Annotated in this window: 51 protein-coding genes, 1 rRNA gene and 1 pseudogene (1 of these 53 running past the window's edge); 13 read left to right on the top strand and 40 right to left on the bottom strand. The window is 72.2% G+C overall.

What is annotated here, in order from left to right; all coding sequences use genetic code 11:
- A protein-coding gene (ctaD, locus tag ACZ60E_RS42645; protein ID WP_384811682.1) for an aa3-type cytochrome oxidase subunit I crosses the window boundary here: on the top strand, window positions 1-322 show its 3' portion. Its footprint begins 1,409 nt before the window's first position; the window shows 322 of its 1,731 coding nt (coding positions 1,410-1,731); its start codon lies off the left edge, out of view; it ends in the stop codon at window positions 320-322.
- A gap of 82 nt (window positions 323-404) precedes the next feature.
- Here ctaD and ACZ60E_RS42640 read toward each other — a convergent pair whose 3' ends face one another.
- From ACZ60E_RS42640 to ACZ60E_RS42625, 4 genes are all read right to left on the bottom strand, one after another.
- The gene (locus ACZ60E_RS42640) at window positions 405-1,271 is read right to left on the bottom strand and encodes a hypothetical protein (protein WP_469447656.1); all 867 of its coding nucleotides are present in this window, start codon (window positions 1,269-1,271) and stop codon (window positions 405-407) included.
- Window positions 1,268-2,536 (bottom strand): glycosyltransferase family 4 protein, encoded by a 1,269-nt coding sequence (locus ACZ60E_RS42635; RefSeq protein WP_469447654.1) that lies wholly within the window; start codon window positions 2,534-2,536, stop codon window positions 1,268-1,270. The genes ACZ60E_RS42640 and ACZ60E_RS42635 overlap by 4 nt, the downstream gene beginning before the upstream one ends.
- Window positions 2,537-2,679: 143 nt before the next feature.
- Window positions 2,680-3,978 carry an ABC transporter substrate-binding protein gene (locus tag ACZ60E_RS42630; protein WP_469447652.1) on the bottom strand — a complete coding sequence of 433 codons (1,299 nt, stop codon included), beginning with the start codon at window positions 3,976-3,978 and terminating at the stop codon, window positions 2,680-2,682.
- Entirely contained in the window at window positions 3,953-4,492 is a 540-nt protein-coding gene (locus tag ACZ60E_RS42625; protein WP_469447650.1) for an MTB12 C-terminal domain-containing protein, read from the bottom strand. Before ACZ60E_RS42625 ends, ACZ60E_RS42630 begins: the two co-directional genes overlap by 26 nt.
- A 127-nt stretch (window positions 4,493-4,619) precedes the next feature.
- Between ACZ60E_RS42625 and ACZ60E_RS42620 the strand changes: the two genes are divergently transcribed.
- The 3 genes from ACZ60E_RS42620 to ACZ60E_RS42610 are packed head-to-tail and all read left to right on the top strand — an operon-like array spanning window position 4,620 to window position 9,291.
- The gene (locus tag ACZ60E_RS42620) at window positions 4,620-5,168 is read left to right on the top strand and encodes a hypothetical protein (RefSeq protein WP_469447648.1); all 549 of its coding nucleotides are present in this window, start codon (window positions 4,620-4,622) and stop codon (window positions 5,166-5,168) included.
- Window positions 5,169-5,191: 23 nt separating this feature from the next.
- Window positions 5,192-8,614, top strand: coding sequence for a branched-chain amino acid ABC transporter permease/ATP-binding protein (locus ACZ60E_RS42615; RefSeq protein WP_469447647.1), 3,423 nt, complete (start codon window positions 5,192-5,194; stop codon window positions 8,612-8,614).
- Window positions 8,611-9,291 carry an ATP-binding cassette domain-containing protein gene (locus ACZ60E_RS42610; protein ID WP_453793711.1) on the top strand — a complete coding sequence of 227 codons (681 nt, stop codon included), beginning with the start codon at window positions 8,611-8,613 and terminating at the stop codon, window positions 9,289-9,291. Before ACZ60E_RS42615 ends, ACZ60E_RS42610 begins: the two co-directional genes overlap by 4 nt.
- Here the strand turns inward: ACZ60E_RS42610 and ACZ60E_RS42605 are convergent.
- The gene (locus ACZ60E_RS42605) at window positions 9,233-10,027 is read right to left on the bottom strand and encodes a LysM peptidoglycan-binding domain-containing protein (protein ID WP_469447645.1); all 795 of its coding nucleotides are present in this window, start codon (window positions 10,025-10,027) and stop codon (window positions 9,233-9,235) included. The genes ACZ60E_RS42610 and ACZ60E_RS42605 overlap by 59 nt on opposite strands.
- A 215-nt stretch (window positions 10,028-10,242) precedes the next feature.
- Window positions 10,243-10,896 (bottom strand): LysM peptidoglycan-binding domain-containing protein, encoded by a 654-nt coding sequence (locus ACZ60E_RS42600; RefSeq protein WP_469447643.1) that lies wholly within the window; start codon window positions 10,894-10,896, stop codon window positions 10,243-10,245.
- A gap of 534 nt (window positions 10,897-11,430) precedes the next feature.
- On the opposite strand from ACZ60E_RS42600, the gene ACZ60E_RS42595 reads away from it, so the two are divergent.
- On the top strand, window positions 11,431-12,207 hold the full coding sequence (locus ACZ60E_RS42595; protein ID WP_384811599.1) for a hypothetical protein: 777 nt from the start codon (window positions 11,431-11,433) through the stop codon (window positions 12,205-12,207).
- A gap of 180 nt (window positions 12,208-12,387) precedes the next feature.
- Entirely contained in the window at window positions 12,388-12,813 is a 426-nt protein-coding gene (locus ACZ60E_RS42590; RefSeq protein WP_469447641.1) for a hypothetical protein, read from the top strand.
- Between the two features lie 86 nt (window positions 12,814-12,899).
- On the opposite strand, the gene der is transcribed toward ACZ60E_RS42590, so the two are convergent.
- From der to aroH, 11 genes are all read right to left on the bottom strand, one after another.
- On the bottom strand, window positions 12,900-14,369 hold the full coding sequence (gene der, locus ACZ60E_RS42585) for a ribosome biogenesis GTPase Der (RefSeq protein WP_384811605.1): 1,470 nt from the start codon (window positions 14,367-14,369) through the stop codon (window positions 12,900-12,902).
- A gap of 243 nt (window positions 14,370-14,612) precedes the next feature.
- The gene (locus tag ACZ60E_RS42580; RefSeq protein ID WP_469447639.1) at window positions 14,613-15,320 is read right to left on the bottom strand and encodes a lysophospholipid acyltransferase family protein; all 708 of its coding nucleotides are present in this window, start codon (window positions 15,318-15,320) and stop codon (window positions 14,613-14,615) included.
- A complete protein-coding gene (gene cmk, locus ACZ60E_RS42575) occupies window positions 15,278-15,973 on the bottom strand; it encodes a (d)CMP kinase (RefSeq protein ID WP_469447637.1) in 696 nt (231 codons plus the stop codon). Before cmk ends, ACZ60E_RS42580 begins: the two co-directional genes overlap by 43 nt.
- Window positions 15,974-16,167: 194 nt before the next feature.
- Entirely contained in the window at window positions 16,168-17,499 is a 1,332-nt protein-coding gene (locus ACZ60E_RS42570) for a hypothetical protein (protein WP_469447635.1), read from the bottom strand.
- Window positions 17,500-17,590: 91 nt separating this feature from the next.
- Window positions 17,591-18,403, bottom strand: coding sequence for a PP2C family serine/threonine-protein phosphatase (locus ACZ60E_RS42565; RefSeq protein ID WP_469447634.1), 813 nt, complete (start codon window positions 18,401-18,403; stop codon window positions 17,591-17,593).
- A gap of 80 nt (window positions 18,404-18,483) precedes the next feature.
- Window positions 18,484-19,248, bottom strand: a complete 765-nt coding sequence (locus ACZ60E_RS42560; RefSeq protein WP_384811616.1) for a vWA domain-containing protein — start codon at window positions 19,246-19,248, stop codon at window positions 18,484-18,486.
- A gap of 61 nt (window positions 19,249-19,309) precedes the next feature.
- Window positions 19,310-19,813 carry a hypothetical protein gene (locus tag ACZ60E_RS42555; protein WP_469447633.1) on the bottom strand — a complete coding sequence of 168 codons (504 nt, stop codon included), beginning with the start codon at window positions 19,811-19,813 and terminating at the stop codon, window positions 19,310-19,312.
- Between the two features lie 166 nt (window positions 19,814-19,979).
- Complete coding sequence (locus ACZ60E_RS42550; protein WP_453793704.1) at window positions 19,980-20,438, bottom strand: hypothetical protein; 459 nt, start codon at window positions 20,436-20,438, stop codon at window positions 19,980-19,982.
- Window positions 20,425-21,423, bottom strand: coding sequence for a serine/threonine-protein kinase (locus tag ACZ60E_RS42545; protein WP_469447630.1), 999 nt, complete (start codon window positions 21,421-21,423; stop codon window positions 20,425-20,427). Before ACZ60E_RS42545 ends, ACZ60E_RS42550 begins: the two co-directional genes overlap by 14 nt.
- A 169-nt stretch (window positions 21,424-21,592) precedes the next feature.
- The gene (locus tag ACZ60E_RS42540) at window positions 21,593-22,678 is read right to left on the bottom strand and encodes a prephenate dehydrogenase (RefSeq protein WP_469447628.1); all 1,086 of its coding nucleotides are present in this window, start codon (window positions 22,676-22,678) and stop codon (window positions 21,593-21,595) included.
- Complete coding sequence (gene aroH / locus ACZ60E_RS42535; RefSeq protein WP_469447627.1) at window positions 22,675-23,037, bottom strand: chorismate mutase; 363 nt, start codon at window positions 23,035-23,037, stop codon at window positions 22,675-22,677. Before aroH ends, ACZ60E_RS42540 begins: the two co-directional genes overlap by 4 nt.
- 219 nt (window positions 23,038-23,256) lie before the next feature.
- On the opposite strand from aroH, the gene ACZ60E_RS42530 reads away from it, so the two are divergent.
- The 3 genes from ACZ60E_RS42530 to ACZ60E_RS42520 all read left to right on the top strand — a co-directional run bounded on the left by ACZ60E_RS42530 (window position 23,257) and on the right by ACZ60E_RS42520 (window position 25,119).
- Complete coding sequence (locus ACZ60E_RS42530) at window positions 23,257-23,943, top strand: hypothetical protein (RefSeq protein ID WP_469447624.1); 687 nt, start codon at window positions 23,257-23,259, stop codon at window positions 23,941-23,943.
- 127 nt (window positions 23,944-24,070) lie between these two features.
- Window positions 24,071-24,655: a DUF6529 family protein gene (locus ACZ60E_RS42525; protein ID WP_385835996.1), complete on the top strand. Its 585-nt coding sequence runs from the start codon at window positions 24,071-24,073 to the stop codon at window positions 24,653-24,655.
- Complete coding sequence (locus ACZ60E_RS42520) at window positions 24,652-25,119, top strand: Rieske (2Fe-2S) protein (protein WP_469447622.1); 468 nt, start codon at window positions 24,652-24,654, stop codon at window positions 25,117-25,119. Before ACZ60E_RS42525 ends, ACZ60E_RS42520 begins: the two co-directional genes overlap by 4 nt.
- A gap of 64 nt (window positions 25,120-25,183) precedes the next feature.
- On the opposite strand, the gene ACZ60E_RS42515 is transcribed toward ACZ60E_RS42520, so the two are convergent.
- The 11 genes from ACZ60E_RS42515 to ACZ60E_RS42465 form a co-directional block, all read right to left on the bottom strand.
- Window positions 25,184-26,203 (bottom strand): ADP-ribosylglycohydrolase family protein, encoded by a 1,020-nt coding sequence (locus ACZ60E_RS42515; RefSeq protein ID WP_469447620.1) that lies wholly within the window; start codon window positions 26,201-26,203, stop codon window positions 25,184-25,186.
- On the bottom strand, window positions 26,200-27,012 hold the full coding sequence (locus tag ACZ60E_RS42510) for an NUDIX hydrolase (protein WP_469447618.1): 813 nt from the start codon (window positions 27,010-27,012) through the stop codon (window positions 26,200-26,202). The genes ACZ60E_RS42515 and ACZ60E_RS42510 overlap by 4 nt, the downstream gene beginning before the upstream one ends.
- Before the next feature lie 274 nt (window positions 27,013-27,286).
- Entirely contained in the window at window positions 27,287-28,576 is a 1,290-nt protein-coding gene (locus tag ACZ60E_RS42505) for a pseudouridine synthase (RefSeq protein WP_384811640.1), read from the bottom strand.
- Complete coding sequence (gene scpB / locus ACZ60E_RS42500; RefSeq protein ID WP_453793698.1) at window positions 28,576-29,232, bottom strand: SMC-Scp complex subunit ScpB; 657 nt, start codon at window positions 29,230-29,232, stop codon at window positions 28,576-28,578. The genes ACZ60E_RS42505 and scpB overlap by 1 nt, the downstream gene beginning before the upstream one ends.
- Window positions 29,233-29,236: 4 nt before the next feature.
- Complete coding sequence (locus ACZ60E_RS42495) at window positions 29,237-30,220, bottom strand: segregation and condensation protein A (protein WP_469447615.1); 984 nt, start codon at window positions 30,218-30,220, stop codon at window positions 29,237-29,239.
- Window positions 30,221-30,238: 18 nt separating this feature from the next.
- Window positions 30,239-30,814, bottom strand: coding sequence for a hypothetical protein (locus tag ACZ60E_RS42490; protein WP_469447613.1), 576 nt, complete (start codon window positions 30,812-30,814; stop codon window positions 30,239-30,241).
- Entirely contained in the window at window positions 30,799-31,926 is a 1,128-nt protein-coding gene (locus ACZ60E_RS42485) for a ParA family protein (protein ID WP_079053143.1), read from the bottom strand. The genes ACZ60E_RS42490 and ACZ60E_RS42485 overlap by 16 nt, the downstream gene beginning before the upstream one ends.
- A 446-nt stretch (window positions 31,927-32,372) precedes the next feature.
- Window positions 32,373-33,497, bottom strand: a complete 1,125-nt coding sequence (gene ald / locus ACZ60E_RS42480) for an alanine dehydrogenase (RefSeq protein WP_384811651.1) — start codon at window positions 33,495-33,497, stop codon at window positions 32,373-32,375.
- A gap of 166 nt (window positions 33,498-33,663) precedes the next feature.
- Window positions 33,664-35,745 carry a tetratricopeptide repeat protein gene (locus ACZ60E_RS42475; protein ID WP_469447609.1) on the bottom strand — a complete coding sequence of 694 codons (2,082 nt, stop codon included), beginning with the start codon at window positions 35,743-35,745 and terminating at the stop codon, window positions 33,664-33,666.
- Between the two features lie 172 nt (window positions 35,746-35,917).
- Window positions 35,918-36,544 (bottom strand): NUDIX domain-containing protein, encoded by a 627-nt coding sequence (locus ACZ60E_RS42470; RefSeq protein ID WP_469447607.1) that lies wholly within the window; start codon window positions 36,542-36,544, stop codon window positions 35,918-35,920.
- Window positions 36,545-36,661: 117 nt separating this feature from the next.
- Window positions 36,662-38,329, bottom strand: coding sequence for a CTP synthase (locus tag ACZ60E_RS42465; RefSeq protein ID WP_384811659.1), 1,668 nt, complete (start codon window positions 38,327-38,329; stop codon window positions 36,662-36,664).
- 493 nt (window positions 38,330-38,822) lie between these two features.
- On the opposite strand from ACZ60E_RS42465, the gene ACZ60E_RS42460 reads away from it, so the two are divergent.
- Together ACZ60E_RS42460 and ACZ60E_RS42455 are read left to right on the top strand one after the other, a co-directional pair.
- Window positions 38,823-40,625 carry a glycoside hydrolase family 15 protein gene (locus ACZ60E_RS42460; protein ID WP_384811687.1) on the top strand — a complete coding sequence of 601 codons (1,803 nt, stop codon included), beginning with the start codon at window positions 38,823-38,825 and terminating at the stop codon, window positions 40,623-40,625.
- A gap of 62 nt (window positions 40,626-40,687) precedes the next feature.
- Entirely contained in the window at window positions 40,688-42,364 is a 1,677-nt protein-coding gene (locus tag ACZ60E_RS42455; RefSeq protein WP_469447605.1) for a PucR family transcriptional regulator, read from the top strand.
- 39 nt (window positions 42,365-42,403) lie between these two features.
- Here the strand turns inward: ACZ60E_RS42455 and ACZ60E_RS42450 are convergent, their stop codons facing one another.
- The 5 genes from ACZ60E_RS42450 to ACZ60E_RS42430 all read right to left on the bottom strand — a co-directional run bounded on the left by ACZ60E_RS42450 (window position 42,404) and on the right by ACZ60E_RS42430 (window position 47,860).
- Window positions 42,404-43,549 (bottom strand): glycosyltransferase family 4 protein, encoded by a 1,146-nt coding sequence (locus tag ACZ60E_RS42450; protein ID WP_384811664.1) that lies wholly within the window; start codon window positions 43,547-43,549, stop codon window positions 42,404-42,406.
- A gap of 273 nt (window positions 43,550-43,822) precedes the next feature.
- Window positions 43,823-45,565: a DNA repair protein RecN gene (gene recN / locus ACZ60E_RS42445; RefSeq protein ID WP_384811666.1), complete on the bottom strand. Its 1,743-nt coding sequence runs from the start codon at window positions 45,563-45,565 to the stop codon at window positions 43,823-43,825.
- A 168-nt stretch (window positions 45,566-45,733) separates the two neighbouring features.
- On the bottom strand, window positions 45,734-46,639 hold the full coding sequence (locus tag ACZ60E_RS42440) for an NAD kinase (RefSeq protein WP_107021203.1): 906 nt from the start codon (window positions 46,637-46,639) through the stop codon (window positions 45,734-45,736).
- Window positions 46,636-47,451, bottom strand: a complete 816-nt coding sequence (locus tag ACZ60E_RS42435; RefSeq protein WP_384811668.1) for a TlyA family RNA methyltransferase — start codon at window positions 47,449-47,451, stop codon at window positions 46,636-46,638. Before ACZ60E_RS42435 ends, ACZ60E_RS42440 begins: the two co-directional genes overlap by 4 nt.
- A 7-nt stretch (window positions 47,452-47,458) precedes the next feature.
- Window positions 47,459-47,860, bottom strand: a complete 402-nt coding sequence (locus ACZ60E_RS42430) for a hypothetical protein (RefSeq protein ID WP_469447601.1) — start codon at window positions 47,858-47,860, stop codon at window positions 47,459-47,461.
- A gap of 42 nt (window positions 47,861-47,902) precedes the next feature.
- Between ACZ60E_RS42430 and ACZ60E_RS42425 the strand changes: the two genes are divergently transcribed.
- On the top strand, window positions 47,903-48,250 hold the full coding sequence (locus tag ACZ60E_RS42425) for a sterol-binding protein (protein WP_384811671.1): 348 nt from the start codon (window positions 47,903-47,905) through the stop codon (window positions 48,248-48,250).
- A gap of 21 nt (window positions 48,251-48,271) precedes the next feature.
- On the opposite strand, the gene ACZ60E_RS42420 is transcribed toward ACZ60E_RS42425, so the two are convergent.
- The 4 genes from ACZ60E_RS42420 to ACZ60E_RS42405 form a co-directional block, all read right to left on the bottom strand.
- On the bottom strand, window positions 48,272-49,096 hold the full coding sequence (locus ACZ60E_RS42420) for an ABC transporter ATP-binding protein (RefSeq protein WP_453793693.1): 825 nt from the start codon (window positions 49,094-49,096) through the stop codon (window positions 48,272-48,274).
- 79 nt (window positions 49,097-49,175) lie between these two features.
- Complete coding sequence (locus tag ACZ60E_RS42415) at window positions 49,176-50,177, bottom strand: FecCD family ABC transporter permease (RefSeq protein WP_384811692.1); 1,002 nt, start codon at window positions 50,175-50,177, stop codon at window positions 49,176-49,178.
- 98 nt (window positions 50,178-50,275) lie between these two features.
- Window positions 50,276-51,319 (bottom strand): FecCD family ABC transporter permease, encoded by a 1,044-nt coding sequence (locus tag ACZ60E_RS42410; protein WP_384811675.1) that lies wholly within the window; start codon window positions 51,317-51,319, stop codon window positions 50,276-50,278.
- Window positions 51,320-51,400: 81 nt separating this feature from the next.
- Window positions 51,401-52,429: an HAD hydrolase-like protein gene (locus ACZ60E_RS42405; RefSeq protein ID WP_384811677.1), complete on the bottom strand. Its 1,029-nt coding sequence runs from the start codon at window positions 52,427-52,429 to the stop codon at window positions 51,401-51,403.
- A 72-nt stretch (window positions 52,430-52,501) separates the two neighbouring features.
- Here ACZ60E_RS42405 and ACZ60E_RS42400 point away from each other — a divergent pair, with 72 nt between their 5' ends.
- Window positions 52,502-53,785, top strand: coding sequence for a DUF1015 domain-containing protein (locus ACZ60E_RS42400; RefSeq protein ID WP_384811679.1), 1,284 nt, complete (start codon window positions 52,502-52,504; stop codon window positions 53,783-53,785).
- Between the two features lie 76 nt (window positions 53,786-53,861).
- Here ACZ60E_RS42400 and ACZ60E_RS42395 read toward each other — a convergent pair whose 3' ends face one another.
- The 3 genes and pseudogenes from ACZ60E_RS42395 to rrf all read right to left on the bottom strand — a co-directional run.
- Entirely contained in the window at window positions 53,862-54,707 is an 846-nt protein-coding gene (locus ACZ60E_RS42395; protein ID WP_469447666.1) for a tetratricopeptide repeat protein, read from the bottom strand.
- 531 nt (window positions 54,708-55,238) lie between these two features.
- Window positions 55,239-56,108, bottom strand: a pseudogene (locus ACZ60E_RS42390) (hypothetical protein); the annotation flags it as partial.
- Between the two features lie 271 nt (window positions 56,109-56,379).
- Window positions 56,380-56,474: ribosomal RNA gene (gene rrf / locus ACZ60E_RS42385) — 5S ribosomal RNA — on the bottom strand; the annotation flags it as partial.

The raw sequence follows: 56,474 nt of genomic DNA, 5'->3' as shown, positions 1-56,474 counted from the left end.
CTCGTCGATCGGGGCGTTCCTGCTGGGCCTGTCGACGCTGCCGTTCCTCTACAACGTCTGGAAGACGTCGAGGTACGGCGTGCCGGTCGACGCCGACGACCCGTGGGGCTTCGGCCGCTCACTGGAGTGGGCGACCTCGTGCCCGCCGCCGCGGCACAACTTCACCACGCTGCCCAGAATCCGTTCCGAGTCGCCCGCGTTCGACCTGCACCATCCCCGGTTCGCGGCGATCACACCGCCGCAGACCCGCTCCGGCCAGGAGGACAGCCCGCAGATCCGCTTCGGCCAGGAGCGCCCCGGGGCCGGCCCCGAGCAGTACTGACCGTGTCCGCGTCGTCCGCGGGCACGCCGTGGCCGGCCGCGCAGTTCCCCGCGCCCCTTCGGGGGCGCCGCCGGACGGCGGCCTAACCTGCCGCCGCCGTGACCGCCGTGACCGCCGTGACCGCCACCGAGAGGTCGTTGTCGCTCGTGTAGTACGGCCCGGCCGTCACCGGGCCGTACGCCGTCTCCACCACGACCTTCGGGTACGTGAAGATGGGCTTCTTGTCGGCGATGTCGTCGAGCAGCCGCGCGATCCGTACCCGCGGCCCGCTCTCCCCCGCCGGGCGCAGCCACAGGTCCCACACGCCCCGGGGCAGTTCGGCGTAGTCCACGGTGAAGCGGAACAGCGCCTGGTCCCGGTGGACCCCGATCCGCGGCGCGTCGGCCCTCGCCCCGGGTTCCGTCTCGTCGCGGCCGGCCAGTTCGGCGTACGCGTCCGGGGTGAGCGCGACCCCGTACACCTGGCCGTGCACGCCCAGGCCGCCCTCGCCGATGTGCAGTTCGCCGGCCTCCGCGTGCGGGGCGCGCAGCCAGCTGCGGACGGAGAGGTTGCCGTGCTTGGTCGCGTACGGGATACGGACGGCGACGTGGCCGCGCGCGCCGCTCGGCACCCGGTCGACGAGGGAGCGCAGGTCGTTGAGGCCGGGTGTCAGGCGCTGCGGCTCGCCGTCGCCGGTCTGCGCGAAGGCGTCCCAGCGGCCCTCGGGCAGTTCGACGAAGCTGGGCAGCGCGGCGCGCAGGCGGCCGTCGGCGGCCGGGGCGAGCGGCAGCCGGACCTCCTGGAGGCCGTCGCGGTGGAGCAGTACGAGGTGGGTGTCCCCGTTCTCGCCGGTCTCGGCCATGTCGAAGGTGAGGCCGCCCGCGGAGTCGGCGAGGCAGCCGGCGCGCGGTGGCATGGCGGCGTCCTCGTCGGTGGGCGTCTGCGCGGTCTGCGGAGCCAGCGTCATCATGCGGAACGCTCCTTCCCGAACACGGTCAGTCCGGCGTCCCGCACGGCATACGCGCTGCCGAGCAGGGCCCCTCGGGTGCGGTGCAGTGAGCCGCGCACCCGGCCGATCTTCGAGGTGCCGCCCCGTGAGACGAGACCGCTGAAGATCGAGTCGTAGCGCTCGGCGATCCGGGACGGGTCGAAGCGCTCGGAGTCCTTGAGCGCGGCGTTCGCCATCTGCCGGCGCAGCGCGTCGTCGTTGATGAGTTCGAGCAGGCCGCCCGCGATGGCCTGAACGTTCCCGACCTGCACGAGGCGTCCGTCCACGCCGTTGTCGATGATCTCCCCGGGGCCGTGCGGGCAGTCGGTGGAGACGACGGGCAGGCCGCAGCGCATGGCCTCGACGATGGTCATGCCGAACGATTCGAGGCTGGAGGTGACGGCGGCGATGGAGCCCTTGGCCCACTCCGGTTCGATGGGATGGGCCGCTCCCATCAGCAATACGTGGTTGTAGAGGCCCAGTTCGTCGATGAGGTGGCGCAGTTTGTCCTTCTGCTTCCCGCTGCCGTAGATCCGCAGGCGCCAGTCGGGCCGCTCGGCGCGCACCAGGTCGAAGGCCTTGATCAGCAGGTCGTACCGCTTGACCGGGGCGAGCCGGCCGGCCGCGACGACCCATTTGCCGGTGCCGTCCGCGGGCTCGATGCCGGGGGCGGGCACCGAGTTGGGCACGGCCTCGACATGCACCCCGGGCAGCCGCATCTTCGTGCGGTACGCGGCGGCGTCCGCCTCGGTGGTCGTGGTGACCGCGTCGAGGCGGGGGTAGGCGCCGCGCAGTTCGGTGCGCAGCCCGACGGAGTGGCTGTCGAGGGTGAGGTGCTCCTGGCCGACACGGGCCGGGCCGCGCCTGGTCTCGCGGGCCAGATGCACGTTGAGGCCGGGGCGGGTGCCGACCACGACGTCGGCGTCGGTCGTGGAGAGATGCTCGGCGATACGGCGGTCGGTCAGGGCGCTGTACTGCTCGTAGCGGATCTCTCCCTTCGGGAAGACCCGGGCCGGTTTCCGGTGGTCGGGGTCGTCGCCCTCGTATCCGGGGCCGCCTTTGCGCAGATCGACGAGGTGGCGCAGGCGCACGCGCGGGTTCCGTGCGAAGACCGGCTCCTCGCGGTGGCGGAGTACGGAGACGATCTCCACGTCGTGCTGTTCGGCCAGGGTGTTCGCAAGGTTGTACGTCGTCCGGATCGTCCCACCGATTCCGTAGGCGTTGTGTATGAGGAAGGAAATCTGCATGCGTCCCCGTATCTCCGGCTCGTCCAGCTACCAGAGGGTTAGACCGGGGTGCGGATGTGATGGTTGGGCTTGCTTATCACTCTGTTCCCGAACAGTTGCGCCATCGGTAACCAGATGAGGGAACCTTTTGGGGCCCGTACGCATCAGGGCTTGTAGGAGAGCTGCGGGACGTCGTAGCACTCGTGGTCCATGTCACCCTGGCTGACCCAGCCGCGGGCGTCCTCCCAGCGGGCCACCGACAGGCACGTCCTGCGTGTCCTGGGCGGTTCGGGCAGCTGCGCGAACCGGACCGGCAGCAGCAGTCCCTTCGCGGTGTACGGCTTCCCCTCGGCCATGAACCGGTCGACGCACGCGCGCGTGACGCCCGTCCTCGCGCAGGAGCGGGCCGCGTCCGTGAACCACATCGCGGCGGCCCAGCCCTCCACCTGCCACTGGGAGCGGGTCTTCAGCGCCCTGGTGCCGTCCCGGAACTCCCGTACGGCCTCGTGGCCGGTGTCCTCGTAGTTGCGGCTCGCGCCCGTCGCCCAGAGCGTGTTGCGGCAGCGCGGGGCGTTCTTGTAGTCCTCGCGGACCGTGGACGTCCAGTTCTGCACGTTGGTGACCTTGGCGAGGACCTCCGCCCCGACGTCGTCCATCGCCTCGCACAGCCGGGCGTTGCCGTAGGTGTCGATGGCGTCGAAGACCAGGTCGGCGCCCTGCTCCTTCAGATCGGCCGCGGCGGCACGGAAGTTGGGCAGCGCGAAGTCGACCTGCTCGGTGACGACCTCGTACCCCTCGGCCTTCAGTCCCCGGACCACGAGCCGGGCGTACGCCGCCGACGCGGACTGGTTGTACGAGACGACGGCCGCCGTGCGCGCGCCCTGCTTCTCCTTGAACCAGCGGTAGATCTCGGTGCCGCCGTACAACTCGCCGTCCCAGCCGGGCTTTCCGTTCCGGGGCGCGAGGCTGCCGTAGATCCCGTAGAGGTGCGGCCAGGTGTCGTAGGCCGCGCCGATGGGCTGTCCGCCGATGTCGGGCACGCGCGCGTGGGACACCCGGGAGGCGCCCGCGTAGTCGAGGGCGGTGGTGGCGACCAAAGCCACCACCTCGTCCTCGTCGACGAGCCGGTGCACGCACTCGTTGTTGCCGACGCCGCTGCCGCCGTCGTCGCACGTACGGACCTCGACCCGGCGTCCCGCGATACCGCCGCGCGCGTTCAGGGCGTCGAACCAGGCCTTCGCGCCGTCGCGGGGCCCGGTGAAGGCGTCGCCGCCGACCGGGCTGGTGGCGCTCGTGACGATGCCCACGCGGATCGGTTCCGCGGTGGTGCTGGCGGGCGTGCGGTCGGGCCGGTTCTCGAAGTCGCTCTCCGGGAGGCGGCTGCCGCAGGCCGTACCCACCAGGAGCAGCAGGAACAGCAGGCCCGCGACAGCGGATTCAGCAGCCCGGCCCCGGCGAGGCATTGCCGCTCAGCGTGACCAGACCGCACAGCGTCTTGACCGACACCTTCCAGGTGCCGTCCTGCTCGACGGAGGTCCCGGCGGCGTCCGGCATGACCGTGGCGCCCTTCAGGGTGAGCGTGTACGTGACGTCCGCGTCGGTCGGCGAGGTGAAGGCGACCTTGCTCACCGTCGCCTCGACCTGCCCGCCGCGCTTGTCGCCGCTGAAGCTCTTCAGGACCGCGCCCATCGCGTCGCCGTTCTCCAGGACGGCCTGTTTCTCCTTCGTGGGGACGGCGGGGTCGAAGAACTTCTTCCAGTTCTCCCCGATCTCCTTCTCGGCCGCCGCCGGGTCGTCCGGCGCGCTCGCGCTCGGACTCGGTTCGGCCTTCGAGGTCCGCTCGGCGGAGGGCGCGGGCGGATTCGTGTCGTCACCGCCGCTGTCGTCGCCGCACGCCGTGAGGGCCGGGGCGAGCAGGAGCACCGCCACCACCAGCCCCCGGCCCGTTCCCCGCCTGAGATCACTCCCGAGAACCATCTGGCTCACCACCGGGTGTCGGTCCGGGCCGTGCGCGCCCGGAGCTTTCAGGGACAGCTTCCAGAAGGCATAGTGCAAGTCCGTCGGCGGACTTGGAAGACAGCCGGACACATCATGTGGAGCCCCCATGCGGACTGCTCGACTGCGGAATGTGCGTCCCGTCCTCTGGGCCGGGTGGGCGGCGCTCGCCACGGGCGCGGTGCTGTGCGTCCTGGGCTGGTACGGGATCTCCGGTGAGCGGTACGCGGAACAGCAGCTGCCGTACCTCGCGTCCTGCACGGTGCCCGGAGCTGCCCTGATCATCGCCGCGGCAGTCCTCCTCACCCACGGCCGGAACGCCCTCGCGGCGACCCGCGTGGAGGAGCTGTACGGGCTCCTGGTGGCGACCGACCCCGCTGAGGCCGCCGCCGACGGGACCGTCGCCGGACAGCCGGCCGCCGCGCCCGTGGCCGTGAGCGGGGATCTGCTGATGGTGCCGGGCGGCACGCTGTGGCACCGCGCGGACTGCCCGCTCGTCGCCGGGAAGCCCGACGCCCTGCCGGTCGACTCGCGGGTCCTCGCGGGCGGCGATCTCGCCCCCTGCCCGATCTGCGAACCCACGGCCTCGGACGACCCCCCGGACGATTCCCCCGACGCCTCCTCGGACGGTCCGTCGTCCGGGGCGGCGGCCGGCTGATGTCGACGCCGATGCCGTCACCGATGTCGTCACTGACGTACGACCTCACGCTCGCCGGGCTCTCGGTGGGCAGCGCCGCCGCGCTCACCGGGATCGGACTGGTCGTCACCCACCGGGCGACCGGCGTGCTCAACTTCGCGCACGGCGCGATCGCGATGGTGTGCGCCTATCTGCTGCGCGGGCTCACCGTGGAGGGGGACTGGCCGCTCGCGCTCGCCGCGCCGCTCGTCCTGCTCGTGGTGGCCCCGGCGATCGGTGTGGCGCTGGAACGATTCGTCTTCCGCCCCCTGGCCGTCCTGGGCGGCGACCCCGCGCAGACCCTCGTCGCGTCCATCGGCGTGTTCGTCCTCCTCGTCGGCGGGGCGGCGCTCCTCTGGGGCCCGGGTGCGCGCCCGGACACGCCGACGCTCGTCTCCGCGGACCCCTGGGGGCAGTTGGCGGTGACGCTCGTCCTGGCCGCGGGGGTGGGAGCGGTGATCCGCCGGACCCGCTTCGGCCGGGAACTGCGGGCCGTCGTCGACGACCGCCCGCTCGCCGCGCTGACCGGCGTCGACGCGGACCGGGTGGCCGCGGCGGGCTGGGCGTTCGGCTCGTTCACCGCGGGTCTGACGGGGGTGCTGCTGGCTCCGTACGTACGCCTGGACCCGTACGGCATGCCCCTGCTGGTGATGGAGGTGGTGGCGGTCGCGGTGGCCGCCCGGATGCGGAGCCTGCCGGTGGCGGTGCTGGTGGCCCTGGGCATCGGCGTCGCCCAGAGCCACCTGACCCGGCTGCACCCCGGGGGCCGCCTCGAACCCCTCCTCCAGGCGGTCGGCGCGAACCTCTTCGTCGTCGCCCTGCTGGTCGCGGCCCTGGTGCTGCCGGGGATCGGCGCCCGGGACGCCCTCCCGCGCACGGCGACGGCCCGCGTACCGACCCCACCGGGCGCGTGGGTCGTCGCGGCGGTCCTGTTCCTCCTCCCCCTGGGCTTCGCGGGCCCGGACCTGCACACGGCGGTCCAGGTACCGGCGCTGGGCGTCGTCCTTCTCTCCCTGGTCGTGGTCACGGGCCGCGGCGGCCAGATCTCCCTCGGCCAGGCCGCGTACGCGGGTCTGGGCGCCCTCTTCACCGCGCTGCTCGCGGCGGGCCGCTTCCCGGGCCTGCCCGAACTCCCGGAACCGGCCGCGCTCCTGACCGCCGTGCTGCTGGTGGCGCCACTCGGGCTGCTGACGGGGTGGCCCGCCATCCGCCGCCACGGCCTGTCCCTCGCCCTGGCGACCTTCGCGGTGGGCGTCGGCGTCAGCCGCTTCGTCTTCGCCCAGCCGTACGCGACCTCGGGCCTGACGCTGGACCGCCCGGCGGCCTTCGAGGGCGACCGCGCGTACTACGCACTGGAACTCGTCCTCCTCACGGGCGCGGTGTGGGCCGCCCACGCACTGCGCCGGGGCCGTACGGGCCGCGCCCTGGCCGCGATGCGGGACCACGAGGCAGGCGCGTCGGCGGCGGGCGTCCGCGTCCCGCGCCTCAAACTGACGGCCTTCGTGGCGGGCGCGGCACTGGCCGCGCTGGGCGGCGGCATGCTCGGCATGGGCGTACGCGCCTTCGACCCGGCGGCGTACGACCCGGTCCGCGGGCTGCTGTGGTTCGCCGCGATCGTGGTGCTCGGCGCGGACAGCGTACTGGGCGCCCTGCTCGCGGCGGCACTCCTGGTGGGCCTCGACGCGGGCACGCGCGGCGGCGTGGCAGCGGCGACGATCGGCCTCCTGGCGATCCTGATCGGCCGCTTCCCCGGCGGCCCGTACGAGGCCTTGCGCACGACCACCGAACGCCTGAGCCTACGCCGGCACCGGGCGGTGACGTTGACCCCGGCGGGGGCCGCGGCGAGGCGAGCGGTGCGGGTACGGGGTTTGGACGCGCCTGGGCGGCTGGCGGGCGCCGCGGCCGGGACACCCTCAGCCGGGGCGCCCGTCGTGGGGGCGCCCGCGGCGGGCCCGTCCGCAGCGGGAGCGCCTCCGGCGGGGAGGCGTGCGGTGGGGCCGTCCGGCGGCCCCGACACGCCGCGCTTTCGCGCGGGCGGGCGGCCGTTGGTGCGGCGACCGGTGCCGCGGGTCGGGTCCGGCACGGACGGATCCGACACGGACGGGTCCGGCGCCGACGCATCCGCTGAACGGTGGCCGTCCGGCACGGTGGAGCGGGCCGGGTCCGGCGGGGGCGCGCCTTCGGGGGCGCCGGGCGTGGGAGGTCCCGGGGGGACAACCAGTGCCCGTCCTGGCGTGGGCGGTCATGAGGCGCCCGGCCCTGCCCCGGGCGAGCGCGCCCCGGCGCCCCCGGGTGCCCCGAGTCCGGCGGCACCAGGGACGCCCCGGGGCGGGGCGGCCCCGCCGACGGCCCGCGCGGCGGAGGGGGCCGGTCCCGGCCGGCGCACGCCATCGGGGCCGCCGCCCGCACCGGACACGGAAGCCTCCGGAGGAACCGCCGATGCCCGCCCCGGCGGGCGCGGCGACGGTGCGGCGCCCGGCCCTGCCCGGGGCGAGCGCACCCCTGATGCAGCCCGCCCCGAACCCGATTCCCGTACCGCCCGCACGGCCGAGCGGGCCGGGCCCGGTCGGGTCCCTGGTCCGCGCACGCCCTCGGGGCCGCCCGCGATGGCGCCCTCGGGTGGCGCGGGCGGCTCCGGTGGCGCCGCGGGGGCCGGTGCGGAGAGGCGCGGCCGGGTCCGTGGCGCGGGGCCCATGCATTCCCGGGGCGGACTCGTGGCGCCCGGTCTCCCCGTTCTGCGGGTTCGGGAACTGCGCGTTTCCTACGGTGGGTTCGCCGTTCTGGACGGGGTCGACCTCGATCTTCCGGCCGGTCGGGTCACCGCGGTCGTCGGGCCCAACGGGGCCGGGAAGAGCACGCTGTTCCACTGTCTCGCCGGAACCGTCCGACCGGTGTCGGGCAGGGTCGTGCTCGGCGAACGGGACATCACCCGGCTGCCCGCCCACGCGCGGACACGGCTCGGCATCGCCCGCACGTTCCAGCAACTGGCCGTCTTCCCGACCCTGACCGTGGCCGAGAACGTCCGCGTGGGCGCCGAGCAGGGGCGTGTCGTGGACCCGGGAGCGGTGGAGCGGTCCCTGCGGCTGCTCGGGCTCGACGGGGCCGTACGGACGCTGCCGGCCGCGGACCTGCCCACCGGGACCCTGCGACGCGTCGAACTCGCCCGCGCCCTCGCCGGAAGCCCCCGCGTCCTGCTGCTCGACGAACCCGCCGCCGGGCTCGACACGGGCGAAGTGGCGGCACTGGCCCGCGTGCTGCGCGCGCTCGCCGCCGACGGAACGACCCTGCTCGTCGTCGAGCACGACCTCGACCTGGTGGCCGACCTCGCCGACACCGTGCACGTCATGAGCGCGGGCCGCGTCGTCGCCTCCGGCCCCGCCGACCACGTACTCGACGGGCTGGACGAGCACGCCGGGTTCGACGGATGAGCGCGGCCGGGATCTCGCTGCGCCACGCGCGCGTGCGCTACGGCCCGCTGGAGGCCCTGCACGGCGTCACCCTGCACGCGCCCGCCCCCGGCGTCACCGTCCTGCTCGGCCGCAACGGCTCGGGCCGTACGACCGCGCTCCGCGCCCTGGCCGGCATCCTGCCCCTGTCCCACGGCGCCGTGGTCTGGGACGGCGCCGACGTGACGCGCCTGCCCGCGTACGAACGGGCCCGCCGGGGCCTGTGCCTCGTCCCGGACCGCCGTGCGGTGTTCGCCTCGCTCACGGTCCGCGAGAACCTCGAACTGGCCGCCGCCGGGCGCCCCCTCTCGCCCGCCCTCGACGCCTACCCCCCGCTCGACACCCTGCTGCCCCGGAGAGCGGGCACGCTCTCCGGGGGCGAGCAGCGCATGCTCGCCCTCTCCCGCGCCCTGCTGGCACGCGCGCGCGTGGTCCTCGTCGACGAGCCCGCGCAGGGCATGTCCCCGACGGTCGCGGCCCGCACGTACGAGCTGCTGCGCGGCCTCGACGCCTGCGTGGTCGTGGCCGAACAGCGGCTGCCGCCCGGCCTGTGCGCCGGCACGACGATCGTGTACGAACTCCGGCGCGGCGCGGTCGTGTTCAGCGGCGAGGCGACGGAGACGGCAACGGGTCCACCAGGGTCGGCGAAGCCGATGTGACCGGCACGGAGGGAACGGCCGAGGGAACCGAAAGGACCGGCGGAGTCGGCTGGGCCGGTTGGGTCGGCTGAGTCGGCTGGGTCGAGGAGACCGGCGGAGTCGGAGTGCTCGGGCGGCTCGGGCGGCTCGGGGCGGGCGTGGGTGCGCCCCCTCCCCCGGCCTGGGAAGTGGGCCGCCGCCCAGGGCCCGCGCTCTTCGGAAGCCGCAGCATCGTGCCGACGTTCAGGCGGTCCGGACGCGCGCCGACCATCTGCCGGTTGAGCTTGTAGAGCGCCTTCCACCCGCCCTTGACGCGGTACGACCGGGCGATCGACGAAAGGCTCTCCCCCGGCCTCACCACATGCGCGCGGCCCGTGAGCCCGTACCTCTTGGAACAGACGGGCCACGCCTTCCAGCCCTGGACGCGCAGTACTTCCTCCGCGACCTTGATCTGTTCGTCGCGGGTGGCCAGATCGGCCCGCCGGGCGTAGGCGAGACCGCCGAACGTCCGCCAGGTGGGCTGCCAGAACTGCAGCCCTCCGTAGAAGCCGTTCCCGGTGTTGATGTGCCAGTTGCCGCCGCTCTCGCACTGGGCGACGCAGCTCCACGGCCACCCGTCCTTCGCACAGGCGTACGGCGCCCGGTCCGCCGTCGCGGGGCCGGGCGCCGGGGTCGGTGGTGCCGCCGCCGCCGCGGGGACCGGCAGGGCCAGAACCGCGGCGACGACGGCCGCGTACCGCATGCGCTTGATCGACATCGGGCCACGCTAGGTGGGGCCGCGACGGCCTTCCACGAGCCGCGCGGACGGTCGAAGAGCACCCACCCGGTCGGCTGCGGGCCGGTGGGGGCTGAGCGCGCGGTTCCCCGCGCCCCTGAAGGGCGAAAGCAGGGGCGCAGCCCCTAGCTTTTGAGGGGCGCGGGGAACTGCGCGGCCCGCCCCCCCCCAACCGGCCCGCAGCCGAACCCAGTCCCTCAGATCCTCAGCCGCTGTCCGGGAACGATGACATCGGGATCCCCGCCGATGACGGCCCGGTTCGCGGCATAGACGCGCTGCCACGTCGTCCCGTGCCGCGCCGCGATCCCACTCAACGTGTCACCGCTGCGAACGGTGTACCCACCACGAGCCGAGCCGCGCCCGGTATGCCCCACAGATCGCTCCACCGCCTTCGCCGACTTCGACGATGTAGACGGTTTCGACGACTTCGGCGACTTCGGCGACTTCGAAGGCGCGGCCTTCCCGGTCGCGCCCCCCGCCGGAGCACTCCCGGACGCACCCGCGCGCACCGCGCAGGTGGGCCACGCGCCCCACCCCTGCGCACGCTGCACCTTCGTGGCGACAGCGATCTGCTGCGCCCTGGAGGCCTTGTCGGCCGTGGACGCGTACGACGTACCGCCGTACGCGCGCCAGGAGCCGGCGGAGAACTGCAGCCCTCCGTAGTAGCCGTTCCCGGTGTTGATGTGCCAGTTGCCGCCGCTCTCGCACTGGGCGATGCGGTCCCACACCCCACCGTCCGCCGCGGCGGCGTTGCCGTTCGCGGCGAGCAGTCCGAGCGGGGCGAGCAGGGCCGCCCCGGCGAGAACCGCGGTCGTACGAGCCTTACGGGTGTTGTCGGCACATTCGGACATGTATTTCCCTCTCGAAGGACCCGGGGTCCCCCGAGGCGGTACGGGACCGCCGCGTCTCGACGCGGTCGACCCGACCCGCCCCGTCCGCCGGAGGTGGTGCGACGTGCTGCGGTGGTGCGGGTGGCGGACGTACCCGAGCGGTGCTCGCTGCACACGGCGGAGCAATATAGAGAGTGGAGAGGCCCGATATCAACCAACTCCTTGTCATTCCAGGCCAGTTCGCCGTTACCATAGGTATCGTCGATTTTGAGCCACCCACTTCATTCGTGGATTTCCTGATTTGTCGACCATCGACCCCGGTGATCTGTGACTCACGTCACCGGATCAACTTCCCTACTGATCAAGGGAGTTGGCGTGGAGTGATGGATTCCGCCGCCGGGTTCACCCTGTGCGCAGGATGGTTCGATTCCGTTCGCTCTGGGGCGTGACCCCCGCCACAGATCCTCCGTTGTCTTCTTCATGAGCCGGGAACCCTTCCGGTTCACGGACCGGGAGCCCCCGGCCACAACACGCACCGCACCCGAGGAGCCCCCCGTGCCGCGCATGCTCGACGTCAGCGACGACGTACGCGCCGAGATCGGCGACGAAGAAGCCGACCGGCTGCTCGCCGGAGAGAACGCCCCGGGCAGTTACGACTGCACGTCCTGCCGCACCCAGGGCGACTCCGAACAGGAGCGCACCAGCACCGTCCTGTTCATCGGCGACGAGACGGCCGTCCTGGCGTTCGCCCACTCCACCTGCCTGCCCTCGCAGGTCGTCCAGGTGACCGAGGAGCAGTTGCAGGGCGCCGTCCGGTCCATCACCGGGGACGAGCGCCCCTCCGAGGCCCTGCCCGAGCAGGCCGTCCTCGGCGTCACCAGCGGACTGATCCTGCTGGGCGGCGAACTGCACCCCGCGCTCGTCGTCGAACCGACCGGGCGCATCGCCCGGCCGGGCACGACGGGAGGAGACGGCGACGACTTCCTGCCGCTCCTCATCGAGCAGGGCTTCATGCCGGTGAGCCGGCTCACCGAGGTGCCGCCCGTGCTGCACGGCTGGTCCGTGCTGCTCGCCGTGGGCCAGCTGCACGCGGTCCTGCAGCCCAGCAGCAGTGGCGGCTCGCCCGTCGCCTGGTGGCAGGCCCATCAGCCGCTCCAGGTCACCGACAGCTGGCGGGCGGCCGCCAACAAGCACCAGCAGGTGCTGCTGTTCGCGGCCCCGGTCGGCTCGATCGGCCGGCAGCCCCGCGAGGACCTGCTGCGCGACGCGCTCGACAAGGCCGCGGTGGGCGGCCGGCTGGTGGCGAGCGCGATGCCCCTGGCCGGCACCTGACCGACACCGGCCCGGCAGCGGACCCGCACCGGACGGTAGCGGACCGGTATGCGACCGGCAGCGCTGTGACCTGCGAAAGCGGGCTGTCGGCCGCATCCGAAGGGCGGCGGGGTCGTTGGCACGTACGTGTACACCTACGACACCCCCCGCCGCCTGCCCCACTCGTCACCGATCCCGGCCATGCGGCCGGCCCGGGACGCCACGGGCAGCTCTTCGGCCACCCCGATCTACGACGCGCTCTACGCGGAGTACCTCAGGACCTTCCGGGCCCTGCCGGGTGACCGCATGGGCGAGGAGGAGCTGGGCTTCACGGCTTTCGGGACCAGCCCGCACGCACCGGGGCTGCCCGGGGCGGGCCTGCACGGGTCAGGTCTGCACGGATCGGGACTGCACAACGCCGGTCTGCTCAGCAGCGGCTCGTACGGCTCAGGCACGTACACCCCGACCGTGTACGGCATGCGGCAGGTCGCCGGGCAGCACCAGGCGGGGTACGCGGCCACGCACCAGAGCCAGACGGTCACCTCCGTCTGGCAGCCGGCGGCACGGCAGCACTCCACGGGCCTGACCCCTGCGGCGCTGCCGCCCGGCCCGCGCAGGGAACGCTGACGTGAGCTGAACAGGAACGGGAGAGGGCCCCTGCTTCACGCGGGGGCCCTCTCCCATGTTCACGCACACCGCTCGCGCGGCGGCGGCTACTTCTTCTTGCCGCGCTTCTCGCGCACCCGCACCGAGATGTGGATCGGCGTGCCCTCGAAGCCGAACTCCTCACGCAGGCGGCGCTCCACGAACCGGCGGTAGCCGTGCTCGATGAAGCCCGAGGAGAAGAGCACGAACCGCGGCGGCTTGGTGCCCGCCTGCGTGCCGAAGAGGATGCGCGGCTGCTTGCCGCCCCGGATCGGGTGCGGGTGGGCGGCGACCAGCTCGCCCAGGAAGGCGTTCAGGCGGCCCGTCGGGACACGCGCCTCCCAGCCCGCCAGCGCCGCCTCGATCGCCGGGACCAGCTTCTCCATGTGACGGCCCGTACGCGCCGAGACGTTGACCCGCGGCGCCCACGCCACCTGGAGGAGCTCGGTCTCGATCTCCCGCTCCAGGTAGTAGCGGCGCTCCTCGTCGAGGGTGTCCCACTTGTTGAAGGCCAGGACGATCGCGCGGCCCGCCTCGACGGCCATCGTCACGATGCGCTGGTCCTGGACGCTGATGTTCTCGCTGGCGTCCAGCAGGATGACCGAGACCTCCGCCTTCTCGACGGCGGCGGCGGTACGCAGCGAGGCGTAGTAGTCGGCGCCCTGCTGGAGGTGGACGCGCTTGCGGATACCGGCCGTGTCGACGAACTTCCAGGTGACACCGCCCAGCTCGATCAGCTCGTCGACCGGGTCGCGGGTGGTGCCGGCGACCTCGTTGACGACCACGCGGTCCTCGCCGGCCACCTTGTTGAGCAGCGACGACTTGCCGACGTTCGGGCGGCCGATGAGCGCGATGCGGCGGGGGCCGCCGACCGCGATGCCGAAGGTCTGCGCGGGCGCCTCGGGCAGCGCCTCCAGGACGGCGTCGAGCATGTCGCCGGTGCCGCGGCCGTGCAGCGCCGAGACGGGGTGCGGCTCGCCGAGACCCAGCGACCAGAGGTACGAGGCGTCGGCCTCGCCGCTCAGGCCGTCGACCTTGTTGGCGCAGAGCACGACGGGCTTGCCCGCCTTGCGCAGCAGTCGCACGACGGCCTCGTCGGTGTCGGTGGCGCCGACCTTGGCGTCGACGACGAAGACGACCGCGTCGGCCGCCTCGATGGCGAACTCGGCCTGCGCGGCCACGGACGCGTCGATGCCGAGGACGTCCTGCTCCCAGCCGCCGGTGTCGACGAGCTTGAAGCGGCGGCCCGCCCACTCCGCGTCGTACGTGACGCGGTCGCGGGTGACGCCCGGCTTGTCCTCGACGACGGCCTCGCGGCGGCCGATGATGCGGTTCACCAGGGTCGACTTGCCGACGTTCGGCCGGCCGACGACGGCGAGGACCGGGAGCGGGCCGTGGCCCGCCGCCTCGATCGCGCCCTCGATGTCCTCGGCGTCGAAGCCCTCTTCCGCGGCGAGCTCCATGAACTCCGCGTACTCGGCATCGCCAAGCGCCCCGTGCTCGTGCTCCGAGCCGTCGGGCTGGATCTGGTCGTTCATGAAGTCCGTACCTCGTTCATCGTGGTGATCGGTGGAACCGCCCGTATCGGACGATCCACTACTCAAGTACTCAAGTGTTACTGGGGTCGGTCGGGCGTGCTCCGCAGAAGAAGGAGCGGGGCCTGGTGCGTGCGATCGTAAGGCGCCGGGATGCCCTCGTAGCGGAGCTACTAGGGTATTCCGGCAACGCGGCGAGCGTGCGTGCCAGGCCCCGCGACGCTGCGGAGCACGCCCGACCGACCCCTAGCGCCCGGTGAGGCGCCTGGCGTTTTCCAGGTGCGCGGAGAGCTGCTTCTGGATGCGCACGGTCGCCTCGTCGAGCGCCTTGCGCGTCCGCCGTCCGCTGCCGTCGCCTGCCTCGAAGGGGTCGCCGAAGACGACGTCGACCCGGCTGCGCAGCGGGGGCAGCTGCTTTATCAGCCGTCCGCTGCGATCGGTGCTCCCCAGGACGGCGACCGGCACGATCGGGGCCCCGCTGCGGACCGCGAAGTAGGAGAGCCCGGCCCGCAGCGAGGCGAAGTCCCCCTCGCCACGGGTGCCCTCGGGGAAGATCCCGAGGACGCCGCCGTCGTCCAGGACGCCCAGCGCCCGGGTGATCGCGGTGCGGTCGGCGACCGTGCGGTCCACCTTGACCTGCCCGATGGCGAGCAGGAAGGGGTCCAGCGGGCCGACGAACGCCTCCTTCTTGATCAGGAAGTGCGTGGGCCGGGGTGCCACACCCATGACCATCGGGCCGTCGATCATGTGGGAGTGGTTGACGGCGAGGATCGCCGGGCCGGTCGCCGGAACCCGCCAGGCCCCCAGGACGCGCGGCTTCCACAGTCCGTACATCAGGCCGACGCCGATACGGCGGCCGACGTCGGCCCGCCGGGCCGTCGGGGCAGTGTCCGCTGGGTTCCGGGCTTCGCTCACTTCGCGGCCCGCTTCTCCTCGACGAGGGTGACGACGCACTCGATGACCTGCTGGAGCGTGAGGTCGGAGGTGTCCACCTCGACCGCGTCGTCCGCCTTCGCGAGCGGGGAGGTCTTACGGGTGGAGTCGGCGGTGTCCCGCTTGATGAGGGCCTCGCGGGTGGCGGCGACGTCGGCGCCCTTCAGCTCACCGCTGCGGCGGGCGGCGCGGGCCTCCGGCGAGGCGGTGAGGAAGATCTTGAGGTCGGCGTCGGGCAGCACGGTCGTACCGATGTCCCGGCCCTCGACGACGATGCCCTGTCCGGCCGCCGAGGCGATCGAGCGCTGCAGCTCGGTGATCCGGGCGCGCACCTCGGGGACGGCGCTGACCGCGCTGACCTTCGAGGTGACCTCCTGGGTGCGGATGGGGCCCGCGACATCCGTGCCGTCGACCGTGATGGCGGGCGCCGAGGGGTCCGTACCGGACACGATGTCGGGCTTGCCGGCCGCGTCCGCGACGGAGGAGGGGTCGGCGACGTCGATGCCGTTGTTCACCATCCACCAGGTGATCGCCCGGTACTGGGCGCCCGTGTCCAGGTAGCTCAGGCCGAGCTGTGCCGCGACGGCCTTCGAGGTGCTCGACTTGCCGGTGCCGGAGGGACCGTCGATGGCGACAATCACGGCCGGGGCGGTCCGGGCGTCGGTGGATTCCACGGGTGCGGACACCTTCCTGGTACGGGGTACTGGCTGGTTCGGGCACGAGCGCGCCCCGAACAAGGTTACTGGCTCCCCGGGCCCCGGCTTACGGACCCCGCGGCGCCCCGGCCCGGGCCCCCACCGCCGTCTCCGTCACCGTCGCTGCCACCGTCTCCGTCACCGCCTTCGTCTCCCTCTCCTCATCGCCTCCGTCACCGTCCCTGCACCAGGTTCACGACGATCACCAGGACCAGGACCGCCACCAGGATCGTCAACCCCACGGCGAGGGGCCGTGCGGTGTCCGGCAGCCAGGTCGGCGCCTGGTGCGACGGCGGCCCCGCCTGTTCCCTCCGCCGCTTCTGCCGCCTCTGCCGCGCCGGCCCCGTCGGCTGCCCCGGCTGCCGCATCGGCTGCTGCATCAGTTGCATCTGTTTCGTATGCCCCGAGACGGCCGCGGCGGCCGACGGGTCCGGCGCGGTCGGTGTGGTCGGTGCGGTCGGCGGGGTGTCGTTGAACACGTCGTGCCCCGTGACCGCGGCCCGCGCGCACCAGGGGCAGGCGGTCAGATGCGAGCCGTGGCTGTGCCGCGGCCGGTCCGGGCAGACCCGGGCCAGGCGGCGTTCCTCGTCCAGGGCACGCAGCCATTCCTGGGCCTGGGGCCGGACGGACGGGTCGGTGACCCCGGGCCCGAAGGCGCGGCGGGCGAGGGCGAGCAGCGCGGGCGGCAGGATCGTCGGGTCGACGACACCGCGCGGGACGATCACGCAGCCGGGTGCGGCGACGTAGGAGCGGCTGGCCGCGATGTTGTCCTTGACCGTCGTCTCGGACTCGCTGTCCCGCGGCACGCCTCCGAAGGGATGGTTCCCGGCGGTCAGGAGCTGGTAGATCAGCACGGCGAGGGCGAAGTCGTCGCTCTGCCGGGTCGCGGGTCCGCCCGCCAGCCGTTCCGGGGCGGCGTAGTCGGCGGTCTGCATCAGACAGGGGAACTCCTCGTGCGTCGCCGGATCGGTGAAGGCGATGGAGTCGCAGTCGAGGAAGGTCACGAAGCCGTTGGCGTCGACGACCACGTTGTTGCTGGAGAAGTCGCCGACGACCAGACCCTCGTAGTGCATCCGGGCGGTCATGAAGGCGAGGTTCCAGCCGACGCCGAGCATGAACCGCCAGTCGGTGCGCTCGGGGAACAGCCGCAGTCGCTGGGCGCGGGTGAAGAGGCCGACGAGCTGGACGTGCCCCGGCTCGCCGAACCGGCGCATCGCGTAGCCGAGGAACTCGCCCTCGGTGCCCCGGGCCACCGCCGTGGGCCAGGCCAGTTCCGGCGGCTGGCCGGGACCGATGGGGCGACCGCCGAGCGGGGTCAGGGTCAGCATGCGTTCCAGGCGGCGCTCCTGTTCCGCGCCGGGCGGCTCGCGGTAGAGCTTCACCACGATCTGCCCGTGGTCGGCGACGGGGTAGACGGCCGCCTGTCCGCCTCCTTTGAGGGGCCGCGGGCCGAGCGTCACCCGCCGTCCGTCGAGGAGGACTCGCTGTCCTGTCGGGGCCGTCATGGGCCGGGCCCCGTCGAGTCCCGGCCGGCACCCCGACGACCGGAGTCCTGACCGCCGCCCCGATCACCGGAGTCCCGGCCGCCGCCGCGGCTCATGCGCCGGCCGTCCTGACGGTCCTGGCGGTTCTGACGGTCCCGGCCGTTCTGACCGCCCGGAGCAGTGTCTTGTCGTCGGCGTTGAGGGCGGTCAGCCGGTCGGAGCGCAGCAGGGCCGCCAGGTCGTCCTCGTCCCCCTCGGGGTCGTCGCCCGGTGTGTCCAGGGACCGCAGGACGGCCGAGGTGAAGGAGGCGTTGGGCACCGGCGGCCGGCCGCCGAGCGCGGCCTGGGCGAGCCCGTCGGTGGACAGGAGGACTCCGTCGACACCGTCGTCGCGTACGCAGGCGGTGCTCAGCCGGTCCTCGGCCCCGGGCGAGGTGAGGAAGACGGTCTCGTTGCTGTACTCGCTGACGGCGGCGGGCCGCGGCAGCAGATGGAACTGCCGCTCCCCGTCACCGGTGCGGCCCGCCCGCAGGACGACGAACCCGTCGCCGACCGAGAGATGACCGAGCCAGGCGGGGGTGAGGACCACCACGGTGAGGGTGGTGGCGAAGTCGTACGCCTCTCCCCCGGTGCGGAGCAGGAACTCCTCGCAGACCTCGCGGAACGCGTCCGTCAGCAGGGTGTGGACGGCCTCGCCGGGCGGGCAGTGCCGGGCGGCCCGGCGGGCGAAGCGCTCGGTGGCCAGGTCGACCGCCAGCCGGGCCCCCTCGTCGGAACGGCTGCGGCTGCCCGCCCCGTCCGCGACGGCGAGAACGGTGGCGGTCCCCGCGTCGGCATGCCCCCAGGCGTCCTGGCACGGCAGACCGCTCTGCCGGTGCCGGTACCCCTCGACACTCAGCCCGTGGACCCGCCAGCGCTCACTCACACCACCACCCCGCTCGCCTCTCCCACCCCGCTCGTGCCTCCTGTCCCCCTCGTGTCGCCCATCCCTTTCATGCCTCCCATTCATGCCTCCCAGGCCGGGCGCTGCGTCCTGAACTGAGCGAAGATCTTCTCGAAGACCTCGTCCCCGGCGCCGCGCTGCTCGGCGTTGGCGCTGGCCGACATCATCTGGAGCAGCTCGCGGAACGGGAAACCGTGCAGCCGGGCGTTGAAGGCGGGCGCGAGGGCTTTGAGCACCTGCTCGCCCATGTCGGAGATGTCGCCGACGCCGATCGCGTACAGCCGGTACTTCCGGGCCTGCTGGTCGTCCGTGAGCATCGGTACGAGGCGCTGCCAGGCGTTGGTCCAGCGGCCGGTGCCGTCGGTGGGCAGGCCGTCCGTGACCAGGCAGATCTGCGGGCGGTAGTACTGCAGCCCGCCCGCGCGCAGTTCGGCCTTGCGGTCGGCGACGATCCGTACGGCCAGTTCGAGGGCCTCGGTGAGCAGGGTGACCCCGGCGGCGGCCAGGACCGGGGCCTGGAACGCGTGCGCCGGTACGAAGGGGCTCACGGGGATCTGCGGGGGCAGCGGCTGCGCCCCTCTCCAGGCGCACACGCCCTGTCCGCCGAAGGTGACGACGGCGACCTCGACGCTGTAGCTGAGGCTCACGTCGTCGTGGAGTTCACGGGTCCAGGAGTGCAGCGCGTCGTTGAGGGTCTGGATGGGCGGGCCCGTCATGGAGCTGGAGGTGTCGAGGCAGAGCACCAGCGGCAGGCGCTGTGCGTTGTTCTCGAACTCGATGTCCGCGTACGACGCCGGGAGCGTCCGGGGCTGCCGTTCGTTGCGCATGGTCTCTCCGCTGGTCTCTCCGCGAGGCAGGTGGGTCGGGCGGTTCGGGCGGTTCGAACGGTCAGTCGTGCTCGTCCGTGGCCGGCGGCCGGTGGTGGCACGGGACGGCGAGCAGGACCTCCGCGGGTCCGGAGGCCCCCTCGGGACCCGCCCGCGCGGGGTCCGTCACGTCGACCGGGCTGCCGGGTGCGGGCGGCGGGCTGCCGGAGTCGGTCCACTCGGCCCGGTGGAGACAGTGGTCCAGCTCGACGTACCCCTGCGGGTGCAGCCCGGTGCGCACGGTGGCCGTCCGGCGCGGTGCCTCGGCTTCGCGCTGCCGAGGCCAATGCCGGTGCCTGCGCAGGAGCGGCAGGGGCCGGGGCTCGCCGCGGTGGCGGGGGCCCCGGGCCGGGTCGGGTCCGGCCGCGGCGGGGACGGGGTTCACCCGGGTGCGGCGTACGGCGAGGACGAGCAGGGCGAGAAGGAGGGCGAGGGCGGTGGCCGCTCCGACGGCGAGCCAGACCAGCGTGCGCCGCTCGACCGCCGCGGCGGTCACGGCATGCCCGGCGGCCACGTCGGCAGACATCGACAGCATGATTCCGCGACTCATGACACCCCCGTCCGCCGTCCCGTCCGTCGTCCCGTTTGACACCCCGTTCGGGAGCGGGAAAGCACATCGCATATTAGAGGCGAACATCGGCCTGCCGGATAGCCGTCGGGACATTTCGCAGCCGTCTTATGAACCCCTTTTTCTAGAGGCGGAACACCTCCTGGCACCTGGTGAACATCTGCCGCGCGTGTTCCGCCCAGTCACCGGCCAGTTGCTCGAAGTCGTGGGGGCTCATACGGCTGGTGAGCGGGAGGACGCAGACTCCGGCGAGGCAGGGGCGGGGGCCGCGGACGTCCCAGACGGAGAGCATGGGGATCAGCTGTTCGGTATTCCACGCATTCGCCGCGGCGGCGGCCGGAGCCAGCTGATCCTCCCGTAGGACATGACCGTCCGTCATGAAGGCGACGAGCAGTTTTCTGGTGGTCATGAAACGAATGGTGACCACGCCGCCCGTTTCGGGAACGGCGAATTCCAGAGTGACGGAAGTGGAATCCGACACGGCCGATCCGGCGTTGCTGCGGCCGGCCCAGTTCTCCACCAGCCGCCGCCAGTGGGCGCCCACTTCGGGGAGGGGGCCGAAGGCGGCGTCAGCGTGCGCCACGGCGTGCCGCCTCCCTGACCATGGTGGCGGTCAGCCCGGCGTCGAGCAGCGCCTGCGCGTGCAGCAGCAGACAGGAGGGCACGCTCGGGGTGAGCCCGCGGTCCCGGCCCTGCCCCGGCTCGACGCGGACGGCGAGGTCCTTGACGCGGTCCCGTACGGCCTCGGCGGGCGGCGGCCAGTCCGCGGCGTCCCCCACACCGGTGAGGAACTCGCCCAGCAGGACGTCGAGGCCGGGCCGCTCCTCGGGCTGCCGGGCGAAGCAGCGGGTGAGGGTGGCGTGCAGTGCGGCCGGTACGTCGTCCAGGTCGGGTGAGCCGTCGACGACCCGGTAGATCACATCGGCGGCGTCCCCGAAGGGCGGGTGGCCGGTCGCCGCGTAGACGAGCACGCCGGCCAGCGAGAAGACATCGCTCGGTGGGCCGACCGGCCGGGCCATCAGCTGCTCCGGCGACATGTAGTGGGGGGTGCCCATGGTGATGCCGGGTTTGGTGAGCTTGGGCGCCCCGGACAGCAGGGAGATGCCGAAGTCGATGACGCGGGGTCCGTCGGCGGCCAGCAGGACGTTGGCGGGCTTGAGGTCCCGGTGCACGAGCCGGCCCGCGTGGATGGCCTGGAGCGCCTCGACCAGGCCCGCGCCCAGGACGCGTACCTGCGTATCGGTGAAGGGGCCCGCGGCACGGACGGCCTCCGAGAGGGCGGGGCCGGGCACGTACACGGTGGCCAGCCAGGGCGGGTCGCCCTCGGGGTCCGCGTCGACGACGGCCGCGGTGAAGGCGCCGCCGACGGCCCGTGCGGCCGTCACCTCGCGCGCGAACCGCTGCCGGAACTCCGGGTCGGCCGCGTACTCCGGCCGCACCACCTTGACGGCGACGGCCCGCCCGCCGGGCGACCGGGCGAGATACACCCACCCCATGCCACCCGATCCGAGCCGCCCCACGATGCGATACACCCCCACCCGCAGGGGATCACTGACCGGCGTCCGCACACGGCCCACCTCATTCGCGCGGAGTTACGCGGAGACACGTAGAGCAACGTAGAGAAACGCAGCGATACCGAGTGTGCCCCGAACCTCCCCACGGGGAAGCCCGGTCGGCCCACATCTACGGCCGAACCACGCACCAGCCACCCGTGCCGCGCCCCTACGGCCGCCCCCCCTACTGCCGGACAGCCCAACCCCGCTCCCGCAGCGCCGCGGTCAACACCCCCGCCGCCGACGGCTGCACCGACAACTCGATCAGCCCCACCTGCTGACCGGTCGCGTGCTCGATACGTACATCCTCGATGTTGACGCCCGCGCGGCCCGCGTCGGCGAAGATGCGGGCCAGCTGGCCCGGCTGGTCGTCGATGAGGACGACGACGCTCTCGTACGTGGCGGGAGCCGTGCCGTGCTTGCCGGGGACGCGGATCTGGCCGGCGTTGCCGCGGCGCAGCACGTCCTGGATGCCGTCGGTGCCGGCGCGGCGCTTGGCCTCGTCGGAGGACTGGAGGGCGCGCAGGGCCTGCACGGTCTCGTCCAGGTCGGCGGAGACGTCCGCGAGGAGGTCGGCGACCGGGCCGGGATTCGCGGAGAGGATGTCGATCCACATCCGCGGGTCGGACGCGGCGATCCGCGTCACGTCACGGATGCCCTGCCCACAGAGGCGTACGGCGGCCTCCTCGGCGTTCTCCAGCCGCGCGGCGACCATGCTGGACACCAGGTGGGGCATGTGCGAGACGAGCGCGACCGCACGGTCGTGGGCGTCGGCGTCCATCACCACGGGTACGGCCCGGCAGAACGAGACGAGTTCCAGCGCGAGGTTGAGCACCTCGGTGTCGGTGTCCCGGGTCGGCGTCAGCACCCAGGGCCGCCCCTCGAAGAGGTCGGCCGTGGCGGCGAGGGGGCCCGACTTCTCACGGCCCGACATGGGGTGCGACCCGATGTACGCGGACAGGTCGAGGCCCAGCGCCTCCAGTTCGCGGCGCGGCCCGCCCTTGACGCTGGCCACGTCGAGGTAGGCGCGCGCGACCCCGCCCCGCATCGCGTCGGCGAGCGCCCCGGCGACGTGCGCGGGCGGCGCAGCGACGATCGCGAGGTCGACGGGCCCCGCGGGCTCCTCGTCCGTGCCGGCGCCGAGCGCCGCCGCGGTACGGGCCTGCCCCGGGTCGTGGTCGGCGAGGTGCACGACGACGCCCCGCCCGGTCAGGGCCAGCGCGGCCGACGTCCCGATGAGCCCGGTGCCGATGACGAGTGCGGTTCTCACTGGGCGATGTCCTTGCGCAGGGCGCCCGCGGAGCCCAGGTAGACGTGCGCGATCTCGGCACGCGGCAGGTCGGACTCGATGTGCGCGAGGACCCGTACGACCCGGGGCATCGCCCCTTCGATGTCCAGCTCCTGCGCGCAGATCAGCGGCACGTCGACGATGCCGAGCTTGCGCGCCGCAGCCGCCGGGAAGTCGCTGTGCAGATCGGGGGTCGCCGTGAACCAGATGCTGATCAGCTCGTCGGCGGTCAGCGCGTTCCGCTCCAGGATGGCGGTGAGCAGCTCGCTGACCTGCTCATCCATGTGACCGGCTTCGTCCCGCTCCAGCTGGACGGCGCCCCGGACCGCTCGTACCGCCACGGTGACACTCCTCGTTCATGTACGGATCGGCTCTACCGCATCCAGCCTAGTCAGCCCTCGGCGGCTCGATGCGCGGCGCCCGTCTGCCGAGACGGCCGCCCCTTTTTCGCTTCTCGCTCTCCCAATCTCCGCCAAGTGGCTCCTGTGCGCCTCTGGACGCGGGAGCCACCGTCCGCTTGCATGGTGAGGCTGTCCGCGCCACGCCTCGGGGGAGGCACGATGAAGCGTTCCGGACCACTTTTCACGCTCCTCGCGGGACTGCTGCTCGCCCTGTTCATGCTGTCGCTCAACGCGACGACAGGGACGCGCAGCACGACGACCGGGAGCGACGCGCCCGCCGACGCCGTGTCGGCGAGCCCTGCGCCCGCGGCGACGGCCACGGTCACGCCGGGCAAGCGGTCGCCGTCGCCCAGCCCGTCCAAGCCCAAAACCACCGTGCCGAACGCCGACTACGCGGGCCGCACCGACGACGACTCCTCCGCGGTCGCGGTGACCCTGCGCGACGGCAAGGCGGTGGCGTACTTCTGCGACGGCCGGGACCAGGAGTCGTGGCTGAAGGGTGACGTCGAGGCCGACGGCAGCATGCGGCTCACGAACAAGCAGGACAGGACCCAGGTCCTCACCGGCAAGCTGGCGGGGAAGCGGATCACCGGCACGGTCGACATGGGACAGCGGAAGTACGGCTTCACGGCCGCCAAGTCCCTGAAGCCCAACGCGCTGTACCGCGCCACCGACACCGTGTCCGACACCAAGATCGACGGCGGCTGGATCGTGCTGCAGGACGACAGCCAGGTCGGCATCCTCAAGCGGGACGGCAAGGCGAGCCCCGCGCCCCGTATCGACCCGGCGACCGGCACGGTGACGGTCGACGGGGAGCAGCTCACCGCCCGCCCCGTAACCCCTTGATCCCGTAGAGCCCCTTGATCCCCGGGCTCCGCCCTTCGCTCTTCGCCCGCCGTTCCGCCCTTCGCTCTTCGTGCCACCTCCGCTCCGCCCCATGACCGCGAGATCGCGTGACCGCTGGGAGCCGAACATGACAGTGGACCCGAACGCCGCAACCCAGGGTTTCCCCGCACCCGACCCGGCCCGCCGGGGCCCGGGAGCCGCCCGCTACCTCGTACCCGCCCTGGTCGCGAGCGCGGTCGCGGTCGGCCTCGGCGTCTACGGGAACGTGCACGACCCGGAGGGCACCGCCTTCAACCTCGCGGGCTTCAGCAGCACGAGCGCGGTGAAGTCCTGGCTGGCCACGGTCGCGGTGGGCTTCGCGGTCGTCCAGCTCGTCTCGGCACTCATGCTGTACGGGCGACTGCCGGGCCCGAGCTGGTCAGGCGTACTGCACCGCTGGTCGGGCCGGATCGCGTTCCTGGTCGCGGTACCGGTGGCGGTGCACTGTCTGTACGCGCTGGGCTACCAGACCTATGAGCCGCGCGTCCTGTGGCACTCGCTCCTGGGGTGCTTCTTCTTCGGTGCCTTCAGCGCCAAGATGCTGCTGCTCCGCGCGGAGCGACTGCCCGGCTGGCTGCTGCCGATCGTCGGCGGGCTCGTCTTCTCCGTGCTCACGGTGATCTGGCTGACCTCCGCCCTCTGGTTCTTCCGCACCTTCGGAGTGACGACATGACCCATCCCTCGACGCGGCGCACGGTGCTCGCGACAGGCGCGGCGGGCGCGGCGAGCGCGCTGCTCCTGGGCTGCAGCAAGTACGGGGACGAGAACAGCGGGGGTGACACGGAGGAAGCGTCGTCCGCGGCCCCCTCGGGCACCGCCGGCGGTGAGGCACCCGGCGGTGGCGGTGGCGGCAAGGAACTCACCAAGACCGCCGACATCCCGGTCGGCGGCGGGAAGATCTTCAAGGACGAGAAGGTCGTCGTCACCCAGTCGGAGAAGGGCGGCTTCAAGGCCTTCTCGGCGGTCTGCACCCACCAGGGCTGCATCGTCGCCAACGTCTCGGACGGCACGATCAACTGCACGTGCCACGGCAGCAAGTTCAAAATCGCCGACGGCTCGGTGGCCGGCGGCCCGGCACCGAAACCGCTTCCCGCAAGGCAGATCACGGTCGAGGGAGACTCGATCGGCCTCGCCTGATCCGCGTGAACCGCGTGAACCGCGTGAACCGCAGGGGCGAAAGAGGGGGCCGGAGAGAGGCAGCTCAGGCGTCCCAGAGCGCGCCCAGTGCCACCAGGTCACCCTGGTGCTCGATCCTGTCGGCCCACTCCGTGGGCCAGGCGTCGGCACCGAGGTACGCCCCCGCGAAGGCACCGGCGAGACACGCGATCGAGTCCGAGTCCCCCGAGGTGCAGGCGGCCCGGCGCAGGGCCGTCACCGGCTCGTCCACGAAGAGCAGGAAACTCAGCAGACCGGTCGCGAGGGCCTCCTCGGCGACCCACCCGGCGCCGGTGGCCAGGCACGGGTCCGTCTCGGGCGACGGCGACCGCAGGGCCTGCCGAAGCCGCTCCAGAGCCTCCAGGCACTCGTCCCAGCCCCGCGCGATGAAGTGCGTGGGCGTCGGGTCCTGGGCGCGGGTCCACAGATCACCGAGCCAGCGCTCGTGATAGCGCGTCCGGTTCTCGTACGCGTACGACCGGAGCTGTCCGACCAGGCCGGTCGGTTCGGCACCCTGCGCGAGGAGCCGTATCGCGTGCGCGGTGAGGTCGGCGGCGGCCAGCGCCGTCGGGTGGCCGTGTGTGAGGGCGGCCTGCAACTGGGCGGCGCCGGCGCGCTGTTCGTCACTGAGCCCCGGGGCGAGACCGAGGGGTGCTACGCGCATGTTGGCACCGCAGCCCTTCGAACCCACCTGGCTGGCGTCCTGCCAGGGCTGCCCCTCGCGCTCCAGCAACTCGCAGGCCGTGATGCAGGTGTTGCCCGGTGCGCGGTTGTTCTCAGGTGACCGGTTCCAGGCGATGAACTCCTTGCGCACCGACTCGGCGAGTTCCCGCGGCCCGAGCAGCCCTCTGTCCATCGCGGCGCGCAGCCCCCGCGCCACCGCCAGCGTCATCTGCGTGTCGTCGGTGATCCACGCGGGATCCGGCAGCTCCAGCTCCCGCCAGGGCCCGTACGCGGCAAGGATCGACGGCACGTCCTTGAACTCGGTCGGGTAGCCGAGCGCGTCCCCGAGGGCGAGCCCCACCAACGCCCCGGTGGCGGCCTGCTTCCTGACGGTCGTGGTCATGAGGACGATCCTTTCGAAGACGAAGACGAAGCCGAGGACGAAGCCGAAGGCGAAGGCGAGACAGAAGTGGACGGCGAGGACGATGAGGCCGACGGGGACGACCCGGCCGCCGCCGCCCGCAACAGCGGCGGATGCAACGCCGTCGCACCCCCCGCCCGATACAGCGCGGCAGGCTTCCCCCGCCCCCCGGTCAGCCGCGCCGCCCCCGGCACCGGTTCGACGAACCCGGGTGTGGCGAGGACCTTGCGCCGGAAGTTCGGCCGGTCGAGCGCGGCCCCCCACACCGTCTCGTAGACCTGCTGCAGTTCCCCCAGGGTGAACTCCGGCGGGCAGAACGCGGTGGCGAGGCAGGTGTACTCCAGCTTCGCGCCGATGCGTTCCCGGGCGTCGGCGAGGATCCGGTCGTGGTCGAAGGCGAGCGGCCCGAGTCCGTCGTACGGCAGCCAGTGCGCGCTGGCCGCGTCGCCGCCGCCGCGCGGCTCGGGAGCGTCCGGCAGCAGCGCGGCATACGCCACCGAGACCACCCGCATCCGGGGGTCGCGGTCCGGCTCGCTGTACGTGCGCAGTTGCTCCAGGTGCAGCCCGGAGACGTCCGTCAGACCGGTCTCCTCGGCGAGTTCACGCCGGGCGGCCGTCCCCGCGGACTCCTTCGGCAGCACGAATCCCCCGGGCAGCGCGCGGCATCCCGCGTACGGCTCCTGTCCGCGCTCGATCAGCAGTACCTGGAGCGCGCCCGCCCGGACCGTGAACACCGCGAGATCGACGGTGACGGCGAAGGGCTCGAAGGCGTGCTTGTCGTAGCCCTCCATGCCCCCTCCTCGTGTGGCCTCGGCGGCCGTCGGTGCACCGTGCCGGGCGACGGCCGACGGACCGGGACCACCCCCGTGGGCCCTGCTCCTCCGGTCGCGCCCGGCACGGGCGTTTCCTTAATGGTCAGCACGACTATAAATCGCGGACGGCATCCCCACAAGCCCCCGAACGCGGAGCGGCCGGCTCCGGGAGAACCCGGAACCGGCCGATGCCGTACTACGAGAGCAGCGAAAAGCTGAGTGAGGCGGAGAAGAGCCGAGAAAGGCGGAGGCCCTAGAGGCCGACTTCCTGCATCAGCATGCCGACCTCGGTGTTGGACAGGCGTCGCAGCCAGCCCGACTTCTGGTCGCCGAGGGCGATCGGTCCGAAGGACACGCGCACGAGCTTGTCGACCGGGAACCCGGCCTCGGCGAGCATGCGCCGCACGATGTGCTTGCGCCCCTCGTGCAGGGTCACCTCGACCATGTAGTTCTTGCCGGTCTGCTCGACGACCCTGAAGTGGTCCGCCTTCGCGTAACCGTCCTCCAGCTGGATGCCGTCCTTGAGCTGCTTGCCCAGGTCGCGCGGGATCGGGCCCACGATGTGCGCGAGGTAGACCTTCTTCACGCCGTACTTGGGGTGCGTCAGGCGGTGCGCAAGCTCACCGTGATTGGTGAGCAGGATGAGGCCCTCGGTCTCGGTGTCGAGCCGTCCCACGTGGAAGAGCCGCGTCTCGCGGTTCGTCACGTAGTCGCCGAGGCACTGACGGCCCTCGTTGTCCTCCATGGTGGACACGACGCCCGCGGGCTTGTTGAGCACGAAGAACTGGTACGACTGCGTGGCGACGGTCAGCCCGTCGACCTTGATCTCGTCGTTCTCAGGGTCGACGCGCATGCCCTGCTCAAGGACGATCTCGCCGTTGACCTCGACGCGGGCCTGCTCGACCAGCTCCTCGCAGGAACGGCGCGAACCGTAGCCCGCGCGCGCGAGCACCTTCTGCAGGCGCTCGCCCTCCTGCTCGGCGCCCGGGAAGGTCTTGACCGTCTTGACGTCGGGCTTGCCCGCGTACCGGTCCCTGTTGCGCTCCTCGGTACGCGTCTCCAACTCACGGGAGCGCGCGTTCTCCGTACGGCCGCCGCGCTGCTGGCCCTGCTTGGGGCCGCCCTTGGCACCGCCGCGCGCGGAGCTGCCGCGCCCGGACTTCGCACCCTCGTGGGTGGCGCCGGGGCCTACGTCGTAGCGGCGCTCCTCGGGACGGGGCTTGCTGGGGCGCTTCGGCCTGTCGTCGGAGCCTCCCGCGCCGTTCTGCTGGGAGCCGCTGCCCGCGGGCCCCCGGGAGCCGAATCCGCTGCCGGAGGTACGGGGGCCACCGCTGCCGGCGCCACGGGGACCGCCGCCGCCGGAGCCGCGGGGTCCACCGCCACCGGAGCCACGAGAGCCACCGCCACCGCCGCCGGACCCGCGGGGGTTGCCGCCCCCACCGCCGGAGCCACGAGAGCCACCGCTCCCACCGCTCCCGCCGGTCCCGCGGGGGTTGCCGCGCCCGCCGCTGTTCCTGCCGCTGCCACTGCCACTGCTTCGCATCAAAGTTCCGTCGTCGTCGTGTCGTCTGCATCTGCGTCCGGCGCATCCGGATCGAACGACGGGACCCCTTCCAGCGTCTCTGCTTCGATCGCGTCCGCCTCCGGAAGGAAGGGCGCGAGCTCCGGGAGCTCGTACAGGCCGCGCAGGCCCATTCGCTCCAGGAAGTAGTTCGTCGTCCTGTACAGGATCGCACCTGTTTCGGGTTCCGCGCCCGCCTCCTGGACCAGACCCCTCTGAAGGAGGGTGCGCATCACGCCGTCACAGTTCACTCCGCGGACCGCCGAGACCCTCGATCGGCTGACCGGCTGCCGGTACGCGACCACGGCGAGGGTCTCCAGCGCCGCCTGGGTGAGCCGGGCGTGCTGCCCGTCCAGGACGAAGCGCTCGACGGCCGCCGCGTACTGCGGGCGGCTGTAGAACCGCCAGCCGCCGGCGACGATCCGCAGCTCGAAGCCGCGTCTTTGGAGGCTGTACTCGTCGGCCAGCGCACGCAGCGCGTCCGCGATCTGCCGCCTGGGCCGCTCCAGGATCTTCGCGAGGTGCTCCTCGGTGGCGGGTTCGTCCACGACCATGAGGACGGCCTCCAGCGCGGGCCGGAGGTCGAGATCCGCGACGCTGCGGGCCCCCTCGGGGGCTCCGGTGGTGTCCTCGCTCACACCTTCACACCTTCTCCTCGACCGGATCCGGGACAGGATCCGGCGGCCGGTCGAACTCGTCCGTCACCGTCGGCTGCGCATCCCCCTCCCCGCCCGTCCAGCGCACCACCAGGTCCCCCAGAGCCTCCTCCTGGTCCAGGGAGACCGCCTTCTCCCGGTAGAGCTCCAGAAGGGCCAGGAAACGCGCCACGACGGTGAGGGTGTCGTCGACGTCCTCGACGAGCGAGCGGAAACTGGCCTCGCCGAGCTCCCGCAGCCGTGCCACCACGATCGCGGCCTGCTCCTGCACGCTCACGAGCGGCGCGTGGATGTGGTCGACGTACACCTGGGGCCTGGCCCGGGGCTGCATCGCCTTCACGGCGAGCTGGGCGAATCCTTCCGCCCCGATGCTGATGACCACCTCGGGCAGCAGCTCGGCGTGGTGCGCCTCAAGCCCGACGGTACGGGGGTAGCGGCGCGCCTCCTCGTCGAGGCGGCGGTTGAAGATGTCGGCGATCTGTTTGTACGCGCGGTACTGCAGCAGCCGGGCGAAGAGCAGGTCGCGGGCTTCGAGGAGCGCAAGGTCGCCCTCGTCCTCGACCTCGGCGGAGGGCAGCAGCCGGGCGGCCTTCAGATCGAGCAGGGTCGCCGCGACGACCAGGAACTCGGTGGTCTGATCGAGGTCCCAGTCCGGCCCCATCGCCCGGATGTGCGCCATGAACTCATCGGTGACCTTGGACAACGCGACTTCGGTGACATCCATCTTGTGCTTGGAGATCAACTGAAGCAGCAGGTCGAAGGGCCCTTCGAAGTTGACCAGCCGAACCTTGAAGACCCCGTCGTCCGCGGACTCTTCGGGATCGCCTTCGGGCTCGACCGCAGCCGGGCTCTCCGCCGCGGGCGGCTCAGCAGGGGGCCTACTCCCGGGCCCGCGCCCCAACGCACGCCGCCGCCCACCCCCGCCGGAGGCGGATGCTGAGGTCGACGCACGGCCGTCGTTCGAGGTCATAGCCGTCGCAGGCTACCGCTACCGCCCACGCAACCGTCGTACGAGAATGCTCGCGTCGCCACGCGATTCGAGATCCGCGAGGACCACCGCGACGGCCTCCCGCACGATCCGGCCGCGGTCGACCGCGAGCCCGTGCTCCCCGCGGAGCACCAGGCGGGCGTGTTCGAGGTCCATGAGTTCCTCGGCGGACACGTACACCGTGATCTTCTCGTCGTGCCGCTCGCGCCCGCTGGGCCGCCGCCCGGAGCCCCGCCCGCGCTTGCGGGTCTGGCCCTGGGGCTGGACCCCGGCAGCACCTTCCTGCGGCGGCGGACGCCGCCCGGAACGGTCCGCCGTGGCGGCGACCCGGCTCCGGGACTCCCCGTCGGCGGAGTCGGCGTCGGCCGCGACATGTTCGTCGCCCTCGCCGTCACCACCCCGCACGGGCACCGACTGCGGTCCGTCCTCACCGGCCGCGGCGTCGCTCTCGCCCGCCGGAGCGGGCACCCGCGCCTCGCCGTTGGCCGGACGCCGCGGGCTGGAGGACTGAAGAGCCATCCCCCCGGTCGTACGGAACAGTTCGTCGGCCCCCGGCAGACTCACTCGGCGTGACACCGGGCGAGCACCTCCCTGGCGAGCTGACGGTAGGCGGCGGCACCGACGGAGTTGGAGGCGTACGTCGTGATCGGCTCACCGGCGACCGTGGTCTCCGGGAAGCGCACGGTCCGGCCGATCACCGTGTGGTAGACGTGATCGTCGAACGCCTCGACCACGCGCGCGAGCACCTCACGGCTGTGCACGGTCCGCGAGTCGTACATCGTGGCGAGGATGCCGTCGAGCTCCAGCTCGGGGTTGAGCCGCTCCTGGACCTTCTCGATGGTCTCGGTGAGCAGCGCGACCCCGCGCAACGCGAAGAACTCGCACTCCAGTGGCACTATCACCTTGTGAGCGGCCGTCAGCGCGTTCACGGTGAGCAGGCCCAGCGAGGGCTGACAGTCGATCACGATGTAGTCGTAGTCGGCCATCAGCGGCTTCAGGGCGCGCTGCAGCGTGGACTCGCGGGCGACCTCGCTCACCAGCTGAACCTCGGCGGCGGACAGGTCGATGTTGCTGGGCAGCAGGTCCATGTTCGGAACCGCGGTCTTCAGGAGCACCTCGTCGGCCGCCATGCCCCGCTCCATGAGCAGGTTGTAGACCGTGAGGTCGAGCTCCATCGGGTTGACTCCGAGGCCCACGGACAGTGCGCCCTGCGGGTCGAAGTCGACGAGCAGGACCCGGCGTCCGTACTCCGCGAGGGCGGCACCCAGGTTGATGGTCGACGTCGTCTTGCCCACGCCGCCCTTCTGGTTGCACATCGCGATGATCTTCGCGGGGCCGTGGTCGGTCAGCGGGCCCGGGATCGGGAAGTACGGCAGCGGGCGCCCGGTCGGGCCGATGCGCTCGCGCCGCTGGCGCGCCGCGTCGGGCGCGAGCGTGGCCGCGTACTCCGGATCGGGCTCGTACTCGGCGTCGGGGTCGTAGAAATGCCCCTCGGGCAGGTCGTCGTAGTCGGCGAAGTGGGTGCGGTTCTCGCCACTTCCGTTGCCGGCCATGGCGTTCACGTGATGGCCATCCATGCTCTGGTGTGCTGTCTGAGTCATCTTCGGACTCTGGTGGGCTGCGAACGTGCGCACCGCAACGGAGCCGACAGCTTCGAGCCCCGTTGGCCTTGAGCCCTGCGCAGGCATTCCTGGTTGACCACCCCCGGGAGTAAATGTCGACTCATTCACAAGTCGTCTTACCTCCTTGGTGACCAGGAAACTTCTCGATAGGTCAGCGTGGCACCATGCCGACGGTTGGCGACTCTATGGCGTGTCACCGCTTCGCAGCAACACAATCCGCCGGACCCGGCCCGATGTGTCGGCAACGGAACATCCCTCTGTCAAGGGCGTAAGGGCGTCGCACGGCAGGTTCCAGGGGTGTGCGAAACGGTTCAAGGGTTACGTTCGAGGCGAGTTGAGCGAGTCTCGCAAAGTGACTCGACACACATCCGGCCGGGCCCTGTGGGACAAGGTCCGGCCGTACGTGCGAGGTTGACGACCTCTGTTGACGAATCGCCTTTTGCCGGCGGAGAAGTCGACGCGGAACCGGGACGAAACCACCCGGAAGGTCACCCGCGGAGACAGGCCGAAGGTCAGCCGAGCAGGCTCTCCAGCTCGGCGTGCTCCAGGCCGTGGGCCTCGGCGACCTCACGGTAAACGACCTTGCCGTCATGCGTGTTGAGACCCCGGGCCAGCGCGGGGTCACGGCGCAGCGCCTCGACCCAGCCGCGGTTCGCGAGCTCCACGATGTACGGAAGCGTCGCATTGGTGAGCGCGTACGTCGAGGTGTTGGGCACCGCGCCCGGCATGTTGGCGACGCAGTAGAAGACCGAGTCGTGGATCGGGAAGGTCGGCTCGGCGTGGGTGGTCGGACGCGAGTCCTCGAAGCAGCCGCCCTGGTCGATGGCGATGTCGACAAGGACACTTCCGGGCTTCATCCGGGACACGAGCTCGTTGGTGACCAGCTTCGGGGCCTTCGCGCCGGGGATGAGCACGGCACCGATGACGAGGTCCGCCTCGAGGCAGGCCTTCTCCAGCTCGAAGGCGTTCGAGACGACCGTCTGGATCTTCGTACCGAAGATCTTGTCGGCTTCCTTGAGCTTGTTGATGTCGCGGTCGAGCAGGGTCACGTGGAAGCCCATGCCGATGGCGATCTGCGCCGCGTTCCAGCCGGAGACCCCGCCGCCGATGACCACGGCGCGGGCGGCCAGCACGCCCGGGACACCGCCGGGCAGGACGCCGCGGCCACCGTTGGCGCGCATCAGGTGGTAGGCGCCGACCTGCGGGGCGAGGCGGCCGGCGACCTCGGACATCGGGGCGAGCAGCGGGAGCGCGCGACTGGGCAGCTCGACCGTTTCGTATGCGATCGCCGTGGTGCCGGACTCCAGGAGCGCGTCCGTGCACTCCTTGGACGCGGCCAGGTGCAGGTAGGTGAAGAGCGTCTGGTCCTTGCGGAGGCGGTGGTACTCCTCGGCGATGGGCTCCTTGACCTTCAGCAGCAGGTCGGCGGCGGTCCAGACCTCGTCGGCGGTGGCGACGATCCGCGCGCCGGCGGCGACGAACTCGTCGTCCGTGATCGAGGAGCCGACACCGGCGTGCTGCTCGATCAGGACCTGGTGGCCGTGGCGCACCAGCTCGTGCACACCGGCGGGGGTGATGGCCACCCGGAACTCGTTGTTCTTGACCTCGCGGGGGATGCCGACCTTCACGTCGATCACGGTTCCTTGGCTCAGAAGGGATGCAGCAGGGATCTGGGCCAGGCAGCGCAAGACATGACGATGCCTGACATACCCGGATGCACGGGAGCACACCGGGGAACACCACGAATTGACGCGGCGGAGCCAGTCTAATGAAGGGATTCTCTCTGTCTAGCCTTTCAATGCATCAATCTTCTTCGGCTGCGCTACGGATTTCGCAGGCGTTGCGGTCGTGTTCCCTCGTTGATGCGCTCTCCGGGAGCTCATCGCCGAGCATTCGTTCGGCGGTGGTGCGGTGCAGCCGGGCGGCCGTGGGGTCGCCCAGCCGGTCGAGCGTGTCGGCCAGCCGCAGCTGCAGCGCGGCCTGCAGCCGGACGTCGTCGGCGCGGCGCGCCCACTCGACCGCCTCCTGGCAGGTGACGAGGGATTCCTCGGGCCGGCCCGCGTACTCCTGGACCCGGGCCATCTCGCTCAACGCCCTTGCCTGGCCCGCCACATCGCCGGTCCTGCGGTGTCCGGTGACCGCGGAGCGCCAGTTGCGCAGCGCCTCGCCGTAGCGGCCCGCGTAGGTGTGCACGGTGGCGATCCGGCCGTGCAGTCTGGCCGCGTCGGCGCGTTCGTCGCGGGCGAGCCGCTGGGCGAGGGCGCGTCCGTACCAGTCGGCGGCCCGGTCGTAGTCGCCGAGTTCCTGGTGGGCGCCGCCTACGGATTCCATCGCGCGGCCGGTCGCGTAGGGGTCGTTCGCCTCGCGTCCGGCGTCCAGAGCGGCCCGGTAGCGGGCCAGCGCGTCCGTCGTACGGCCGGTCTGGGCGTCGAGGTCGGCGAGGTTGAGCAGCGCCGCGGCCTTCTCGCGGGGCAGGTCACGGCGTTCGGCGACGTCCAGGACGAGCCGGTGGATGCCGTACAGCTCGGGCGCCGCGGCCTGCGTGCCGACATGGGCGACCAGGGCTCTGACCAGGGCGGCCATCAGCCGGCGGGCGAGGGTGTCCAGCTCGCCGTCGGAGACCGCGAGGCGGGCGGCGGCCAGCAGCGCGGGCCGGCGGATGCTCAGCCAGTCGGCGGCCGCGCGGGGGTTGGGGAAGCGCAGCGCGCGGGGCATCCCGGCGAGTTTCTCGCGGGCGGGCGAGCTGTCGGTCTCGGTGATCGCCCGGCAGGACACCAGCAGCCGTACGGTCCGCTCCAGCATGCGGGCGCGGGCCAGCTGCAGCTCGGCGACGCGGTCCTCGGTCTCGGTGAGCGAGCGCAGCAGCGGCAGCAGGCAGCCGGGCACCTCGTACTGCGGCAGCGGCGACTCCACCGCCCGCACGAGACCGAGTTCGGTGAAGTCGTCGAGCGTGGTGCGGGCGGCGCCGACCGAGCAGCCGGCGAGCGCGGACGCGGTGTGCGGGTCGACGAGACCGGCGGGGGCGAGCGAGAGGAGGCGCAGTATCCGCGCGGCGGCCGACGGCAGGGCCGCGTAGGTGAGCCGGAAGATCCGTTCGAGGACCGGGCCGTCGTCACCGTCGGTGTGCAACTGCTTGGCGAGATCGGCGACGGCCGACTTGGGCCGGTGGGCGAGCCAGGCCCCGGCGAGGACGAGCGCGGCGGGCTGGGCCGCGCAGATCTCCACGAGTCCTTCGGCGGCGCGCGGGTCCACGGTGATGCGTACGGAGCCGGTGAACCGGTCCAGGAGTTCGAGGGCGGACTTGGTGTCCATGCCGCCGAGGGTGCAGGGGCGGACGTCCGTGATCCCGGTCAGGGGCCCGCCGGAGACGGCGACGACGAGACAGTCGGGGGTCTCCGGAAGGAGCGAGTCCACCTGCTGCGCGTCGGCCGCGTCGTCGAGCAGGAGCACGGTCCTGCGGGTGGCGAGCGCCTCGCGCAGCCGCTCGGAGAGGTCGTCCTCGTCCGCTCCGGCCGGGGCGGACAGTTCGAGCGCGGTGAGCAGGTCGCGGGCGGTTCGTTCGGTCGGTACGGGGGTGCCGTCGGGCTCGGTGAGCCGGGCCCGCAGGACACCGTCCGGGTAACTGTCCGCGACCTTGCGTACGAGCTCCTCGGCGAGCGCGGTGCGGCCGGATCCGGGTCTGCCGGCGATGAGCAGCACGCGCGCGCGGGGCGCCTTGCGGCCGGCGAGGGTGTCGAGCCCCGCGCGGTCGATGTCCGCCCGGAGTTCCTTCAACTCTCTTGTACGGCCGAGGAACTGACTCCCCGTGAGGGCGGACACGGCAGCCGGGCGCCGCCCCTTCTCCGACACCGTCGTGCCGCCGGCATCCACCGCCTGATCCGTCACGGGCCACACTCCCGTCCCACTGCGCGCGCAAGCCCGCCGGGACTCCGGACGGGGCGTTTTTGAGAGCCTAGTTCACGCTCTGCGACGATCCGTGCGGAGCGCGGCGGGCGGATCCCCCGATCGGATCAGGCGATCGTCACATCGGTGGGCCGATTGCGTGTACCGAAGTGGATCATGCCTCGAACGGGCGTGCGGGCCACGGGGCCTCGGCGGGGCGCAACGCGTCCAGACCCTCACCGGCCCGGGCGGCGGTCAACGCGAGGACACCCACGACGAGACAGTTGTTGTGCAGCTCACCGGCGAGGACCCCGCGGACCAGCTCGTCGACCGGGACCCGGGAGAGCTCCATGTCGGCCTCCTCGTCCTCGACCTCGAAGCGCTGGCCCTCGGCCTCGGAGAGATCACGGGCCAGGAAGATCCGGACGGCCTCGTCGCAGCCGCCGGGCGTGGTGTACACGTCGGTGAGCACCCGCCAGTCCCCGGCCTTGACGTGCGCCTCCTCGTACAGCTCGCGCTGCGCGGCGTGCAGGGGGTTCTCGCCCGGGACGTCGAGCAGACCGGCCGGGATCTCCCAGAGCTTGTGACGCACGGGGTGCCGGTACTGGCGGATGACCAGCGCGCGGCCCTGGTCGTCGAGGGCCAGGACGGCCACCGAACCGGGGTGGACCTGGTAGTCGCGCCGGGCGACCGATCCGTCGGGCATGACCACGTCGTCGGTACGCACGGAGGTCTTCTTGCCCGTGAACGGGGTCTCGGTCGCCCTGACCTCCCACTCCTCGGCGGTGTCCTTGATGGTCATGTCGACTTGCCCTCCCACACGCACGAAATCCTGTGCCGCACCAGAGATGTACACACGGCGAAAACCGGGGCACGCGCCCCAAAAGACGCGTACCCCGGCAACCGTACAACCCTCGGCCTACTTGGCCGTCTTGCGCTCCACCGCGGCCTTGACCAGGCCCGCGAACAGCGGGTGCGGCCGGGTCGGACGCGAACGCAGCTCGGGGTGAGCCTGGGTCGCGACCAGGTAGGGGTGGATCTCGCGCGGGTACTCCAGGAACTCCACCAGCTTGCCGTCCGGGGAGGTGCCGGAGAACTGCAGACCGGCCTTCTTCTCCAGCTCGGCGCGGTAGGAGTTGTTCACCTCGTAGCGGTGACGGTGGCGCTCCTCGACGTACTCCTTGCCGTCGTAGACCTCGCGCACGAGGGAGCCCTCGGCGAGCTTGGCGGGGTACATGCCCAGGCGCATCGTGCCGCCCATGTCGCCGTCGCCCGCGACGATGTCCAGCTGCTCGGCCATGGTCGAGATGACCGGGTGGCCGGTGGCGGAGTCGAACTCGGTGGAGTTGGCGTCCGCGATGCCGGCGAGGTTGCGCGCGGCCTCGATCACGATGCACTGCAGGCCCAGGCACAGGCCCAGCAGCGGGATCTTGTTCTCGCGGGCGTACTGGATCGCGCCGACCTTGCCGGCCACACCGCGGTCGCCGAAGCCGCCGGGGATGCAGATCGCGTCGACGTCACCGAGCTGCTTGGCGGCGCCCGCCGGGGTCTTGCAGTCGTCCGAGGCGACCCACTTGATCTTCACGCGGGCCTTGTTGGCGAAGCCGCCCGCGCGCAGTGCCTCGGTGACCGAGAGGTAGGCGTCGGGCAGGTCGATGTACTTGCCGACGAGCGCCATGTGGATCTCGTGCAGCGGGTTGTGGACGCGGTCGAGCAGGTCGCCCCAGGTCGACCAGTCCACGTCGCGGAAGGGCAGGTCCAGCTTGCGCACGACGTACGCGTCCAGGCCCTCGGTGTGCAGGACCTTCGGGATGTCGTAGATCGAGCGGGCGTCGGGACAGGCGACCACGGCCGCCTCGTCGACGTCGCACATCAGCGAGATCTTGCGCTTGATCGCGGTGGGCACCTCGCGGTCGGCCCGCAGGACGATCGCGTCCGGCTGGATACCGATGTTGCGCAGGGCCGCAACCGAGTGCTGGGTCGGCTTCGTCTTCAGCTCCCCGGAGGGGCCGATGTACGGGAGGAGCGAGATGTGCACCACGAACACGTTGTCACGGCCGACCTCGTGACGGACCTGACGGACCGTCTCCAGGAAGGGCAGCGACTCGATGTCGCCGACCGTGCCGCCGACCTCCGTGATGACGACGTCGACGTCGTCGGTGGCCATCCGGCGGATGCGGTGCTTGATCTCGTTCGTGATGTGCGGAATGACCTGCACGGTGTCGCCCAGGTACTCGCCGCGCCGTTCCTTGGCGATGACCGTGGAGTACACCTGCCCGGTCGTGACGTTGGCGGAGCCGTCCAGGTCGACGTCGAGGAAACGCTCGTAGTGCCCGATGTCGAGGTCCGTCTCGGCCCCGTCGTTGGTGACGAACACCTCACCGTGCTGGAACGGGTTCATCGTGCCGGGGTCGACGTTCAGATACGGGTCGAGCTTCTGCATGGTGACCCGCAGACCCCGAGCCTTGAGCAGCGCGCCCAGGCTGGAGGCGGTCAGGCCCTTGCCGAGGGAGGAGGCGACACCCCCGGTGACGAAGATGTGCTTGGTCGTCGTGGCTGTGCTGCTTCGGAAAGCAGCGGGCGGCATGGCCAAGAGGGGGCTCCCGTGGTCGCGGTTTCGGTTGCGGTACGGCTGCCAGGACCGGAGGTTTCCGGCGGTGCCGTCGCTGCGGTTCGGGGGTCCCTTTTCCTGCTCGGGCTTCCACCGGTCCACGGGCTACCAGGGTATCAGCGACGCGAGGAGGTCGCTTCCGGCCACGCTCCGCGCACGGGCCGACACGCGTCATACTCGTGCTCACTCGTTCGGACCAGGCGGGTTGTCGGGAGGGGCGCGCGGAACATCATCGTGCGTCGTATCCTGCTCGGACACTTGCTGCCGAGCCAGGCCGGCAAACGGCACCACCCCGCCGGTATTCCTGGGCCAAGAGCTCGTCGGTTCGCCTCGCGAAGACAATCGCTGCAACCATTGACATGCGTGACACGCGACAACTGACGTTCCGCAACGACGCTTTACCAATGATCCTCTGACCGCAAGAACACCGCCCCATCAGGGCGACGTGGCCGTTCGACTGGAGTTGCACGTGGCCGGGCGCATCGAAGACTACGCACTTATCGGAGACATGCAGACGGCCGCGCTGGTCTGCAGGGACGGCACGGTGGACTGGCTGTGCCTCCCCCGCTTCGACTCCCACGCCGTCTTCGCGGGACTGCTCGGCACGGAGGAGCACGGCTTCTGGCGGCTGGGCCCCGCGCACGCCGCCGACGCAGAACCGCCGAGAGCGGTCCGCCGCCACTACCGCGGCGACTCGCTGATCCTCGAATCCGAGTGGGACACCTCACGAGGCACGGTCCGCGTGACCGATTTCATGCCCCCGCGTGACGGCGCCCCGCAGCTCATCCGCATCGTCGAGGGCGTCACGGGCCGCGTCCCGATGCGCTCCGCCCTGCGGATGCGCTTCTCGTACGGGCGTGTGGTGCCGTGGGTGCACAAGCACGAAGGGCGCACGGTGGCCGTCGCCGGACCCGACTCCGTGTGGTTCGACACGGAGTGCGAGACGTACGGCAAGGCGCTGACGACGTACTCGGACTTCACGGTGGCACCGGGCGACCGGATCGCGTTCACCATCTCCTGGGAGCCCTCGCACAAGCAGCCGCCCGCGCTGCCCGAGCCGGAGCAGGCCCTGGAGGCCACCGAGGAGTTCTGGCGCGACTGGGTGGCCCAGTGCACGTACCACGGGCCCTACCGCGAGGCCGTGGTCCGCTCGCTGATCACCCTCAAGGCACTGACGTACGCGCCGACCGGCGGCATCGTCGCCGCCCCCACGACCTCCCTCCCGGAGGAGATCGGCGGGGTCCGCAACTGGGACTACCGCTACACGTGGCTGCGCGACGCGGCGATCACCCTGTCGTCGCTGCTGCGCACCGGCTACCGCGAGGAGGCACGCGCCTGGCGCGAGTGGCTGCTGCGCGCGGTGGCGGGCGACCCCGAGAACCTGCAGATCATGTACGGCATCGCGGGCGAGCGGGAACTGGGCGAGGCGGAACTGGACTGGCTGCCGGGATACGAGAACTCCGGTCCCGTACGCGTCGGGAACGGCGCCGCCCACCAGCTCCAGCTGGACGTCTACGGCGAGGTGACGGAAGCCCTGCACCTGGCCCACATGACGGGCCTGGCCCGCAACGACTACGCCTCGCTCCTCCAGCTCAAGCTGATCCGCTACCTGGAGGACCACTGGGACGAGCCCGACGAGGGCATCTGGGAGGTCCGCGGGCCGCGCCGCCACTTCGTCCACTCGAAGGTGATGGCGTGGGTCGCCGTGGACCGCACGATCAAGCTCATCGAGTCCGGGGACGCGGACGGCCCGCTGGAGAAGTGGCGTGAACTGCGCGACGACATCCACCGGGACGTGTGCGAGAAGGGCTACGACAAGGAACGCAACACGTTCACGCAGTCGTACGGCTCCAAGGAGCTGGACGCCTCCCTGCTGCTGATCCCGCAGATGGGCTTCCTGCCCCCGGACGACAAGCGCGTGATCGGCACGATCGAGGCCATCCAGCGCGAGCTGTCCACCTCGGACGGCTTCATCCTGCGCTACCCCACCTCCGGGGAGGACGCGGGCGTGGACGGTCTGGAGGGCGACGAGGGCGCGTTCCTGGCCTGCTCGTTCTGGATGGCGGACGACCTCGCGATGATCGGCCGCGTGGACGAGGCCCGCAAGCTCTTCGAGAAGCTGCTGGCCCTGCGCAACGACCTCGGTCTCCTCGCGGAGGAGTGGGACCCGGTCCTGCAGCGCCAGGTGGGCAACTTCCCGCAGGCGTTCAGCCATGTGCCGCTGATCGACACGGCCCTGCGTCTGACGGCCTCCGGGGCGTACGGCGGCTGACCGTCCCTGCTGAGCCCCGTCCGACGCGTCACAGCAGGTGGCGGACGGGGTAGCGTCCGGTCATGGACAGCCGCATCGACACGCCGGACAGCCGGCACAGTGGCGGGATCACCGTGCGGCAGGCCCTGGAGCTGCCCGGACTGCGCGGTGGCCTGCCGGAGATCCTGGCGGGCGCCGACCGGCTGGGCCGCACCGTGCGCTGGGTGCACGCGGGCGAGGTACCGAACATCGCCTCGCTCCTCAAGGGCGGCGAACTGCTCCTGACCACCGGTTACGGGCTCGGCACCCGCCCCGCCGACCAGCGCGCGTTCGTCCGTACGCTGGCCGAGCGCGGCATCGCGGCCCTCGTCGTCGAGCTGGGGCCGCGCTTCACGAGACTGCCCGCCGCACTCGTGGAGACGGCACGCGCGGCCGGTCTCCCCCTGGTGCAGCTGCACCGCGAGGTGGCGTTCGTGACGGTCACGGAGGAGATCCACACCGAGATCGTCAACGGCCACTACGCCCTGCTCCAGCGCGCCGAGGAGGTCCACCGGCGCTGCACCGAGGCCCTGCTCGGCGGAGGCGGCATTCCCCAGGTCCTCGGCATCCTCGCCGACTTCGCCGGCAACCCGGTCTTCCTGGAGACCCCCGACGGCCAGCTCCTGTACGCCGCCGGAGCCGGCCCCGCGAACGCCGACCCGCTCCAGGTGTGGGAGGGACTGCGCGGCCCGCACAAGGCCGATCCGCACGGCGCGGACCGGCACCGGGCCGGACCGCCCGCCGGGACGGTCCTCGTGGACGTGCCCGGCGGCGGACAGGGCGGCGGCCCCGGGTCCGTCCGGGCCCGGCTGGTCCTCCTGCCCGTCAACACCCCGCTCGCGCCCGTGCACCGGATCGCGACGGAACGGGCGGCGGCCGTCCTCGCCGTGGTCCTGATGCAGGCCCGCCAGGAGGAGGAACTGGCGGCCCGCGGACGCGGCGACTTCCTCACCGACCTCGCCGAGGGCCGGATCGCCGCCGAGGACGCGCCCGCGCAGGCCCGGGTCCTCGGATTCAAGCCCGGCGCGAACCCGCTGCTCCCGGTCGTCATGCGCCTCGCCGACGGGCTGTCCCCCGGCGGCGGCTGGGCCGTGCTGGCACGGGCGGTCGCCGAGGAGCTGGCCTCGGTGGGCGTACCGGTCCTGCTGGGCGTACGACCCGTGGAGGGCCGCGTACCGCTCCTGGTGGGGCTGCGCGCGGAGTCCGAGCGGCCCGCGGTCGCCGACCGGGTCGCCGCGGCGCTGCGGGCGGGTGTGGAGCGGGCGGGGACGCAGCGGCCAGGAGCGCAGCCGCCGGTCGTGGTGGTCGGGGTGGCGGGCGGCTGGGCGGCGGCGTCGGCGGGGCTGCGGCACGCGGCCGAGACGGCCACGGCCGCCCAGGGACTGTCCGACCGGCCCTGGCACGACGCCCGGCGCCTGGACATCGACCTGCTGCTGTGGCGGCTGCGGGACCACCGTGACCTGGCGGCCTTCGTGGACCGCGCGATCGGCCCCCTGCGCGAGCACGACCACCGCTCGAAGCCGCCCCTGCTGCCCACTCTGGAGACGTATCTCGCGCACGCGGGCCGCAAGGCGGAGACCGCGCGCGAACTGCACCTCAACCGCCAGACGCTGTACAACCGGCTCGCGCGGATCGGGGAGTTGCTGGGGACCGACCTCGACGACCCGCAGACGGTACTGGCCCTGAGCCTGGCACTGCGGGCCCGCAGACTCGTCCCCTGATCCCGGACCACCGCTCGGCCCGGGGGTTCGCGGACGGGGCTAAGGCAACGGCAGGGGCCGGGTCAGCTCGTCGTAGACACTGAGGACCTGCGCCACCGTCTCGTCCTCGGTCGGCCAGGTGGCCGCCTGGCGCGTGCCCCTGTCCTTCAGCCACTCGCACCGGTCGGGGTCGGCGAGCAGCGCGGCGACGGCCTCGGCGAGCGCCCGCGGGTCACCGTGCGGGACGAGTTCGGCCGCGTCGCCGACGAGTTCGGGCATGCCCCCGGTGGTGGCCGCGACCAGGGGCACGCGCGCGTGCAGGGCCTCCTGGGCGAGCAGGGAGCGTGATTCCGGGCAGCCGGGCAGCAGGGCGAGGTCGGCGGCGGCGAGGAGTTCCCCGATGTCGTCCCGCCGGCCGATGAGACGGACGGGGAGCCCTTCGTTCTCGATGCGCCGCTGGAGTGCACCGCGCAGCGGTCCCTCGCCGGCGATCACGAGCAGCGGGAGGGGGTCGAGCCGTCGCCACGCGCGCGTGGCGTCCAGCAGCGTGTCGTACCCCCGGTGCCGGTCGAGGGAACCGACGGCCATCAGCAACGGCCGGTCGGTCGTGCCGAGTTCCGCGCGCGTCTTGTGCCGCAGCCCGTCGGTCTCCGCCCTCTCGTGCGCGGCGCCGGGCCGTCGCCCGGCGGGCAGCGCGACCGCGGCGAGCCGCGCGTCCCGGGCGCCCCTGCTGCGGGCGCGGTCCACCAGGTCGGACGAGGATCCGAGGACCACCGACGCGGCCTTCGCCACCCGCCGCTCCAGGGCGCGCAGCAGATGCGCCCGCGCGCCCTCGGCGTACGGGCGGGTGTGCCAGGTGACGACGAGCGGGACGCGCCGTCCGCTGAGCGCGAGCGCGGCCCGCAGCGCGGCGTGCAGTCCGTGCGCGTGGACCAGGTCGGCGTCCCCGCAGGCCGTCCGCAGCGCGGCCACGGAGGCCGGGTCGTTGCGCCGGGGCACCGGGACGTGATCGGCGCCGACGCCGGTGAAGTCGTACGCGTGATCCGCCTCGGCCGGGGCGCACACGGTCACCCGCACGCCCCGTGCGACGAGTCCCGAGGTCAGCGACCGCACATGGGCGCAGCTGCCCGCGCTGCCGCCGCCGAGCACCTGGACGGTACGCAGCGGCGACTGTCCGTGCGGTGAGTGGCTGCTCACGTGGGTCACGTGGCCGTGGCTCCTGGTTCGGCGTCGGGCGGTCACGAAGAAAAGTACCGAAGGAACGGGCGACGGGGGTGTACCGCTCGTCCTGCTCCTAAGGATGCCAGGACGGGGGCGAGTTACCGACCACCGCGGGGCCGGTGCGGGACAGGGGGTGTGGCCGGGACGCGGGCCTCACTCACACGAGTGAGGGCCGGGCGATGTCCGAAGACAGTCAGGGGCGGACATCGTCCCTGACAAGCCCCGCTTCACACCCCCTTCGCGCCCCTGCCCGTGCTCCTATCCGTCCGCCCGGGCCGTCGCCAGCAGTTCCTCCGCGTGGGCCCGTGCCGTCTCCGAGTCCTCCTGGCCCGCCAGCATCCGGGAGAGCTCACGGATGCGCTCCTCGCCCTCCAGGACCTTCACGCCGGAGCGGGTCACCGAGCCGTCGTTGGTCTTCTCGACCAGCAGCTGCCGGTCGGCGAACGCGGCCACCTGCGGGAGGTGGGTGACGACGACGACCTGCGCGCTCCTGGCGAGCTTCGCGAGCCGCCTGCCGATCTCGACGGCCGCCTTGCCGCCGACACCGGCGTCGACCTCGTCGAAGAGGTACGTGGGCACCGGGTCCGTACCGGCGAACACGACCTCGACCGCGAGCATGACCCGGGACAGTTCACCGCCGGACGCGCCCTTGGCGATGGGCCGCGGCGGTGCTCCCGGGTGCGGGGCGAGGAGGAGTTCGACCTCGTCGCACCCGGCGGGCCCGTACGAGACGGGACGTCCGCCGACCTCGACGCCCTCCGGGTCCTCGGTCTGCCGGATCTCGAACGACACGCGCGCGTGCGGCATGGCGAGCGAGGCCAGTTCGGCGGTCACGGCGGCGGCGAACCGCTCGGCGGCCTCCGTACGGGCGTCGGTGAGGGCCTGCGCCAGTCCGCCCAGCTCGGCCCGCAGCGCGTCCCGCTCGGCGGTCAGTTCGCCGATCCGGTCGTCGTCGCCGTCCAGTTCCAGCAGTCGCGCGGCGCTCTGCTCGGCGTAGGTCAGCACGGCGTCCACGTCCGCGCCGTACTTGCGGGTCAGCGCGGTGAGCGCGGCACGCCGCTCCTCGACCGCCGCGAGCCGCAGCGGATCCGCGTCGAGGTCGTCGGCGTAGCCCGCCAGCTCCCCCGCCACGTCGCCCAGCAGGATGCCGATCTCACCGATACGGCCCGCGAGGGCACCGAGGGCCGCGTCGTGGGACCGTACGGCCTCCAGGGCCCGGTGGGCGCCCGCGACGAGCGTCGTGGCGTCGATGCCCTCCGGGTCCTCCGGGTTGCCCGCGAGGGCGGCGTGCGCGACCGTGGCCGCCGACGCGAGCGCCTCCGCGTGCCCGAGCCGCTCGGCCTCGGCGGCGAGCTCCACGTCCTCGCCCGCCCTGGGCTCCACGCCGGCGATCTCGTCGAGCCCGAAGCGCAGCATGTCGGCTTCCTGGGCGCGTTCACGGGCGCGCGTGGTGATCTGGTCCAGTTCGGTGGTGATGGCACGCAGCCGGCGGTAGGCGCCCGTGTACTTGGCCAGCGGCACGGCGACCGCGTCGCCCGCGTACCGGTCGAGGGCCTGCCGTTGCCGGGACAGCTTGAGCAGCCCCTGCTGGTCGGTCTGCCCGTGCACGGCCACCAGGTCGTCGGCGAGTTCGGCGAGCAGCCCCACCGGCACCGAACGCCCGCCGAGATGCGCGCGCGAGCGGCCCTCGGCGGAAACGGTACGGCTGATGAGCAGCATGCCGTCGTCGAGTTCCGCGCCGGCCTCCTCGGCCCGTACGACCGCAGAGGCGCCGTCGGGGACGGAGATCCGTCCCTCCACGACCGCGCTCTTGGCCCCGATCCGCACGAGGGCGGCGTCGGCGCGTCCGCCCATCAGCAGGCCCAGGCTGGTGACCACCATCGTCTTGCCCGCGCCGGTCTCACCGGTGACCGCGGTGAAGCCGGGCGACAGCTCGACCACCGCGTCGTCGATGACTCCGAGCGACCGTATCCGCATCTCCTCCAACACGGACATGACCATACGAGGTTTCCCCCACCCGGCGCGACGCCGCCCCATTCCCTGCACAAACGTCCAGGTCTGGCCAAGGGGCAAAAGCTGGGGCGCAGCCCCGTTTTTGAGGGGCGCGGGGAACTGCGCGGCCAGCCCCCACGCACCCGCAGGTTCATCACCCTCCCGCCAGCGGAGCGCCTAGTGCGGAGCCCCCCGCCACCCCGCGACGGGCAGCGCGAACTTGGCCACCAGCCGGTCCGTGAAGGACGCATGGTGCAACCGAGCCAGCCTCACCGGCACGGCCCCACGCCGAACCTCGACCCGCGCACCCGGCGGCAGCTCGATCGTGCGCCGCCCGTCACACCACAGCACCCCCGGCGGAATGTGCGGCAGGATCTCCACGGCGAGCACCGAGTTCGGCGAGGTCACCAACGGCTTGGCGAACAGCGCGTGCGCACTGATCGGCACCATCAGCAGCGCCTCGACCTCCGGCCACACCACGGGCCCGCCCGCGGAGAACGCGTACGCCGTGGACCCGGTCGGCGTCGACAGGACGATCCCGTCGCAGCCGAAGCCGGTCACCGGCCGCCCGTCGATCTCCAGGACCACTTCGAGCAGCTTCTCGGCGCCCGCCTTCTGCACGGCGGCCTCGTTGAGCGCCCAGTCCGTGTGCACGACGTCGCCGTTGCTGTGCACGACGACGTCGACGGTCATGCGCTCCTCGACCTCGTACGCCCGCGTCACCACCCGGTCGACGACCTTGTCGAGGTCGTCGCGCTCGGCCTCCGCGAGGAAGCCGACGCGCCCCAGGTTGACGCCGAGCATCGGCACGCCGGACGCGCGGGCGAACTCGGCGCCGCGCAGCAGCGTGCCGTCACCGCCGAGGACGATCAGCAGTTCACATCCGTCGAGGCACTCCGGAGTCGCCTCCTTGACGAGTTCCACGGTCGGCGGCAGCGGCAGATCGGCCGCCTCCGCCTCCAGGACACGTACGCCGAGGCCGGAGCGCAGCAGCCCCTCGACGACGAGCTCGGCACTGCGGATGGCCGCGGGCCGTCCGGTGTGGGCGAGCAGGAAAACGGTACGAGATCGGGTGTCGGTCAACGCGGCCCCTCCGCCACTGCACGGTCAACGTCGGCCGGGTCCAGTGCGGGTGCCCCGGCACGCAGCCACAGAAAGTACTCGACATTCCCCGAGGGTCCGGGCAGCGGACTGGCCGTCACACCCTTCACCCCGAGTCCCAGGTCCCCCGCCTGGCGGGCCACACCGCGCACGGCGTCCGCCCGCAGTTCGGGGCTGCGGACGACGCCGCCGCTCCCGAGCCGTTCCCTGCCCACCTCGAACTGCGGCTTGACCATCATCACCAGGTCGGCATCGGGCGCCGCGCACCGCACAAGGGCGGGCAGCACCAGGCCGAGCGGGATGAAGGACAAGTCACCGACTACAAGATCCACCGGCTCCCCATCGATCGCCTCCAACGTCAACTCGCGTACGTTCGTACGGTCCTTGACGGTGACGCGTTCATCACTTTGGAGAGACCACGCCAACTGCCCGTAGCCGACGTCCACGGCGAGGACGTGCGAGACGCCCGCGCGGAGCAGCACATCGGTGAACCCACCGGTCGACGCTCCGGCGTCGAGAGCCCGCCGCCCCTGGACCTCAAGACCCAGCGGCACGAAGGCCTCCAGGGCCCCCGCGAGCTTGTGGCCGCCGCGCGAGACGTAGTCCGGGTCGTTGTCGTCCTGGCTGACCAGGATGGGGGCCGCGGTCTCCACCTGGGTGGCGGGTTTGGTCGCGAGGTTCTTGCCGACGGTGACGCGTCCGGCGGCGATCAGCTGTCCGGCGTGCTCGCGCGAGCGGGCGAGTTTGCGTCGGACCAGCTCGGCGTCGAGGCGGCGTCGTGCCACTCCTGCCACGTTCGGTTCAGCTCCTGTTGCTGTAGCTGTAGCTGTTGCCAGCGCTGTGATTACTGCTGCTGTCCGGCGCCGGGGGCGCCGGAGGTCCCGGGCGGGTGTCGAGCGCGGTGAGCGCGTCGCGCAGCCCCCGGTGCACATCCTCGTACACCTCCACGTGGCCGTCCGTGCCGAGGTGGTCCGCGTCGGCCAGCCGGTCGAGCAGGGCGTCGACCTCGGCGTCACCGGTCGGTGTGCGCGGCACGTACAGCGGGGCGGGGGCGGCGGGGTCGTACTCGGGCCGGGCGTCGGGACCGGGCCCGGCATCGGACTCGGACTCGGCGTGCGGCTCCGGCTCCGTACCGAAAGGCTCCGTACCGAAGGGATCCGTACCGGGGCTCTCGGTCTCCGGGCCGGTCATGGACTCGCTCATGCCCCGACGCTACCGCGAAGCGCTGAGGTACCGTCGATCACGATGGCGACGATCGAGGAGTGCCGCAGCGCACTCGACAAACTCTCGGACAACATGGCCGGCGCGAACGGTGACGTACAGAGCGCGGTCGCGTTGGACCGCTCCCTGAGCTGCCGTATCACCGACCTGGACATCACCTTCGTGGGCCGTCTGCGGGACAGCCGGATCGTGGTGCTCGACACGGTCGAGGGCCCGCCGCCCGAAAAGGCCGAGATCCGGCTCGCGATGACCGGCGACGACCTGGTCGCGATGGTCGACGGCGAGCTGCATTTCGCGAAGGCCTGGGGCTCGGGCCGCGTCAAGCTCGAAGCGGGCCTGCGCGACCTGATCCGGCTCAGAAAGCTGCTCTGACCTCCGCCCGGCCCGCCCTGCTCAGCCCTTGCCGACGCCGACCGACGGAACGGCGGCCGTACGGGCTTTGCGCGCCGCCGGCACCACCAGTGGCGTGCCCGTCTCCGGGTCGTCGATGACCTGGCAGCGCAGTCCGAAGACCTCCTCGACCAGTTCGGCCGTGACGATGTCCGCCGGGGCGCCCTCCGCGATCACCGCGCCGTCGCGCAGGGCGATGAGATGGGTGGCGTAGCGGGCGGCGTGATTGAGGTCGTGCAGTACGGCCACCAGGGTGCGGCCCTGCTCCTCGTGGAGCTCGGCACACAGGTCGAGTACGTCGATCTGGTGCTGGATGTCGAGGAAGGTGGTCGGCTCGTCGAGCAGCAGCAGCGGGGTCTGCTGGGCGAGCGCCATGGCGATCCACACGCGCTGCCGCTGCCCTCCGGAGAGCTCGTCGACGTACCGGTCGGCCAGTTCGGCGACCCCGGTGGACGTCATGGACTCCCGTACGATCCGCTCGTCGTCGGTGGACCACTGGCGCAGCAGCCCCTGGTGCGGGTAGCGACCGCGCCCCACGAGGTCGCCGACGGTGATGCCGTCGGGCGCGATGGACGACTGCGGGAGCAGTCCGAGCGTCCTCGCCACCTTCTTCGCGGGCATCGACTGGATGGCCTGCCCGTCGAGGAGGACCCGGCCCTGGCGCGGCTTCAGCATGCGGGACAGGGCACGCAACAGGGTGGACTTGCCGCAGGCGTTGGGGCCGACGATCACCGTGAACGAGTTGTCCGGTATCTCGACCGACAACTGCTCGGCGATGACGCGCTGGTCATAGGCGAGGGTGACGTCCTCGGCGGACAGGCGGTTCACAGTGCTCCTTCGGGGGTGGCCGTCGGCACGGGCACGGCCGTCGGGTGGGAAACAGGGCCGGGGTTCATGTGCGGCCGGTTCATATGCGGCCCGCCTTGCGCTCGGTGACCAGGAGCCACAGCAGATAGATACCGCCGAGGATTCCGGTCACCACGCCGACGGGCAGCTGGTCGGCTCCGAAGATCCGCTGCGAGGCCCAGTCCGCGACCACCAGGAGGGTGGCGCCCATGCACATCGCGGGTACCAGATTGGGTCCAGGTGAACGGGTCAGGCGCCGTGCGAGCTGTGGCGCGGTGAGCGCGACGAAGCCGACCGGGCCCGCGGCGGCGGTGGCCGACGCGGTGAGCAGCACGGCGGCGACCAGGAGCAGCAGCCGCGTCCGCTCCACGCGCACACCGAGCGCGTACGCCACGTCGTCGCCCATCTCCAGCATCCGCAGGGCGCGCGCGTTGCCGAGGACCAGCGGGACGAGAACGGCGCACAGGCCGAGCAGGGGCCAGACCTGCTCCCAGTCGCGGCCGTTGAGGGAGCCGGTCATCCAGACGACCGCACGGGTCGCGTCGACGAGGTCGGCCTTGGTGATCAGATAGCCGTTGACGGCCGTGACGATCGCGGAGACACCGATACCGACCAGGACGAGCCGGTAGCCGTGCACGCCCCTCTTCCAGGCGAGCAGATAGATGGCGAGCCCGGTCACCAGTCCGCCGATCAGCGCGCCGACGGTGACCTGCCTGGCGGTCCCGGAGAACAGCACGATCATCACGAGCGCGCCGGCCGTCGAGCCCTGGCCGAGGCCGAGCACGTCCGGACTGCCCAGCGGATTGCGGGAGATGGCCTGGAAGAGCGCGCCGCCGAGTCCGAGCGAGGCGCCGACCAGGAGCCCCACCAGGACGCGCGGCAGCCGCAGGTCGTTGACGATGAACTCCTGGCCCGCGTTCCCGTCGCCGAGCAGCGTGCGGACGACGTCGCCGGGGGATATCGGGAAGTCGCCGGTGCCGATGAGTACGACGCTCGCGGTGAGCGCCGCCACCAGCAGCAGGGCGACGACCGTGAACGCGCGGACGTCGACCCGGACCGACAGCCCGCCGACGGTACGGACCGTACGGCCGCGGGAGACCCGGGCGGGCGGCGCCTGCGTGGTCTCGGCCTGGTCGCGTGGGGCCTGGTTGCGTGGGGCCTTCACAGCTGTGCCGTCCTCCGCCGTCGTACGAGAAAGATGAAGACCGGGCCGCCGAGGATCGCGGTGACGATGCCGACCTGGAGTTCCGCGGGCCGTGCCACGATCCGGCCGATCACGTCGGCGCCGAGCAGCAGCACCGGCGACAGCACGGTGGCGTACGGCAGGATCCAGCGCAGGTCGGGGCCGGTGAAGGACCGCACGACGTGCGGGACCATCAGTCCCACGAAGACGATCGGCCCGCAGGCGGCGGTCGCGGCCCCGCACAGCACGGTGGCGGCGGCCATGGACAGGGCGCGGGTGCGGTTCAGATGCGCGCCCAGCGCACGGGCGGTGTCGTCACCCATGGCCATGGCGTTCAGCGGCCGGGCGAGGGCCAGCGCGAGGACCGTACCGGCCGCGAGGAACGGCAGCACCTGCCAGATGATGTCGTTGGTGGCCGAGGCCAGCGAACCGACCGTCCAGAAGCGCATCTTGCCGAGCGCCGCCTCGTCCGTGATCATCACGGCCTGGAGATAGCCGTAGAGCGCGGCGCTGATCGCGGTGCCGGCGAGGGCGAGCCGCACCGGCGTGGCGCCCCGGCTGCCGCCGAGGAAGAACACCAGCACTCCGACCACGGCCGCGCCCGCGAAGGCGAACCACACATAGCCGTTCAGCGAGGTGACGCCGAAGAAGGTGATCGCCGTGACGACCGCGGCGGACGCGCCCGCGTTGATGCCGAGCAGCCCGGGGTCGGCGAGCGGGTTGCGGGTGAGCGCCTGGAGCACGGCCCCGGCGAGGCCGAGCGCGGCGCCGACGAGCAGCCCGAGGACCGTACGCGACAGCCGCTCCCCCACCACGACGTCGCCGTACGTGCCGGAGTCCTGGAACAGGCCGTGCCAGACCTGTTCCAGGGACAGCTCTTTCGCGCCGACGGCGATACTCGCCAGGGCGACGAGCACCAGCACGGCGAGGGAGAGGAGGAGCCCTGCGGCTCGGACCGCCCGGCGCCTGGGGGGCGCGGGGGCGGTCTCCGCGCTCTGTTCGGGGGGACTGTCGACCAACACGGCAGTTAGGTTAGCCTAACTTGCATTGTGCTTCGATCGGCGGTCGCGGTGACCGGGCCCCGTGAGGGCCTTGAGCCGCTCTCAGAGCCCGAGCCGGGCCAGCGCCTTGCCTCCGTCCAGCTCGCAGGCCGCATCGCCGCCCGCCGTCCAGGCGGCGGCGCACAGCGCCCTCAGCCCGTCCATGGGCTCGCCGTCACCGTCCAGTTCCAGCCTCTCGCCGCCGGCCGTCGCCGTGTAACCCCCGCACCGGAAGCCGTCACCCGCCTCGACCACCTCGGGCTGCCCGGTCAGCATCCCCCGCAGATCGGCGTCCACATAGGTCGGCCGGTGCTGCGGAGGCGCGGCGAGGAGCTGCGCGCCGTCGGTCACTCCGGTGAGTACGAGCAACGAGTCCACCTCGCCGTTGAACGCGCCCTCGATGTCCGTGTCGAGCCGGTCCCCGACGACCAGCGGCCGCTTCGCCCCGGTCCGCAGGATCGTCTCGCGGTGCATCGGGGGCAGCGGCTTGCCCGCCACCTGCGGCTCGGCACCCGTGGCGATCCGTACGACCTCCACGGCCGCCCCGTTGCCCGGCGCGATGCCCCGCGCCCCGGGGATCGTCAGGTCGGTGTTGGACGCGAACCACGGCACCCCGCGCGCGATGGCGTAACAGGCCTCCGCGAAGCGCCCCCACGCCAGGTCGGGGCCGCCGAATCCCTGCACCACGGCCGCCGGGTCGTCGTCGGCCGACTCGACGGGCTCAAGACCGCGCTCGCGCAGCGCGACGCGCAGTCCCTCCCCGCCGATCACCAGCACGCGCGCGCCCTGCGGCAGCTGCTCGCTGATCAGTCGGGCCACGGCCTGCGCCGAGGTGATGACGTCCGACGCCTCGGTCGCTATCCCCAGCTCCGTGAGGTGTTCCGCGACGGAGTCGGGCGTGCGCAGCGCGTTGTTCGTGACGTACGCGAGGCGCATCCCGCCCGTGTGGGCCGTGCCGAGCGACTCGACCGCGTGCGCGATGGCGTTGCCGCCCGCGTACACCACGCCGTCCAGGTCGAGCAGCGCCGTGTCGTACGCCTCGCTCAGGGCCCTGTCACTGCCCTCGGGCCGCGTCCTCGCGGTCTGGCTCATTACGCATCGCTCCTCGTTCGGTCTCTTTCCCCCGATCATCGCTCATGGCACTGACACACTTACGATGCATCAATGAACACGGCAGGTACCGCGGACGTACCGGCACGCATGGGCCTTGACCTCACCCCGTTCCGGGGCCTGCGCTACGACCCCGACCGGGTCGGCAGCCTGTCCGCCGTCACATCCCCGCCGTACGACGTGGTCGTACGGCCCGACGGCCTGCACCATCTGGAGTCGGCGGACCCGCACAACATCGTCCGTCTGATCCTGCCGCAGGCCCCCACGCCCGGCATCCGCAACGAACAGGCGGCGGACACCCTGCACCGGTGGGTGTCCGAGGGCGTCCTGAGAACCGACTCCAGGCCTGGCCTGTACGTCTACGAGCAGCGGGACGACGAGGGCATGTTCCAGCGGGGCGTCATCGGCGCCCTGCGGCTGTCGGAGCCGTCGGAGGGCGTGGTGCTGCCGCACGAGGACGTCATGCCGCACGTCGTCGCGGACCGCGCGGCCCTCATGCGGGCCACCTCCGCGAACCTCGAACCCCTGCTGCTGACCTACCGGGGCGACGGCATGTCCGGTACGACGGCCGTCATCGAGCGCACCGCGAAACACCCGCCCCTGCTGTCCACCACCACGGAGGACGGCTTCAGCCATCGTCTGTGGGCGGTCACCGATCCGTCCGACCTCGCCGAGATCCACACGGACCTGGCCCACCGCCAGGCCCTCATCGCGGACGGCCACCACCGCTGGGCGACCTATCTGCGGGTCCGCGGGGAGCACCCCTCCCCCAGCCCCTGGGACTACGGCCTGGTCCTCCTGGTGGACACCGCGCGTCATCCCCTGCGCGTCCGCGCGATCCACCGTCTCCTGCACCGCCTCCCGGTGCCGGAAGCCCTCGCGGCCCTGGACGGCTCCTTCCGCGTACGCCAGGTCGACGGCCCCCTCTCCGAGGCCCTGTCGGCCCTCTCCGTAGCGACCACCGAGGGAAATGCCTTCCTCCTTGCGGGCGACGGCACCTTCCACCTCGTCGACCGTCCCTCCCCCGACCTGCTCGCCCGTACGGTTCCGGCCGACCGTCCGGAGGCCTGGCGCGCCCTCGACGCGACGGTCCTGCACGCCACGCTCCTCGACCATGTCTGGCGGATCCCGGACGTCCCCGAGCACATCGCGTACATCCACGACACGGCCGCCACGGTCGACAAGGCGGAGCGCGACGGCGGCACGGCCGTCCTGATGCACCCGGTCCGCGAGGAGGTCGTACGCGATCTGGCGAGCCAGGGCGTCACGATGCCCCGCAAGTCGACGTCCTTCGGCCCGAAGCCGGCGTCGGGGCTGGTCCTGCGCGCACTTCTCTGACACGACTCTCCGGATACACGAACGGGCGGGACTCCCCTGAGGGAATCCCGCCCGTTCGTGTTGTTACGCGTCGACCTCAGTCCGTCTGGTCGGTCTTGCCCTTGTCCACCGCCGGCGCCTCGGAGGTCACGGCCGCGGGAGCGCTGTCGTCGTCACCCTCGACCTCGTCATCGAGGTCGTCATCGAGGTCGCTGTCGTCGTCGACGTCATCGTCGATGTCGCCGTCGCTGTCGAGTTCCTGCGCCTCTACGTCCTCGGCTGCGGCCTCTGCGTCGTTCTGGTCGTTCTCGTCGTTCTGGTCGTCGACGAGCGCGTCCACGAACTCGACGCCGTCGAGCTCGGCGAGACGGTCCGAGGCGTCCGTGCTGCCGTCCTTGTCGGACTCGACGGCCTTGGCGAACCACTCACGGGCCTCGCCCTCACGCCCGGCGGCGAGAAGCGCGTCGGCGTACGCGTAACGCAGCCGCGCGGTCCAGGGCTGGACGGAGTTGGAGGCCAGCTCGGGGCTCTGGAGCGTGACGATGGCCGCTTCGAGCTGGTCCATGTCGCGTCGCGCACCGGCCGCCACGAGCCGCATCTCGACCTGTCCGGCCTTGTCGAGCTTCTGCACCTCGGGGGCGCCGGCCATGTCGAGCGCCTTCTCGGGGCGTCCCAGGCCGCGCTCGCAGTCCGCCATGACGGGCCACAGGTCGACGCTGCCTGTCATGCGCCGCGCGGCCCTGAACTCGGCGAGCGCCTCGCTGTATTTCTGGTTCGCGTACGCGGCGAAGCCGGCCGCCTCCCGTACGGCGGCGACGCGCGAGGCGAGCCGCAGCGCGACCCTGGAGTAGCCGTACGCGCCCTCGGGGTCCTCGTCGATGAGCCGGGCCACCATGACCAGGTTCCTGGAGACGTCGTCGGCGAGGCCCTTCGGCAGGCTCATGAGCTCCTGGCGTACGTCCTTGTCGATCTCCTCGCCCGTGACGTCGTCCGGGATCGGCAGCCGCTTGATGGGCTCGCGGTCGCGGTCCCGCTCGTCGCGGAAGCGGCCACCGCCGCCACTGCGGTCGCCACCACGGTCGTCGCGGCCACGGAAGCCGCCACCACTGGGGCGGCCACCACGGCTGTCGTCGCGGCGGGGTCCGCCACGGCCACGGTCGTCGCGCCCGCCGCGGTCGTCACGCCCACGGAAGCCGCCGCGATCGCCGGCACCACGGTTGTCGTCGCGGTTGAAGCCGCCACGGTCGCCGCCGCCACGGTTGTCGTCACGACGGAAGGGGGGCCGGTCGCCGCCACCGCGGTTGTCATCGCGACGGTCGTCACGACGGAAGGCCGGACGGTCGTTGTCACGGCGCGGAGCACCACGGTCGTCATCACGACGGAACGCGGGACGCTCGGCGCCACGGTTGTCGTCACGGCGGTCGTCGCGACGGAACGGCGGGCGGTCGTTGTCACGGCGCGGGGCACCGCGGTCACGGTCGTCGCGGCGGTCATCGCGCCCGCGGTAGCCACCGCGGTCGTCGTCACGCCGGAAAGCCGGGCGGTCGCCGCCACCGCGGTTGTCGTCACGACGGTCGTCACGACGGAAGGCCGGACGGTCGTTGTCACGACGCGGAGCACCACGGTCATCGTCACGACGGAACGCGGGACGCTCGCCGCCACGGTTGTCGTCACGACGGAAACCGCCACGGTCGCCACCGCCGCGATTGTCGTCACGACGGTCGTCACGGCCACGGAAGCCGCCGCGGTCGCCACCGCCGCTGCTTCCGCCACGGTTGTCGTCGCGACGGAATCCACCACGGTCACCGCCACCGCGGTTGTCATCACGGCGGTCATCGCGGCGGAACGGCGGGCGGTCGTTGTCACGGCGCGGAGCACCACGCTCGTCGTCACGACGGAACGCGGGACGCTCGCCGCCACGGTTGTCGTCACGGCGGAAGCCACCGCGGTCGCCACCGCCACGGTTGTCATCGCGGCGGTCGTCACGGCGGAACGCCGGACGGTCACCGTCACGCCGCGGAGCACCGCGGTCACGGTCGTCACGGCTCGGCCCGCTGGGCCGATCGTCGCGCCGGAACGGGGGACGGCTCCCACCACTGCGGTTGTCGTCACGACGGAAACCGCCACGGTCACCGCCGCCGCTGCTTCCGCCACGGTTGTCGTCACGACGGAAGCCACCACGGTCACCGCCACCGCTGCTTCCGCCACGGTTGTCGTCACGACGGAAGCCACCACGGTCACCGCCACCGCGGTTGTCGTCACGGCGGTCGTCACGACGGAAGGCCGGACGGTCACCGTCACGGCGCGGAGCACCACGCTCGTCGTCACGGCGGAACGGCGGACGCGCGCCACCGCCACGGTTGTCGTCACGCCTGCCGGCCCCACCACGATCGTTGTCGCGGCTCGGGCCTCCGCGGTAGCCGCCGCGGTCACCACTGTCCCGGCGTCGCTGATCGCGCTCCGGTCGCTCGTCGGGAGAGTTGGTGGACATGGGTGACTCCTGTCATCGGTACCGCAAGTCATTCTCGCGCAGCCGGGTACCCGGCGCGCTTCGGGAAAACAAAAAAGGACCTCTGGTCCCAGCGAGTCGCTGGGACCAGAGGTCCTCAAGTATTGTTCGGCGGCGTCCTACTCTCCCACAGGGTCCCCCCTGCAGTACCATCGGCGCTGTAAGGCTTAGCTTCCGGGTTCGGAATGTAACCGGGCGTTT

This window comes from Streptomyces sp. NPDC102514 (assembly GCF_055584525.1).
Note: the sequence above shows the minus strand (reverse complement) of the source record. Positions and strands in the feature narration are given on the sequence as shown.

Excerpts from the sequence above, each read along its gene's own strand:
- ACZ60E_RS42615 (WP_469447647.1), top strand. The coding sequence starts at position 5,192 with ATGTCGTCACTGACGTACGACCTCACGCTCGCCGGGCTCTCGGTGGGC.
- ACZ60E_RS42630 (WP_469447652.1), bottom strand. The coding sequence starts at position 3,978 with ATGCCTCGCCGGGGCCGGGCTGCTGAATCCGCTGTCGCGGGCCTGCTG.
- ACZ60E_RS42405 (WP_384811677.1), bottom strand. The coding sequence starts at position 52,429 with ATGAGCCAGACCGCGAGGACGCGGCCCGAGGGCAGTGACAGGGCCCTG.
- ACZ60E_RS42555 (WP_469447633.1), bottom strand. The coding sequence starts at position 19,813 with ATGTCTGCCGACGTGGCCGCCGGGCATGCCGTGACCGCCGCGGCGGTC.
- ACZ60E_RS42625 (WP_469447650.1), bottom strand. The coding sequence starts at position 4,492 with ATGGTTCTCGGGAGTGATCTCAGGCGGGGAACGGGCCGGGGGCTGGTG.
- ACZ60E_RS42515 (WP_469447620.1), bottom strand. The coding sequence starts at position 26,203 with ATGACCACGACCGTCAGGAAGCAGGCCGCCACCGGGGCGTTGGTGGGG.
- ACZ60E_RS42495 (WP_469447615.1), bottom strand. The coding sequence starts at position 30,220 with ATGACCTCGAACGACGGCCGTGCGTCGACCTCAGCATCCGCCTCCGGC.
- ACZ60E_RS42590 (WP_469447641.1), top strand. The coding sequence starts at position 12,388 with ATGCGGCCGGCCCGGGACGCCACGGGCAGCTCTTCGGCCACCCCGATC.
- ACZ60E_RS42425 (WP_384811671.1), top strand. The coding sequence starts at position 47,903 with ATGGCGACGATCGAGGAGTGCCGCAGCGCACTCGACAAACTCTCGGAC.
- ACZ60E_RS42605 (WP_469447645.1), bottom strand. The coding sequence starts at position 10,027 with ATGTCGATCAAGCGCATGCGGTACGCGGCCGTCGTCGCCGCGGTTCTG.
- ACZ60E_RS42530 (WP_469447624.1), top strand. The coding sequence starts at position 23,257 with ATGAAGCGTTCCGGACCACTTTTCACGCTCCTCGCGGGACTGCTGCTC.
- ACZ60E_RS42400 (WP_384811679.1), top strand. The coding sequence starts at position 52,502 with ATGAACACGGCAGGTACCGCGGACGTACCGGCACGCATGGGCCTTGAC.
- recN (WP_384811666.1), bottom strand. The coding sequence starts at position 45,565 with ATGGTCATGTCCGTGTTGGAGGAGATGCGGATACGGTCGCTCGGAGTC.
- ACZ60E_RS42640 (WP_469447656.1), bottom strand. The coding sequence starts at position 1,271 with ATGATGACGCTGGCTCCGCAGACCGCGCAGACGCCCACCGACGAGGAC.
- ACZ60E_RS42455 (WP_469447605.1), top strand. The coding sequence starts at position 40,688 with ATGGACAGCCGCATCGACACGCCGGACAGCCGGCACAGTGGCGGGATC.
- ACZ60E_RS42505 (WP_384811640.1), bottom strand. The coding sequence starts at position 28,576 with ATGCGAAGCAGTGGCAGTGGCAGCGGCAGGAACAGCGGCGGGCGCGGC.
- ACZ60E_RS42600 (WP_469447643.1), bottom strand. The coding sequence starts at position 10,896 with ATGTCCGAATGTGCCGACAACACCCGTAAGGCTCGTACGACCGCGGTT.
- ACZ60E_RS42510 (WP_469447618.1), bottom strand. The coding sequence starts at position 27,012 with ATGGAGGGCTACGACAAGCACGCCTTCGAGCCCTTCGCCGTCACCGTC.
- ACZ60E_RS42520 (WP_469447622.1), top strand. The coding sequence starts at position 24,652 with ATGACCCATCCCTCGACGCGGCGCACGGTGCTCGCGACAGGCGCGGCG.
- der (WP_384811605.1), bottom strand. The coding sequence starts at position 14,369 with ATGAACGACCAGATCCAGCCCGACGGCTCGGAGCACGAGCACGGGGCG.
- ACZ60E_RS42430 (WP_469447601.1), bottom strand. The coding sequence starts at position 47,860 with ATGAGCGAGTCCATGACCGGCCCGGAGACCGAGAGCCCCGGTACGGAT.
- ACZ60E_RS42525 (WP_385835996.1), top strand. The coding sequence starts at position 24,071 with ATGACAGTGGACCCGAACGCCGCAACCCAGGGTTTCCCCGCACCCGAC.
- ACZ60E_RS42610 (WP_453793711.1), top strand. The coding sequence starts at position 8,611 with ATGAGCGCGGCCGGGATCTCGCTGCGCCACGCGCGCGTGCGCTACGGC.
- ACZ60E_RS42620 (WP_469447648.1), top strand. The coding sequence starts at position 4,620 with ATGCGGACTGCTCGACTGCGGAATGTGCGTCCCGTCCTCTGGGCCGGG.
- ACZ60E_RS42560 (WP_384811616.1), bottom strand. The coding sequence starts at position 19,248 with ATGCGCAACGAACGGCAGCCCCGGACGCTCCCGGCGTCGTACGCGGAC.
- ACZ60E_RS42635 (WP_469447654.1), bottom strand. The coding sequence starts at position 2,536 with ATGCAGATTTCCTTCCTCATACACAACGCCTACGGAATCGGTGGGACG.
- ACZ60E_RS42395 (WP_469447666.1), bottom strand. The coding sequence starts at position 54,707 with ATGAGCCTGCCGAAGGGCCTCGCCGACGACGTCTCCAGGAACCTGGTC.
- ACZ60E_RS42470 (WP_469447607.1), bottom strand. The coding sequence starts at position 36,544 with ATGACCATCAAGGACACCGCCGAGGAGTGGGAGGTCAGGGCGACCGAG.
- ACZ60E_RS42465 (WP_384811659.1), bottom strand. The coding sequence starts at position 38,329 with ATGCCGCCCGCTGCTTTCCGAAGCAGCACAGCCACGACGACCAAGCAC.
- ACZ60E_RS42570 (WP_469447635.1), bottom strand. The coding sequence starts at position 17,499 with ATGACGGCCCCGACAGGACAGCGAGTCCTCCTCGACGGACGGCGGGTG.
- ACZ60E_RS42485 (WP_079053143.1), bottom strand. The coding sequence starts at position 31,926 with ATGCCTGCGCAGGGCTCAAGGCCAACGGGGCTCGAAGCTGTCGGCTCC.